Annotated in this window: 48 protein-coding genes (2 of these 48 cut by a window edge); 29 read left to right on the forward strand and 19 right to left on the reverse strand. The window is 61.2% G+C overall.

The genetic code is table 11. From position 1 onward, the window contains the following. The 3 genes from aceA to SBC1_RS06285 form a co-directional block, all read right to left on the reverse strand. Positions 1–1208 carry the 5' portion of an isocitrate lyase gene (gene aceA, locus SBC1_RS06275; RefSeq protein WP_165088833.1) on the reverse strand. It extends 97 nt beyond the left edge of the window, so only the first 1208 of its 1305 coding nucleotides appear in the window; it begins with the start codon at positions 1206–1208; the stop codon falls past the left edge of the window. Between the two features lie 381 nt (positions 1209–1589). Further along, positions 1590–3287, reverse strand: coding sequence for a DEAD/DEAH box helicase (locus tag SBC1_RS06280; protein WP_165088838.1), 1698 nt, complete (start codon positions 3285–3287; stop codon positions 1590–1592). A gap of 490 nt (positions 3288–3777) precedes the next feature. Next, positions 3778–4056, reverse strand: coding sequence for an acyl-CoA-binding protein (locus SBC1_RS06285; protein WP_370469586.1), 279 nt, complete (start codon positions 4054–4056; stop codon positions 3778–3780). Positions 4057–4244: 188 nt separating this feature from the next. Here SBC1_RS06285 and tsaB point away from each other — a divergent pair, with 188 nt between their 5' ends. Genes tsaB through SBC1_RS06305 form a run of 4 tightly spaced genes read left to right on the forward strand, consistent with a single transcriptional unit; the run spans position 4245 to position 7555 of the window. Further along, positions 4245–5108 (forward strand): tRNA (adenosine(37)-N6)-threonylcarbamoyltransferase complex dimerization subunit type 1 TsaB, encoded by an 864-nt coding sequence (tsaB, locus tag SBC1_RS06290; RefSeq protein WP_165088842.1) that lies wholly within the window; start codon positions 4245–4247, stop codon positions 5106–5108. Then, positions 5105–5599 carry a ribosomal protein S18-alanine N-acetyltransferase gene (rimI, locus tag SBC1_RS06295; RefSeq protein WP_097262154.1) on the forward strand — a complete coding sequence of 165 codons (495 nt, stop codon included), beginning with the start codon at positions 5105–5107 and terminating at the stop codon, positions 5597–5599. Before tsaB ends, rimI begins: the two co-directional genes overlap by 4 nt. Next, positions 5586–6593, forward strand: coding sequence for a uracil-DNA glycosylase family protein (locus tag SBC1_RS06300; protein WP_165088845.1), 1008 nt, complete (start codon positions 5586–5588; stop codon positions 6591–6593). Before rimI ends, SBC1_RS06300 begins: the two co-directional genes overlap by 14 nt. Further along, a complete protein-coding gene (locus tag SBC1_RS06305) occupies positions 6590–7555 on the forward strand; it encodes a DUF1853 family protein (protein ID WP_241202036.1) in 966 nt (321 codons plus the stop codon). Before SBC1_RS06300 ends, SBC1_RS06305 begins: the two co-directional genes overlap by 4 nt. A gap of 42 nt (positions 7556–7597) precedes the next feature. On the opposite strand, the gene thiD is transcribed toward SBC1_RS06305, so the two are convergent. Genes thiD through lplT form a run of 4 tightly spaced genes read right to left on the reverse strand, consistent with a single transcriptional unit; the run spans position 7598 to position 11326 of the window. Then, positions 7598–8404 carry a bifunctional hydroxymethylpyrimidine kinase/phosphomethylpyrimidine kinase gene (thiD, locus tag SBC1_RS06310; protein WP_165088853.1) on the reverse strand — a complete coding sequence of 269 codons (807 nt, stop codon included), beginning with the start codon at positions 8402–8404 and terminating at the stop codon, positions 7598–7600. Positions 8405–8419: 15 nt separating this feature from the next. Then, a complete protein-coding gene (gene thiE, locus SBC1_RS06315; protein WP_165088857.1) occupies positions 8420–9046 on the reverse strand; it encodes a thiamine phosphate synthase in 627 nt (208 codons plus the stop codon). Positions 9047–9057: 11 nt separating this feature from the next. Continuing rightward, the gene (gene thiM / locus SBC1_RS06320; protein ID WP_370469587.1) at positions 9058–10005 is read right to left on the reverse strand and encodes a hydroxyethylthiazole kinase; all 948 of its coding nucleotides are present in this window, start codon (positions 10003–10005) and stop codon (positions 9058–9060) included. A 13-nt stretch (positions 10006–10018) separates the two neighbouring features. Further along, positions 10019–11326 carry a lysophospholipid transporter LplT gene (lplT, locus tag SBC1_RS06325; protein ID WP_165088860.1) on the reverse strand — a complete coding sequence of 436 codons (1308 nt, stop codon included), beginning with the start codon at positions 11324–11326 and terminating at the stop codon, positions 10019–10021. 536 nt (positions 11327–11862) lie between these two features. Between lplT and alr the strand changes: the two genes are divergently transcribed. The 3 genes from alr (at position 11863) to SBC1_RS06340 (ending at position 14810) form a co-directional block, all read left to right on the forward strand. Next, complete coding sequence (gene alr / locus SBC1_RS06330; protein ID WP_165088867.1) at positions 11863–12933, forward strand: alanine racemase; 1071 nt, start codon at positions 11863–11865, stop codon at positions 12931–12933. A gap of 54 nt (positions 12934–12987) precedes the next feature. Further along, complete coding sequence (gene radA / locus SBC1_RS06335) at positions 12988–14376, forward strand: DNA repair protein RadA (RefSeq protein WP_165088888.1); 1389 nt, start codon at positions 12988–12990, stop codon at positions 14374–14376. Positions 14377–14546: 170 nt separating this feature from the next. Continuing rightward, positions 14547–14810 carry a DUF2866 domain-containing protein gene (locus SBC1_RS06340; RefSeq protein WP_165088891.1) on the forward strand — a complete coding sequence of 88 codons (264 nt, stop codon included), beginning with the start codon at positions 14547–14549 and terminating at the stop codon, positions 14808–14810. 20 nt (positions 14811–14830) lie between these two features. Here the strand turns inward: SBC1_RS06340 and SBC1_RS06345 are convergent, their stop codons facing one another. Continuing rightward, complete coding sequence (locus SBC1_RS06345; RefSeq protein ID WP_165088894.1) at positions 14831–16768, reverse strand: ATP-binding cassette domain-containing protein; 1938 nt, start codon at positions 16766–16768, stop codon at positions 14831–14833. A gap of 179 nt (positions 16769–16947) precedes the next feature. On the opposite strand from SBC1_RS06345, the gene SBC1_RS06350 reads away from it, so the two are divergent. The 4 genes from SBC1_RS06350 (at position 16948) to SBC1_RS06365 (ending at position 21292) form a co-directional block, all read left to right on the forward strand. Beyond that, positions 16948–17427 (forward strand): glutathione peroxidase, encoded by a 480-nt coding sequence (locus SBC1_RS06350; RefSeq protein WP_165088899.1) that lies wholly within the window; start codon positions 16948–16950, stop codon positions 17425–17427. A gap of 370 nt (positions 17428–17797) precedes the next feature. Continuing rightward, positions 17798–18565: a FadR/GntR family transcriptional regulator gene (locus tag SBC1_RS06355; protein ID WP_165088903.1), complete on the forward strand. Its 768-nt coding sequence runs from the start codon at positions 17798–17800 to the stop codon at positions 18563–18565. Between the two features lie 74 nt (positions 18566–18639). Further along, positions 18640–20352, forward strand: coding sequence for an IlvD/Edd family dehydratase (locus tag SBC1_RS06360; RefSeq protein WP_165088907.1), 1713 nt, complete (start codon positions 18640–18642; stop codon positions 20350–20352). 25 nt (positions 20353–20377) lie between these two features. Beyond that, on the forward strand, positions 20378–21292 hold the full coding sequence (locus tag SBC1_RS06365; RefSeq protein ID WP_206366023.1) for a dihydrodipicolinate synthase family protein: 915 nt from the start codon (positions 20378–20380) through the stop codon (positions 21290–21292). A gap of 7 nt (positions 21293–21299) precedes the next feature. On the opposite strand, the gene cls is transcribed toward SBC1_RS06365, so the two are convergent. The 6 genes from cls to dapC form a co-directional block, all read right to left on the reverse strand. Further along, on the reverse strand, positions 21300–22763 hold the full coding sequence (gene cls / locus SBC1_RS06370; protein WP_165088912.1) for a cardiolipin synthase: 1464 nt from the start codon (positions 22761–22763) through the stop codon (positions 21300–21302). Positions 22764–22796: 33 nt separating this feature from the next. Further along, complete coding sequence (gene prmB / locus SBC1_RS06375; RefSeq protein ID WP_165088915.1) at positions 22797–23681, reverse strand: 50S ribosomal protein L3 N(5)-glutamine methyltransferase; 885 nt, start codon at positions 23679–23681, stop codon at positions 22797–22799. A gap of 28 nt (positions 23682–23709) precedes the next feature. Further along, positions 23710–24849, reverse strand: coding sequence for a succinyl-diaminopimelate desuccinylase (gene dapE, locus SBC1_RS06380; protein WP_165088918.1), 1140 nt, complete (start codon positions 24847–24849; stop codon positions 23710–23712). A gap of 114 nt (positions 24850–24963) precedes the next feature. After that, on the reverse strand, positions 24964–25326 hold the full coding sequence (locus SBC1_RS06385) for an ArsC family reductase (RefSeq protein ID WP_165088921.1): 363 nt from the start codon (positions 25324–25326) through the stop codon (positions 24964–24966). A gap of 3 nt (positions 25327–25329) precedes the next feature. After that, entirely contained in the window at positions 25330–26157 is an 828-nt protein-coding gene (dapD, locus tag SBC1_RS06390) for a 2,3,4,5-tetrahydropyridine-2,6-dicarboxylate N-succinyltransferase (RefSeq protein WP_165088925.1), read from the reverse strand. Positions 26158–26184: 27 nt separating this feature from the next. After that, on the reverse strand, positions 26185–27435 hold the full coding sequence (dapC, locus tag SBC1_RS06395) for a succinyldiaminopimelate transaminase (RefSeq protein WP_241202037.1): 1251 nt from the start codon (positions 27433–27435) through the stop codon (positions 26185–26187). 504 nt (positions 27436–27939) lie between these two features. Between dapC and smc the strand changes: the two genes are divergently transcribed. The 4 genes from smc to def all read left to right on the forward strand — a co-directional run bounded on the left by smc (position 27940) and on the right by def (position 35701). Further along, positions 27940–31455, forward strand: a complete 3516-nt coding sequence (smc, locus tag SBC1_RS06400) for a chromosome segregation protein SMC (protein ID WP_165088933.1) — start codon at positions 27940–27942, stop codon at positions 31453–31455. A 247-nt stretch (positions 31456–31702) separates the two neighbouring features. Further along, positions 31703–32938, forward strand: a complete 1236-nt coding sequence (locus SBC1_RS06405) for a cell division protein ZipA C-terminal FtsZ-binding domain-containing protein (protein WP_165088938.1) — start codon at positions 31703–31705, stop codon at positions 32936–32938. A 136-nt stretch (positions 32939–33074) separates the two neighbouring features. Beyond that, positions 33075–35171, forward strand: coding sequence for an NAD-dependent DNA ligase LigA (gene ligA, locus SBC1_RS06410; protein WP_165088941.1), 2097 nt, complete (start codon positions 33075–33077; stop codon positions 35169–35171). Beyond that, complete coding sequence (gene def / locus SBC1_RS06415) at positions 35168–35701, forward strand: peptide deformylase (protein ID WP_165088944.1); 534 nt, start codon at positions 35168–35170, stop codon at positions 35699–35701. The genes ligA and def overlap by 4 nt, the downstream gene beginning before the upstream one ends. Before the next feature lie 231 nt (positions 35702–35932). Here def and SBC1_RS06420 read toward each other — a convergent pair whose 3' ends face one another. The 5 genes from SBC1_RS06420 to map form a co-directional block, all read right to left on the reverse strand. Further along, positions 35933–36172, reverse strand: coding sequence for a hypothetical protein (locus SBC1_RS06420; RefSeq protein ID WP_165088948.1), 240 nt, complete (start codon positions 36170–36172; stop codon positions 35933–35935). A 218-nt stretch (positions 36173–36390) separates the two neighbouring features. Then, positions 36391–37140, reverse strand: a complete 750-nt coding sequence (locus SBC1_RS40490) for a pseudouridine synthase (protein WP_331712703.1) — start codon at positions 37138–37140, stop codon at positions 36391–36393. Beyond that, positions 37122–38279 carry a hypothetical protein gene (locus SBC1_RS40495; RefSeq protein ID WP_370469588.1) on the reverse strand — a complete coding sequence of 386 codons (1158 nt, stop codon included), beginning with the start codon at positions 38277–38279 and terminating at the stop codon, positions 37122–37124. Before SBC1_RS40495 ends, SBC1_RS40490 begins: the two co-directional genes overlap by 19 nt. Positions 38280–38496: 217 nt before the next feature. After that, positions 38497–41082, reverse strand: a complete 2586-nt coding sequence (locus SBC1_RS06430) for a [protein-PII] uridylyltransferase (RefSeq protein WP_165088955.1) — start codon at positions 41080–41082, stop codon at positions 38497–38499. Between the two features lie 514 nt (positions 41083–41596). Beyond that, positions 41597–42406: a type I methionyl aminopeptidase gene (map, locus tag SBC1_RS06435; RefSeq protein WP_165088959.1), complete on the reverse strand. Its 810-nt coding sequence runs from the start codon at positions 42404–42406 to the stop codon at positions 41597–41599. A gap of 478 nt (positions 42407–42884) precedes the next feature. Here map and rpsB point away from each other — a divergent pair, with 478 nt between their 5' ends. From rpsB to lpxB, 14 genes are all read left to right on the forward strand, one after another. Beyond that, on the forward strand, positions 42885–43637 hold the full coding sequence (gene rpsB, locus SBC1_RS06440) for a 30S ribosomal protein S2 (protein ID WP_031364008.1): 753 nt from the start codon (positions 42885–42887) through the stop codon (positions 43635–43637). Positions 43638–43891: 254 nt separating this feature from the next. Then, positions 43892–44773 carry a translation elongation factor Ts gene (tsf, locus tag SBC1_RS06445; protein ID WP_165093098.1) on the forward strand — a complete coding sequence of 294 codons (882 nt, stop codon included), beginning with the start codon at positions 43892–43894 and terminating at the stop codon, positions 44771–44773. Between the two features lie 373 nt (positions 44774–45146). Then, positions 45147–45860: a UMP kinase gene (pyrH, locus tag SBC1_RS06450; RefSeq protein ID WP_165088963.1), complete on the forward strand. Its 714-nt coding sequence runs from the start codon at positions 45147–45149 to the stop codon at positions 45858–45860. A 94-nt stretch (positions 45861–45954) separates the two neighbouring features. Beyond that, the gene (frr, locus tag SBC1_RS06455; RefSeq protein ID WP_062090810.1) at positions 45955–46515 is read left to right on the forward strand and encodes a ribosome recycling factor; all 561 of its coding nucleotides are present in this window, start codon (positions 45955–45957) and stop codon (positions 46513–46515) included. A 64-nt stretch (positions 46516–46579) separates the two neighbouring features. After that, positions 46580–47362: a polyprenyl diphosphate synthase gene (gene uppS, locus SBC1_RS06460; protein ID WP_165088968.1), complete on the forward strand. Its 783-nt coding sequence runs from the start codon at positions 46580–46582 to the stop codon at positions 47360–47362. Next, complete coding sequence (locus tag SBC1_RS06465) at positions 47356–48189, forward strand: phosphatidate cytidylyltransferase (protein WP_165088973.1); 834 nt, start codon at positions 47356–47358, stop codon at positions 48187–48189. Before uppS ends, SBC1_RS06465 begins: the two co-directional genes overlap by 7 nt. A gap of 18 nt (positions 48190–48207) precedes the next feature. Next, positions 48208–49413, forward strand: coding sequence for a 1-deoxy-D-xylulose-5-phosphate reductoisomerase (locus tag SBC1_RS06470; RefSeq protein WP_165088977.1), 1206 nt, complete (start codon positions 48208–48210; stop codon positions 49411–49413). Positions 49414–49420: 7 nt separating this feature from the next. Then, the gene (rseP, locus tag SBC1_RS06475) at positions 49421–50806 is read left to right on the forward strand and encodes an RIP metalloprotease RseP (RefSeq protein WP_165088981.1); all 1386 of its coding nucleotides are present in this window, start codon (positions 49421–49423) and stop codon (positions 50804–50806) included. A gap of 108 nt (positions 50807–50914) precedes the next feature. After that, complete coding sequence (gene bamA, locus SBC1_RS06480; protein ID WP_165088984.1) at positions 50915–53227, forward strand: outer membrane protein assembly factor BamA; 2313 nt, start codon at positions 50915–50917, stop codon at positions 53225–53227. 211 nt (positions 53228–53438) lie between these two features. Then, positions 53439–53957, forward strand: coding sequence for an OmpH family outer membrane protein (locus SBC1_RS06485; protein WP_158936777.1), 519 nt, complete (start codon positions 53439–53441; stop codon positions 53955–53957). Between the two features lie 16 nt (positions 53958–53973). Then, a complete protein-coding gene (lpxD, locus tag SBC1_RS06490) occupies positions 53974–55101 on the forward strand; it encodes a UDP-3-O-(3-hydroxymyristoyl)glucosamine N-acyltransferase (RefSeq protein WP_165088990.1) in 1128 nt (375 codons plus the stop codon). Positions 55102–55246: 145 nt separating this feature from the next. Continuing rightward, positions 55247–55720: a 3-hydroxyacyl-ACP dehydratase FabZ gene (gene fabZ / locus SBC1_RS06495; RefSeq protein ID WP_165088995.1), complete on the forward strand. Its 474-nt coding sequence runs from the start codon at positions 55247–55249 to the stop codon at positions 55718–55720. A gap of 87 nt (positions 55721–55807) precedes the next feature. After that, positions 55808–56596 (forward strand): acyl-ACP--UDP-N-acetylglucosamine O-acyltransferase, encoded by a 789-nt coding sequence (gene lpxA, locus SBC1_RS06500; RefSeq protein ID WP_165089001.1) that lies wholly within the window; start codon positions 55808–55810, stop codon positions 56594–56596. 11 nt (positions 56597–56607) lie between these two features. Continuing rightward, positions 56608–57671, forward strand: partial view of a lipid-A-disaccharide synthase gene (gene lpxB, locus SBC1_RS06505; RefSeq protein ID WP_165089007.1) — the 5' portion only. The gene runs 103 nt beyond the window's last position; only the first 1064 of its 1167 coding nucleotides appear in the window; the start codon lies at positions 56608–56610; its stop codon lies off the right edge, out of view.

A 57671-nucleotide genomic window follows, 5' to 3' on the forward strand; every position in this document is an offset into this window, starting at 1 on the left:
AAGTAACCTGTTCCCACTTCACGCTGATGCTTCACTGCGGTGAAACCCTTCTCAGCCGCCGCGAACTCTGCTTCCTGCATCTCGACGAACGCGCTCATCTGATTGCGCGCATAGCCGTGCGCGAGGTTGAACATCGAGTAATTCAGCGCATGGAAACCGGCCAGCGTGATGAACTGGAACTTGTAGCCCATCGCGCCGAGCTCTTTCTGGAATTTGGCGATGGTGGCGTCGTCCAGGTTCTTCTTCCAGTTGAATGACGGCGAGCAGTTGTACGAGAGCAGCTTGCCCGGGAATTCACGATGAATCGCTTCGGCAAACTTCTTCGCGTAAGCCAGGTCCGGCTTGCCGGTTTCGCACCAGATCATGTCGGCATATGGCGCGTAGGCGAGGCCACGCGAAACAGCTTGTTCCAGGCCCGGCTTCGTGCGGAAGAAGCCCTCCACGGTACGCTCGCCGGTCAGGAACGGCCGGTCGTTTTCATCGACATCCGATGTCACCAGATCCGCCGCTTCCGCATCGGTGCGGGCGAGCAGGATGGTTCGCGTACCGGAAACGTCAGCCGCGAGACGTGCAGCCGTGAGTTTCGCGATATTTTCGCGGGTCGGCACCAGCACCTTGCCGCCCATGTGGCCACATTTTTTCACCGATGCCAGCTGATCCTCGAAGTGCACGCCTGCCGCGCCGGCTTCGATCATCGCTTTCATCAGTTCGAACGCGTTCAGCACGCCGCCGAAACCGGCTTCAGCGTCGGCCACGATCGGCTGGAAGAAGTCGAGATAGCCTTCATCGCCGGGATTCTTGCCTTCCGACCATTGGATCTGATCTGCGCGCGTCAGCGTATTGTTGATGCGCTTGACCACCAGCGGCACCGAATTCGCGGGGTACAGCGACTGATCCGGATACATTTCACCCGCGACGTTAGCGTCGCCCGCTACTTGCCAGCCGGACAAGTAGATCGCCTTCAAACCCGCCTTGACCTGTTGCATGGCTTGGTTGCCAGTCAGCGCGCCGAGTGCATTGACGAACGGCTCTTCATGAATCGACGCCCACAGTTTCTCCGCGCCACGTTTCGCCAGCGTGTGCTCGACCGGCACCGAACCGCGCAGCCGCACGACGTCGTCGGCGGTGTAGCTGCGCTTGATGCCCTTCCAGCGCGAATCCGTGTCCCATTGCTTTTGAAGTTCCTGAGCTTGTTGTTGGCGCGACATGGCGTTTCTCCTTTGATTACCTGACTAATGACTAATGGATGGTCGTCCGGCTGAGCAATCGATAAGTCTCGGTGCTTCTTGTTGCTCAACTCTTATATAAGAGTCTAGGGAAAGGAGAGTAGGGGAGCCAGTTGTTTAGTGAAGTTTTAGAATAAAAATTATTGTTTTAAATCAATCATTTATCGTAAATATTTCACGATATAAAACGATCTTTCCTATGCTGAGACGTCAAGACTTGTGCCATGCACCAACAATTTCGTGGCACAAAAGATCTTTCCACATTATGAAATCCAGGGCGTGGACGAAAAAAAACCGACGCGCGAGGCATCGGTTTTCTTTTTACTGGCGCACGCAAGAAGCATGCGCCTCATTCATTACGACTTAGCTGCCACGACGCGGAGCGCGCGGGCCGTCGTTGCGACGTGCTGCATAACCGTCGCGCGAACCGCCGCCGAAGCCCGAACCACCGTCACGCGAGCCACCGCCGCTACGATAGCCGTCACGCGAGCCACCGTCGCGCGAATCGCGAGCACCACCGGCGCTTGCCGGCTTGTTGCCCCAGCCGCCCGGCTTGGCCGAACCACCGTTACCAGCACCGCCGCTACCGAAGCGACGACCTGCGCCACCCGCACCAGCGCCACCGCCCGGACGGCCGCGGCCGCCAAAGCCAGGACGACCACCGCCACCGCCGGCCGGAGCCGAACGACGCGGTTCAAAGCCAGCGATAACGCTCACATTCAGCGGCAAACGCACGAAACGCTCGATGCGCTTGAGCGCGCCTTGCTCAGCGTGATGCACGAGGCTGATTGCCGTACCCGTGCGGCCAGCACGGCCCGTACGGCCGATACGGTGAACGTAGTCTTCCGCGAACTTCGGCAGATCGTAGTTGAACACGTGCGTGATACCGGGGATGTCGATACCGCGAGCGGCGACATCGGTTGCCACCAGCACGCGCACTTTGCGCTCGCGCAGTGCACGAATCGTGCGGTTACGCGCGCCTTGCGGCAGATCACCGTGCAATGCTGCCGATTCAAAACCTGCGTCCGACAAACGGATAGCCAGTTGGTCAGCGTCGTTCTTGGTTGCCGTGAAGACAATAGCCTGATCCAGGCCGGCATCGCGCAACAGATGGTCGAGCAGACGATCCTTGTGATCGCGGTCATCGACGTAATGCACGGTTTGCGCGATGTTGTTCTGCGCTTCGAGCTTTTGAATGATTTCGATGCGTTCCGGGTTCTTCAACAGGCGGCCGGTCAGCGAGCTGATCTTGCCGTCGATGGTTGCCGAGAACAGCAGCGTCTGACGCGTTGCGGGCGTAGCGGCAACAATGGTTTCGATATCGTCGATGAAACCCATGTCCAGCATGCGGTCGGCTTCGTCGAGCACGAGGATTTGCAGTTGCGACAGGTCAATACGGCCGCGTTCCAGGTGGTCCAGCAGACGGCCCGGCGTAGCAACCAGGATTTCCGGGTTCTTCGCGAGCAGCATCAATTGCTGGCCATACGCGACACCGCCGAGAATGCTGACCGTGCGCAGCCGGCGCAGATGCTTGCCGTACGTGGTCGCGGCAGCGGTAACCTGCATGGCGAGTTCGCGGGTCGGCGTCAGAACCAGCATGGTCGGACGAGCGACCGGCTGGGTGCGGCGGGCCGGGCGTGCGTTCGGGTCATGCGGTTCACGCGGCGCTGAAGCCTTGGCTTTTTCGAGCTGCGAGAAACGTTCGATAGCGGGCAGCATGAATGCTGCGGTCTTGCCCGAACCGGTCGGGCTGGAAACCAGCAGATCGCGGCCGGCGAGCGCTGCGGGAATTGCGCGCTGCTGAACCGGCGTCGGCACTTGATAGCCAGAGGCCGTTAGCGCAACAATGATCTCAGGCGACAGGCCGAGCGACTCGAAGCTCGGGCCAGTCTGGACAGCGATCGCAGCGGCGACGGGCGCGACTGAAGAAATAGGGGCGGGAATAGCGGGTGAAGCAGATACGGCGGCCGAAACAGATGCTGCCGGCGCGGCGGGCGTGTCTTCACCGAGTGCCAGTGCAGCGATGGAGTCCAGCGGGCTATGGGTGTTGCTCGAAGTCATGTCTTTCCTTGAAACGGGGAATAAGGCGTGTGGCGCCAATCGGCATACCCAAGTCGTCAGATTCAGCGAGCAAAGAAGCAGCGAGCAAATCGAAAAACGGGGGCAGCTCGCAACAATAAAGGCGAGCTTTTCGTTAGAAGCTGTATCGGATTCGACAGGCCGAGGCGGCTTTGTCGTCAGCCTGATGCATGATCGGCCGAAGAGAAGGCCTAGCAGGGAGGGGACAGTTTCTAAACTGGATTGGAGCAAAACGCTACGAGGCGCCGCGCTGCGTGCGATGAATCGACTAAAACCACCAATTCACCCGGTCACAGTGAAGCGCAGGCAAGAGTATAGCGGCAATTGTTGCGCTGCGCCAGATTTTAAGACAGTTTGATTCATCTTCAGTTTGCCGGGGTGAGGGAATTTTCCCGGCATCTCGAAAAAGCGCCGCCGGGCGCTCAACCTGCGATCGCCCGGCGGCGGCTGGCCCGGGTTTTAGACTGAAGATTCAGGCCGACGCGCCGCTTTTCAGCGATTCCACCAGCCCGATATATTGCTGCTTGGCAGTGTCCTGCGGCGTGCCCGCGAGTGCGCCCCACGCGTCATATTTGTATTTGCCGGCGATATCGGCGAAACCCGGCTTGTCGCCTTGCACGTCGCCCAGGCTCGCTTGCTTGTAGAGCGCGTAGAGACGCAGCAGCGTCAGGTTGCCCGGACGTTCGGATAATTCCTTGACGTCTGCCTGGGCAAGCGCAAATTGCGCGTCGAGTTCGTTGATTCCGCTCATTCGGTTCTCCGGACATGCTGGTTAAGGACCGGCGATCATAGCAACCAAGTCGCGCGTGCTTGTCGAGGGTTTCTTCCAGAAATCACAAGCCAGAGGCGAGGCGCCTGATCCGGCACAAGCGCGCATTGTCCGCGCGGCGCTCGCGGCCTCGCGGCTCACGCGTTACGTCACGCATTACAATAGCGGCCATGACACGCACCGTTTTGCTCGCCCTCGATACCTCGACCGAATTCTGTTCAGTCGCGCTGCTGATCGCCGACCCGGTGGCCGCCGCCGCGGCCACGGCTGCGCCAACCGGCTATGGAAGCGCTCCTCATTACTCTGCTGGTGAAGTTCACGTCTGGTTCAGCCATGAATTGACGGGGCCGGTGTCCAGCACGCGCCTGCTGCCCGCGATCCGCGAATTATTCGATACCGCCGGTTTGAAGCTCGCGGATTGCTCCGCGATCGCGTTCGGCGCCGGGCCAGGCTCATTTACCGGTTTGCGCACGGCAACCGGCGTCGCGCAAGGGCTGGCGTTCGGATTGGGCGTGCCGGTGGTGCCGATCGGCACCTTGCTCGCGTGCGCGGAGTTCGCGCGCTTGCACGAATCAACGGCCACGCGCGTGCTCGCGGCGCTCGACGCGCGCATGAACGAGGCGTACTGGGCGGATTTCCGCTGGGACCCGGCGGCGGGCGAGTGGGCCACGGTCCAGGCTGCATCGCTTGATCTTCCCGAGGCAATTGTCCGGCCGGACGAGCCGTTCACGCTGGCGGGCAATGCGGCGGCGGCTTTCGGCGAACGGTTGCCCATGCCGGCCGCCCCGGCGTGTCGTATCGATTTCAACGCGCTGCCGCACGCGTTGCCCGTTGCGCTCGCCGGGTTACGCGCGCTGCGTGCCGGCCGGACGGTTGCGCCGGATCAGGCCGCGCCGGAGTACGTACGCAACAAGGTCGCGCAGACCACCGCTGAGCGGATGGATGCGCGTGCCGCAAAAGTCGCTGCCGCCGCTGCAGAAGACCAAGCCAATCACGCCGCCCCGATCGTTCAAACGACGGAGCCTCTACGGTGAGCGGCGTGTTGATGGCGGATCGTTATCTGTCGTCGATGACGGAAGCCGATCTCGATGAGGTCGCCGCCATCGAGAAGCTCGCTTACGAGTTTCCCTGGACCCGTGGCAATTTCCAGGACTCGCTGCGCAACGGCTATTTCGGCGTATGCCTGCGCCACGTGACCGGGACGCTGCTGGGTTATTGCGTGCTGATGCCGGTCGTCGATGAAATGCATCTGCTGAATCTGTGCGTAGCGCCTCAGGCACAGCACGCCGGCGCCGGACTCACGTTATTGCGCGAAGCGGTGCGCATCTCGCGGTATCAGAAACTCGACGGTGTGCTGCTGGAAGTGAGGCCGTCGAATCCGCGCGCCATCCAGCTGTACGAGCGCTTTGGTTTCGCCACCATCGGGCGGCGCAAAAACTATTACCCCGCGCGGCACCGGTCGCGCGAGGATGCACTCGTCATGCGTCTGACGTTTTCAAAGGAGGCCGTGGATGGCGCTGCATAAGTCGATGCTGGAAGAGTTCGGGCTAGGAACGGTCTGGGTGAGGCGGGGGGCGGCTTCGGCTTCGGCTGATGTGTCCGCCGCTGTGCTTGATCAGTCGACAGATTCGACGGCGAAGGTGCTCGACCATGCCGCCGCCGAGGGGCATCGACCGGTTCCGCGTCTGCCGGTCGAAGAACAGCACGCGCCGGTGGTCCGGAAGGCTGATCCAGTCGACACGCTGACAGCGCTCGATGCCGCTCTTTCCGCCGCGCAGGCGAGCCCCGGCAACACGCATCAAACGCCGGCTGCAAAGATCGACTCGCCCCGGCTCGCTTCTGCAGAACCGCCAGTCTTCGATGACCTCCCGTGGCTCGACGATGTGCCGCCGCAACCGCTGGTCGCATCGGAAACCATCGATGACACGGCTGCCGATATCGCGACCCTCGACTGGGACACTCTGGCCGCTCGCGTCTCCGTTTGCGAACGCTGCCGCTTGTGCGAACGTCGCACGAACTCGGTTTTCGGCGTGGGTGACCGAAACGCGGACTGGATGCTGATCGGTGAAGCGCCGGGCGAGAACGAGGACAAGCTGGGTGAACCGTTCGTCGGCCAGGCGGGCAAGCTGCTCGACAGCATGCTGCACGCGGTGGCGTTATCGCGCGAGGACAACGTGTTCATCGCGAACGTGATCAAGTGCCGGCCGCCCGGTAACCGCAATCCGGAACTCGATGAAGTCGCGCGCTGCGAGCCCTATCTGAAGCGGCAGGTCGAACTGGTCAAACCCAAGCTGATTGTTGCGCTTGGACGGTTTGCCGCGCAGAGCCTGCTCAAGACGGAGGCGAGCATTGCGTCGCTGCGGGGACGGGTGCACGACTATCAAGGTGTGCCGGTCATTGTCACGTATCACCCGGCCTACTTGCTGCGCAGTCTCCCCGATAAAGCCAAGGCATGGGCCGATCTGTGTCTTGCCGAGGCTACATACCGCAAGTCGCTGCAGGCGGCAGACGGCCCGTGACGGCCGCGGACGCGATCACGCAATTCCACGATCCCGCCGTCCGGGATCTTGCGTGGCTGCTGTTCTCGCCGGATTTGCTGAGCGCGTCGAGCGCGGGGGCGCCGCTCGCTCGTCCCGCCGCATCGGAGACAGAGCGCGATGCCATGCTGGCGTGGCTCGCAGCGCTCGATCGAAATCCCTCCGCCCTTCATGTGCAAGTTTACAAACCGTCGCTAACCCGGCTCGGTTTCTACGCCGAAGCATTGCTCGAATACTTGCTGACGCATGGCTCGCACGCGCGGCTGATCGCGGCGAACATTCCATTGCGCACGGCAGAACGTACGCTCGGCGAAGTCGATTTCCTGCTGGAGAACATGCGTGGCGAGCGGCTGCACTGGGAACTCGCGGTGAAGTTTTATCTGCATATCGGCGAGGGTGACGGGGCCGCTACGCTAGCTCACTACGTCGGTCCGAACCTGCAGGATCGCTTCGACCTGAAGCACGCGCGGCTCTTGAATCATCAACTGGGTTTGAGTGCGCGCGATGAGTTTGCGTCGCTTGGTTTCGAGGGTCCGTGGCGCGCCGAGTTGTTCGTCAAAGGGCGCCTGTTTTATCGCGATGACGGTTTGGGTCACAGTCTGGCGTCGAACCCGCCGCCCGAACTTGCCGGTAATCATTTGCGAGGCTGGTGGAAAACGGCGTCGGAGTGGCAGGATTCGAAGGCGGGTGGACTGTTTGCTTCGTTGCCTAGATTGGGATGGATGGCAGAACGAACGATATCGGCGCAAGAGGGTGATGCGCTGGTGGAGCAGACGCGCGTGTTGTCTGAGCGCGTTGCAACGCTGTCGTCGCCAATCATGGTCGCGCGTTATGAACGTCGCGAACGTTCCGAATGCGCGACCGGCAATGTGTGGCGCGAGCACTCGCGCGGTTTTATCGTGCCTGATGAATGGCCGGCGCGCGCCGCTGACTTTGCGACTTAAGCAGGATCGAGGCGGTCGAGCTCACGCGTAGCCAAACGAACCTCACCACCACCTGAAAAAATGATGCACCGGGCCAACACCGTGCCCGACGTCCAGCCGCGCGCTCTGTTCGATCGCGCCGGTCAGATAGAGCTTGGCGTCGGCGGTGGCGGTGCGGAGCGAGTCGCGTTGGGGCAGCAGCGCAGCAATCGACGACGACAACGTGCACCCCGTCCCATGCGTGTTCTTAACCGGCACGCGCGGTCCGCCAAGCCGCAGCGATCCGCTGTCCTGGATCAGCCAGTCGGGGCTATCGGCGGAACTAAGATGGCCGCCTTTCATCAACACCGCCCGCGCGCCCAATGCTCGCAGCGCTTCGCCCTGGCGCACCATCGCGTCTTCATCTTCGGCCGATGCCACGCTCAGTAACGCAGCCGCTTCCGGCAGGTTGGGCGTGACCAGCGTCGCGAGCGGGAGCAGTTCATCGCGCAACGCAGCCACTGCATCCGGCGCAAGCAAAGCGTGATTGCTCTTGGAAATCATCACGGTATCGAGCACCACATGCACTGGCCGATATCGACGCAACGCCGCCGCTACCGCGCGCACTACATCGGCATTGGCGAGCATGCCGATCTTCACGGCATCAATGCGGATGTCGTCGAAAACGGCGTCAAGCTGAGCGGTGACGAACGACGCGTCGGGCGTATGGATCGCCGTCACGCCGCGCGTGTTCTGCGCGGTGAGGGCAGTAATGACGGACAAGCCGTAAGCGCCGAGCGCCGAGAACGCCTTGAGGTCGGCCTGGATGCCCGCGCCGCCGCCGGAATCGGAACCGGCGATGGTGAGGACGTTGGGGATCGGATGGGTCATGGTCTTCAAGAGGACTCAGGAGGATGCCAGCAATTGTCGCGCGGCGAGATGCGGGTCGGCGGCGGTGCAGATCGCCGATACCACCGCGATACCGCCCGGCCCCGCGCGTTTGACATCGGCGGCGTTGTGCAACTGGATGCCGCCGATAGCCACCGTCGGATGAAGAGAGCGCGCGCACAGCGCGGCGAGCCCGTTGATGCCGCACGCCGCCGATGCGTCCGGCTTGGTCGGGGTATCGAATACCGGCCCTACGCCCACGTAATCGATCATGGCGCCCAGCGTGTTGGCGTGATCGACCTGCATGTTATTCGATACCGACAGCCCGATCAGCATCTGCGCCCCCAGCAACTTCCTGGCGACATCCGGCGGCAAATCATTCTGGCCGATATGCACGCCATCGGCGCCGGCCGCGAGCGCGACATCCACATGGTCGTTAATGATGAGCGGCACGCCATGCCGGCGCGTGAGCGGCAACAAGTCGAGCGCGAGGTCGAGCCATGCGCGTTTGTGCCACTCGGGCGCACGCAGTTGCACAATCGTGACGCCGCCTTCAAGCGCTGCCTGCGTAACTTCGAGCGCGCGCGCGTGGCCGCCGCATTGGACGGGATCGAGGACGAGATACAGCGCGAGATCAAGATTCATGCGAGGGTTCATCACGCGCGGGATGCACCGGACGCAACGTCGCGAGACACGAGCGTGGCAGCGAACAGGTTTGCATCGAGTGATGCCAGCCGGTCGAGATACGCGACCGCGAAACTGCCGGGCAATGCAGCGTCGCGCGACGCCAACTCGCCCGCGATGCTCGAATAAGCGACAGCGGCGAGGGTCGCGGCCCAACGGTCCTCGCTATCAGCAACGCCCACGAATGCCGCGACCGTCGCTGATAACGCACACCCAACGCCGGTCACGCGCGTCATCAGCGGTGATCCATTCGATAACGCGACCGTGCGGCGCCCGTCGGTGACGTAATCGGTCGGCCCGGTGACGGCGACAACGGCGCCTGTATTCAGCGCGAGGACTTGAGCTGCGTCGAGTGCGGCTTCGGCGAAAGTGGTGCTGTCGACGCCGCGCGCGCTCGATTCACCGCCCGACAAGCTGATGATCTCCGACGCGTTGCCGCGAATCACGGCCGGATGTGCATCGAGCAGATCAAAGGCGAAGGCGGTGCGGAAACTCAGCGGGCCGACCGCCACGGGATCGAGCACCCACGGTTTGTGCGCGCGATTCGCGGCTTCGACGGCGGCGCGGATCGCCTTGCTTTGCGGCAGGTCGAGCGTGCCGAGATTCACCGATACCGCATTTGCCAGCGGCACGAATTCACCCACTTCCTCGCGGGCGATGACCATCGCGGGGGCGGCCCCCAGCGCAAGCAGCACGTTCGCCGTGAAGTTCGTGACAACGAGATTCGTCAGGCAGTGGACGAGCGGCGAGCGTTCGCGCACGCGCAGGGCGAACGAAAAGAGATCGGCGGCGAGCATGGGCAGGGTGTGAATGAAATGGTGATAAGCGGGATTATCGCGCGCCGGGCGGCTGAGCGCCCGGTGTGATTTCAGGCTTTGGTTGGGTTCGGCCAGGCGCGATACATACGCACTGGCCACCACTCAAAACCGCCGCTCAATGCCTGGACTCGCCGATCAGCGCAACCGAGTCGAAGGCCCGCTGATTTGCCTGATGCCGCCGCATGACAAAGTACATCATCAGGCAGACGAAGGTGCCGAACAGCACGATCACGAATTGAATCGGTACGTCGAGCCAGACGAGCACCGCGTACAGGCACAACATGATGAGCACCGAGAGGTTCTCGTTAAAATTCTGCACTGCAATAGAGTGACCTGCCGACAACAGCACGTGGCCGCGATGCTGCAGCAGCGCATTCATTGGCACCACGAAAAAGCCGGACAGACCGCCCACGATCATCAGGAAGATATACGCGACGATCAGATAACCCGGAACGTGCATCCGGCCGAAATAGATGCCCCAGTGCACGGGAAACAGATGCTTTGAATAGAACGCGAGCAGCATGACCGCAACGCCCATCATGATGCCGACCGGCAGCACGGAGAGCGACTTCTTCAGCGGCACGCGGGCGGCCGCGAGAATAGCGCCGACTGCCACGCCGACCGCGATGATCGCCTGCAAAATGGCCGCCTCCGACAACGACATGCCGAGGGAGACTTCCGCCCACTTGAGCACGATGAACTGCAGCGTGGCGCCCGCGCCCCAGAACAGCGTGGTCACGGCGAGCGAGATCTGGCCGAGCTTGTCGTGCCAGAGCGCGTTGAAACAATCGGCGAAATCGGTGATCAGTTTGAGCGGGCGATGCTCCTGCTTCGGATAACGCGCGCCGGTGTCCGGAATCCGCAGATTGAAGATGGCCGCGACAATGTACATGAGCACGATCACGAGCATCGCGGCTTCGGCGGGGGTATCGACCTTCGGAATGTGCAGCCGAAGAATGTGCGAGGCAATGTGCGGACTGATCAGCGCACCGCCCATGACGGTGCCGAGGATGATCGAACCCACGGTGGTGCCCTCGATCCAGCCGTTCGCCGCGACCAGCCGGTCGGCCGGCAACAGCTCCGTGAGGATGCCGTACTTGGCGGGCGAATACGCAGCGGCGCCAAATCCGACAATGCCGTAGGCGAGCAACGGGTGCGCGCCGACCAGCATGGTCAGGCAGCCGACGACCTTGATCGAGTTGGTGACGAACATCACGTGGCCCTTCGGTCTCGAGTCTGCGAAGGCACCCACGAAAGCGGCCAGAACAACGTATGACAGCACAAAAAACAGCTTGAGCAGCGGTGTCATCCAGTTCGGAGCGTGAAGATCTTTCAGCAGTGCGATCGCAGCGATCAGAAGGGCGTTGTCGGCCAGCGACGAGAAAAACTGCGCGGCCATGATGGTGTAAAAACCTTTTTTCATCTGATCCGATGCTAGTCCGCACTGCGGGTGATCCGCCCCGCTCGCACACGGCGCGCTCGTCTCTCGCGTCCGGGTTTGCGCTCAGGCTCCCGTTCAGGCAATTTCTGTTCGAAATGGGTTGTGTGCACGGCTTTATAACACGAAAATAGATGCATTCTGACTAGCAGTAACCTGCATGACAATTCGCAGACGTTCAGGCCGGAACGTCACCGGTATGCAAGGTAGCGATAAGGTATTGATTCGGGTACTGATTCGGCTATTGACTCGCTAAATCGGTTATTTTCGAATTTATCACCGCGCGCACGGTCTCTTACCAAGTGGCCATCATATATATGCAATGAACGCTCGCTGACTGACCGACCCCGAGCAGCCCTATAAAGCTCTGAGAGCCCCTTGAGCAATCATCAATAGGGCCCGATCCGGTGCCGCAGTATCGGGTTTGAACCGCAGTCGGGTTTGAACCGCAACCTTCGGCAACCGTCAAGCTGCGGTCCGCTTGTCGCATAATCACCTGCTTTTTTTCCAACCGAACTCTCATGCCGCGCCCCATATCCGCCACGATCCACACCGCAGCACTCGCCAACAATCTCGCCGTCGCACGCCGTCATGCGCCGAAATCCAAGATATGGGCCGTGGTCAAGGCCAATGCGTATGGTCACGGTGTGGCGCGAGCGTTCCCCGGATTGCGCGCGACTGACGGGTTCGGTCTGCTTGACCTCGAAGAAGCGGTTAAGTTGCGCGAGTTGGGCTGGGCCGGTCCCATTCTGCTGCTGGAGGGTTTTTTCCGTCCGACAGATATCGACGTGATTGATCGATACAGCCTGACCACGGCAGTGCATTGCGATGAACAGTTGCGGATGCTGGAAATGGCGCGGCTGTCGAAGCCGGTCAATATCCAGTTGAAAATGAACAGCGGCATGAACCGGCTCGGTTATACGCCGGAGCGTTTCCGGGCAGCGTGGGAACGGGCGCGGGCCGTGCAGGGCGTCGGCCAGATTACGCTGATGACGCATTTCTCCGATGCCGACGGTCCGCGCGGCATCGGTCATCAACTCGAAGCGTTCGAACGCGGCGCTGAAGGCATTGCGGGCGCGCGCAGCCTCGCCAACTCCGCGGCCACGCTGTGGCATGCGGCTTCGCATTTCGACTGGGTGCGGCCCGGCATCATCTTGTACGGCGCTTCGCCGTCGGGCAAAACGGCCGATATCGCCACGACCGGATTGCGTCCGGCCATGACGCTCGTGTCCGAGTTGATCGGAGTGCAGACAGTGCCGGCGGGGCACTCGATCGGCTACGGTTCGGTGTTCTCGGCCACAGGTCCTATGCGGATCGGCGTAGTGGCGTGCGGTTATGCGGACGGTTATCCTCGATGTGCGCCCGAAGGTACGCCAGTTATCGTTGACGGCGTGCTGACGCGGGTTGTCGGCCGTGTCTCCATGGACATGCTGACTGTGGACCTGACTCCGATCCCAACTGCTGGGATCGGAGCGCCCGTGGAGTTGTGGGGCACGAAACTGCCGATCGACGACGTCGCGGCTGCGTGCGGCACGATCGGGTATGAGTTGATGTGCGCAGTCGCGCCGCGCGTGCCGATGCGGGCGGAATAGAGCGCGGTTGTTTGGGTAGGTAAGACAGAATAACGACGGAATTCAGGAAGGCGAGTGGCGAAAGTAGCGAAGGTCAAGACACTATACGTATGCAGTGACTGCGGCGGTCAGGCGCCAAAATGGCAGGGTCAATGTCCCGCATGCGGAGCGTGGAACACGCTGGTCGAGTCGGTGGCGGAATCGCCCTCGGCGCATCGCTTTCAAGCACTCGCGAAGACCTCTCCGGTGCAGCGCTTGTCCGAGATCGAAGCGTCGGACGTGCCGCGCTTTACCACGGGCATTGGTGAATTCGACCGCGTGCTGGGCGGCGGTCTGGTGGCCGGCGGCGTGGTGCTGATCGGCGGCGACCCGGGCATTGGAAAATCCACGCTGCTGCTGCAATCGCTGGCGGAGATCGCCCGTGAGCGACCCGCGCTTTATATCAGCGGCGAAGAGTCCGGCGCGCAGATCGCGTTGCGCGCGCAGCGGCTAGGCCTGCTCGGCGATTCCGGCCACGCAGCGCCCGACTTGCGCTTGCTCGCGGAAATCCAGCTCGAGCGAATCCAGGCAACTATTGATACAGAACGGCCTGAAGTTGCGGTCATCGATTCAATCCAGACCGTTTATTCCGAAGCGCTGACTTCTGCGCCAGGATCGGTTGCGCAGGTGCGCGAATGCGCGGCGCAACTCACGCGGATCGCAAAGCAGACGGGCACGGCCATCATCATGGTCGGGCACGTGACGAAGGAAGGCAATCTCGCGGGACCGCGCGTGCTCGAACACATCGTGGACACGGTGCTGTACTTCGAGGGCGATACCCACTCATCGTTCCGGCTCGTGCGCGCGTTCAAGAACCGTTTCGGCGCGGTGAACGAGCTTGGCGTATTCGCGATGACCGAGCGCGGTTTGCGTGGCGTGGCGAATCCGTCGGCGCTGTTTTTATCGCAGCATGAGCAGAGCGTGCCGGGCTCGTGCGTGCTGGTGACGCAGGAAGGTTCGCGGCCGTTATTGGTGGAGGTGCAGGCGCTTGTCGATACCGCGCATGTCCCGAATCCGCGCCGTCTCGCCGTAGGGCTGGAGCAGAACCGGCTCGCATTGCTGCTGGCCGTGTTGCATAGGCATGCGGGCATTGCGTGCTTCGATCAGGATGTATTCCTGAACGCGGTGGGCGGCGTGAAGATCACGGAACCCGCGGCCGATCTGGCTGTATTGCTCGCAATCCATTCGTCAATGCGTAACAAGGCGTTGCCCAAGGGTCTGATCGTGTTCGGCGAAGTAGGGCTGGCGGGTGAAATCAGGCCGTCGCCACGCGGCCAGGATCGCTTGAAGGAGGCCGCGAAACTGGGCTTTTCGATCGCGCTGATTCCAAAGGCGAATGCGCCGAAACAGCCTATCGAGGGACTGGAAGTGATTGCAGTCGATCGGATTGAAGAGGCGATCGATCGCGTGCGTTCGCTGGCCTGAAGCTGCTCGACGGCGAGTTGGAGCCAGTTTCCGAGGGCGCCGTCGATCGGTCCCTTAGTAATGTCGTGTAAAAAACCGCGAGGTTCGTGTAACCCACGCGGGGCGTGCTTTTTCTATCCTTGTATCGCGACAAACCCGGATACGAGCGGAAAAGGAAAAAGGACTACGCCTTGAAACACGCAGATCAAACTTTGTCTCGCCCTTCATTCCATCTGCGCGGCTGCCGAGTGTCCGCGCCCATTCAGCAGCCATGGGGCGGCGGGTGTCGGATCGTCGAGTGGATCGACGCTGAAGGGCAGATATCGCGTCGCGTAGTGGCCGAAGACGTGACCGAAGATGAGGTAGTGGCGACCATTCGGTGCCACGTGAAGGGACGCAAACACGTCCTGGTGGACGACGAAGGAATGCCGCGGCAAACGCTGCCCCGGCGCTAGGGCAGATTGAGCAGCGGGTTTCAGCCAATCTGCTCCAGTTCTTCATGCGCCTCGAGCCATTGCGCTTCGAGTGCTTCTAGCTGACCGTTCACATCGGCCTGACGGCGAATCGATTCCGTGAGTTTCGTCTTCATGGCAGGTTCGTAACTGGCCGAATCTGCCACGAAAATATCGAGCTGCGCTTTCTCGGCATTCAGCTTGTCCATCTCCTTCTCGATCTTCGAAATCCGCGATTGCAGCGGCTTTTTCAAATGCGAGAGTTTCTGCCGCTCTTGTGCCTCTAGGCGACGCTGCTCCTTGCGGTTCTGCCCAGATTCCAGCGAATCGTCTGTTGAACCATTGCTGCCCATATCCTTGACCGCCGCCCGCTGCTCGGCCGCATGTTGCAGCAGCCAGTCGCGATAGTCGTCGAGATCGCCGTCGAACGGCTGTAGCCGATGTTTGGCCACGAGCATGAAATTATCCGTGGTCGCACGCAGCAAATGGCGATCGTGCGACACCAGGATCAATGTGCCTTCGAACTGCGCGAGCGCCATGGTCAGCGCGTGACGCGTTTCGAGATCCAGATGGTTCGTCGGTTCGTCGAGCAGCAGCAAGTTGGGCTTTTGCCAGATGATCAGCGCAAGCGCGAGCCGGGCCTTTTCTCCCCCGGAAAACGGCGCGATCTTTGCGGTCGCCATTTCGCCGGAAAAATTGAAGCCGCCGAGGAAATCGCGTAATTCCTGTTCGCGTGTATCGGGCGCGAGGCGCGCAACATGCTCTAGCGCGGAGTCTTGGGGACGCAGCGTTTCGAGCTGATGCTGCGCGAAATAGCCGATCCTCAAGCCCTTGCCCTCGCGCACTGTGCCGCTCAACGCTTCAAGCGTGCCGGCCAGCGTCTTGATGAGCGTCGATTTCCCCTGACCGTTCGCGCCCAGTAAGCCGATTCGCTGACCGCTCTGAATGGACAGCGTCACGCCTTCCACGATCGGCACTTCACCCGCGTCCGTTCTATACCCGCAGCGCACGGTCTCCATCACCATCATCGGGTTCGGCGAGGCATCGGGTGCGCGAAACTCGAACGTGAATGGCGAAGAAGCATGCGCCGGCGCGATGATCTCCATGCGCTCCAGCGCCTTCACGCGGCTTTGCGCCTGCTTGGCCTTGGTCGCCTGCGCCTTGAACCGGTTGATGAAGCTTTGCAGATGCTCCACTGTCTTTTGCTGCTTCACATACGCGCTCTGTTGCAACGCAATTTGCTGCGCGCGCAGGATTTCGAACTGGCTGTAATTGCCGCCGTAACGCTTGATCTGCCGGTTCTCCAGATGCAGCGTCACGTTACAGACGGAATCCAGGAACTCGCGATCGTGCGAGATCACGATCAGCGTTCCCGGATAGCGATGCAGCCAGTCTTCCAGCCAGATGATCGCGTCGAGATCCAGGTGGTTCGTGGGTTCGTCCAGCAACAGCAGGTCCGAGCGGCACATCAGCGCTTGCGCCAGGTTCAGGCGCATGCGCCAGCCGCCGGAGAAGCTTGTCACCGGCTCCTTTGTTTGCGCGAGCGTGAAGCCCAGGCCGATCAACAGGGTTTCGGCGCGGGCGGGCGCGGTGTAACCGTCTGCGTCGGCGAAAGCGGCGTGCGCGTCAGCTTCAGCGGCGCCATCGTGAGCCGCCGATGCCGCCGCAATCCGGGCTTCAATGCGCCGCAATTGCGTGTCGCCGTCAAGCGTGTAGTCGAGCGCGGTGCGGTCCACGGCGGGCGTTTCCTGCGCGACGTGCGCGATTTGCCACGATGGCGGCATCGAGAAATCGCCGCCGTCGGAGTGCAGATCGCCGCGCAGCACGGAGAAGAGCGTGGTTTTGCCCGCCCCGTTAGCGCCGATGAGCCCCGCCTTTTCGCCAGGATTGAGCGCGAACGTGGTCTGTTCGAAGAGCGGTTTGGTGCCGCGGGCAAGGCTGAACTGGTTGAAACGAATCACGGCGTGGAGACCCAGGCAAGTACGGGAAAACGCTATTTTAGACTGGCGCGGGTGTGCGTCGCCGGCTCATCGACTCTGGTGCATAACGTTGACGCAAATTGGCGCGCCGTTGGCCGTTCGGCTGAATGTTTTTTGACCTGCGTTTCGCTTAGACTGGATTTTTTCAAGCGGAGCATCGAATGAACCCTATCTACTCGTTTTCGGCGGAAACCCTCGGCGGCGAGACCGTCAGCATGGACAGTTATCAGGGCAAGGTGCTGTTGATCGTGAACACTGCAAGCGAGTGCGGATTCACGCCGCAGTACAAGGGTCTGCAGGAGCTATACGAACGTTACGCGGATCGCGGGTTTGCGGTGCTGGGCTTCCCGTGCAACCAGTTCGGCAAGCAGGAACCAGGCAATGCCGCTCAAATTGGCAGCTTTTGCGAGCAGAACTACGGCGTCACGTTCCCTATGTTTGCAAAGATCGACGTGAACGGGGCGAATGCGCATCCGCTATTCCGCTATCTGACCGAGGAAGCGCCGGGCGTGCTGGGGACCGAAGGTATCAAGTGGAACTTCACGAAGTTCCTGGTAGACAAGGAAGGCAACGTGGTCACCCGGTTCGGCTCGGTGACGAAGCCGGATGCGCTTTCCAGCGATATCGAAAAGCTGCTCTGACGCCCGATTTGCGCCAGCGACTTGGATGACCGGGGCAAAGACATCGGTCGGGCGCATGGCCGCATTGTCTGGTTTCCAAAAGGCGTCGTCCGGCCGGGCGTCGCCGATCAAAATTTCCTTACCATGCGTCCCCGGGCAAGCCCCCGGGTTCTTCTACACGTCTGTACTGCTCGGGAACGGTTTGCGTCTGAGGGCTCGGCGACGTCTGCAGGCAGCCTGACGCGATCGGCAACGGCTCTTATCCGTTATGGTGAGTGTGAAATTATGTCGTACATATTCCATGTTCTATGGGGAATTATGTATGATTTAATTTTTCGATCCACATCAGTTTGCCGCTGCGATGAAATTAGAAAACGCAGGCTCGCCAACCATGACGAAGCTGCATGAGGCGATTGTTGTCCATCTGGTCGACGCGATTGTCTCGGGCGGTTACCCGGTCGGCTCGTCCTTGCCGAACGAAATGGAACTCGCCGCCGCGTACGGCGTAAGCCGTACAGCGGCGCGCGAGGCGATGCAGAAGCTCGCTTCACTCGGCCTGATCGAGAGCCGGCGACGCAAGGGCGCAACCGTTCTCGCGCGCGGGTCGTGGAAGTTACTGGACGCGTCGGTTTTGAGCGCGGCGGTCTTGCGCGTACAGGACGTGTCGTTTTTCCAGGCACTGGTCGAAGCGCGTCTGTTGATCGAACCGCGTGCCGCCGAACTTGCTGCGGCAAGGGCGTCCGAGCGTGATCTTGTACGTATAGAAGCTTCGCTGAACGCCATGGCCAGCGAGGCGGACGGCACGCGCGGCGCGGGCTGGGCGGCGGCAGATGTCGCTTTTCACTCGGGCATTATCGATGCGGCGGGGAATTGGGTCTTCACGCAACTGATCGGCACCGTCCGGGCCGCGCTGGACGCAGGCATTCGCCTGACCGGCAAGCAGGCGCTGTCCGCGCAGGCATCGCTGGAACAGCATCGAGAGGTGCTCGATGCAATCCGGAGCCGTCAGCCCGCAGAGGCACACGCTGCAATGACGCGGCTGCTGCTTGCCACCCAACGTGACTTCAATGCGTTGGAGAAGGGCGCTGTCCATGCCGCGGTTGACAGCGGCGATCGGGCGACCTGCCAGGCGGACTCACAGGACCATGACATTGGATGATCGCGCGCGGCCCTCAAACCGGCGCATCCATCCTTCATAACAACCCACAACAGCCCCACGCCAGGAGACACGGCATGCGCAAACTTCGCTCGCAACAATGGTTCGGTACCCACGGCAAAGATGGTTTCATTCATCGCTCGTGGATGAAAAATCAGGGCATTCCCCACGACAATTTCGATGGCCGTCCGGTGATCGGCATCTGCAACACCTGGTCGGAACTGACGCCTTGCAACGCCCATTTTCGCGAGCTGGCCGAATACGTGAAACGTGGTGTTCGCGAGGCGGGCGGACTGCCGCTCGAATTCCCTGTGATGTCCCTCGGCGAGTCGAACCTGAGACCGACCGCCATGCTGTTTCGCAATCTCGCGTCCATGGATGTTGAGGAATCAATTCGCGGCAACCCGCTTGACGGCGTGATCCTGCTTGTCGGCTGCGACAAGACCACGCCTGCGTTGCTGATGGGCGCGGCATCGTGCAACCTGCCCGCGCTCGCCGTGTCTGGCGGACCGATGTTGAACGGCCGGTATCGCGGCAAGCCAATCGGATCGGGCACCGGAGTTTGGCAGATGTCGGAGGAAGTGCGGGCGGGCACGATGACGCAAGAGGAATTCACTGAAGCCGAGTCGTGCATGAACCGTTCACGAGGACATTGCATGACGATGGGCACGGCCTCTACCATGGCGTCGATGGTCGAAGCGCTCGGCATGGGCTTACCGCATAACGCGGCCATTCCCGCCGTCGATGCACGGCGTCAGGTACTCGCGCATATGGCAGGCCGGCGTATTGTCGACATGGTGCACGAAGACCTCACAATGGACCGTATTCTCACGCGCGAAGCCTTCGAGAACGCAATCCGTACCAATGCGGCGATTGGCGGATCGACGAACGCGGTGGTGCATCTGATCGCACTCGCCAAGCGCATTGGCGTGCCGTTGACGCTCGACGATTGGGAGCTGGGTTCGGACGTGCCGTGCCTCGTGAACCTCCAGCCATCGGGCGAATATCTGATGGAGGACTTCTACTACGCCGGCGGCTTGCCAGCCGTGTTGAAGCAGCTTGGCGAACAGGGTTTGCTGCACAAGGACGCGCTGACCGTGAACGGCAAGACGATCTGGGACAACGTGTCCAGCGCCCGCAATGACGACGAGAAGGTCATCACGCTGTTTGACACGCCATTCAAGCCGAAGGCCGGTATCGCCGTGCTGAGGGGAAATCTCGCGCCGAACGGCGCCGTGATCAAACCATCGGCGGCAACACAACATTTGCTCAAACATCGCGGCCGCGCGGTCGTGTTCGAAACCGTGGAGGAGTTGCACGCGAAAGTGGACGACGAAACGCTCGATATCGACGAGCACTGCGTCATGGTGTTAAAGGGTGCGGGGCCGAAGGGCTATCCGGGGTTCGCCGAAGTCGGCAACATGCCGCTGCCGAAAAAAGTGCTGCAAAAGGGCATTACGGACATGGTTCGCATCTCGGATGGCCGGATGAGCGGCACCGCGTACGGCACGGTCGTGTTGCATGTGTCGCCTGAAGCGGCAGCGGGCGGTCCGCTCGCGCTCGTGCAGACCGGCGACATGATCGAACTCGATGTCGAGGCGCGCCGCCTGCATCTCGAAGTATCCGATGATGAACTCGAGCGCCGGCGTGCTTTGTGGTCCAAGCCGGCGTCGCCACTGCGCGGTTATGTGAAGCTCTATGTCGATCACGTGCTGCAGGCGGACCAGGGCGCGGACCTCGATTTCCTGGTCGGCGCGAGCGGCGCACCCGTGCCGCGCGATTCTCACTGACCATTGAAGATCAGGCCCGACGCATATGACTTTGAAGAATGACTATTCGCCCGCCGGCATCTGGCCGGTCCTCTACGCCTATTTCGATGAACACAACCAGCTTGATCGTGAGGCCATGCGTGTGCAGGTCGAGCGGACCATTGCTGCGGGTGCCCCTGGCATCGTGATACTTGGTCTTGCAACCGAGGTGCAGCGGTTGTCGCGCACTGAGCGTGAGCTGCTTGTGAACTGGGCGCGCGAGGACATTGGATCTCGCGTACCGTTGGCGGTTACCGTCACCGGCGACACAATCCTGGAGCAGACCGAATTCGGCAACTGGGCTGTGGCGCACGGTGCGCAATGGCTGATCTTGCAACCGCCCTCAACGCGCACTGAGCAAGAACGCTTCTACTTCGATTTCTTCGCCGGCGTAATGAACGGTTTGGCCGACGCGGCCGGTGCGGGCATTCAAAACGCACCCGAGTATCTGGGTGTCGGCTTGTCGCCGGAAGCGCTCGCCGAACTAGCGCAGCAATGTCCGAACTTCCGCTGGCTGAAAGGCGAGGGCGCGGCGACGGTATTGCGTACGACCATCGGCTGCCTGGCTGCGGCCGGCAGCACAATGCCTGTGTTTAACGGACGCGGCGGCCAGGAGTTGCTCGACAACCTGCGCGCCGGCTGCGCTGGCATGATCGTCGCGCCGGATAGCTTCGATCATCAGATCGAAATCTATCGGGAATTCGCGCACGATCCGACCACGGCGCAGCGGCATTATGAGGACGTGCTGCCGGCGATTGTTTTCGTGATGCAGTCGCTCGATGCGCTCACCTGTTATGGCAAGCGCATCGCGGCATGGCGAATGGGGTTTGAGGTCAGGCACGATCGCGGGATTGTGCCGAGTGCATTCGGTCTGGAGTGTGCACGGCGATTCGCCGATAGCCTCGGGCCTTACGCGGGTTAAAACCGCGTCAAAGAATCGGTGAAAACAGGCGCGCGACGTGCATCGCCATGCGGCGCCACGCGGGGGCGCCGAGATAGTCGTCGCGGCTGATTTCCCACGATTGCGCGAAGTCGTCGAGCAGCATTTTCTCGACTTCGCTGGCAAAACCCCGGTCCACGGTCAGGACCATGATCTCGAAGTTGAGACGAAACGAGCGGTTGTCGAGATTCGCGCTGCCAATGGCGGCGGACATGTCGTCCACCAGCACAACCTTCTGATGCAGGAAGCCCGGGCGATATCGAAAGATTTTCACGCCTGCTAGCAGCGCATCGTAGGCATAGAGTTTTGACGCCGCGAACACCACGCGATGATCGCGGCGGCTCGGAATCAGGATGCGCACGTCCACGCCGCGCAAGACGGCGAGCCGCAGCGCGGAGAACACGGCTTCGTCGGGGATGAGATACGGCGTCGTGATCCAGATACGCGAACGCGCCGCGTTGATCGCCTCGACGAAAAACAGCGAGCAGGTTTCCTGATGGTCGGCGGGGCCGCTCGCGAGGATGAGGCAACTCATGTCGTCCGTTGATGTTTTCGACGCTTCCACTTCCGGAATGCGTTGCGTCGCCCAGTACCAGTCTTCAATAAACACGAACTGGATGCTGGCGACCGCCGGACCGCGCACTTCAATGTGGGTATCGCGCCATGGCGACAAACGCGGATTCGCGCCGAGATATTCCACACCCACGTTGTGACCGCCGACGAATGCGCATTCACCGTCAACAACCACGATCTTTCGATGATTACGGAAGTTGATCTGGAAGCGATTGACGAACTTGCGCTTGGTCGCGAACGGATGCGTTTGCACGCCGCCTGCGCGCAAGGTGTTGACATAGCGTTTGGGCAAATCAAAGCTGCCGATGCTGTCGTAGAGAAAATAAACGCGCACGCCTTGCTGCGCTTTCCTGATCAGCAGGTCTTTCAGCTTATTGCCGAGATCATCGTCGCGGACGATGAAGAACTGCACGATCACATAGACGTTCGCCGCGTCGATAGCTTTGAAGATTGCATCGAACGTGGCGTCGCCGTTGATCAGCACGCGCACCGAATTGCCGCGCAAAAACGGCATGCCGCTCAAGCGCGTCAATGCGCGTATGGTCGGATGGCCCAGATACTCCGCGGGGTCCCCCGCTGCCGCGCCGCGCAGACGGGCGGCTTCATCGGGAAAATTCCATTCTGTCGGGTGCGCGCTCTTGCGCAGGATCTCGTTTTCCAGTCGGCGCGCGTCAATGTAGCCGGCGAATTTGCTGCGCCCGAGGAAAAGATACGGGATCAGCGTGAAGTACGGCATGGCTACAAGCGACACGGCCCACGCGACCGCGCCTTGCGATGTGCGCGTGTTGAGCACCGCGTGGCATGCGGCGGCCGCGCCCAGCAAATGGGCGACCATTACAAACGTGCCGAGATGAAGCCAGTCCTGCCACTCGAAGTGCATGTACGCGGTGCCTGGAAGTCGAGAGTTGCGCCGTCAGCCCGGCAAGTCGGCTGCCTGAATGAGAAACACGTTGTCGTCGCCGGCGCTGGTCGAGAGCCAGACAATGTCGAGGCCGCCGAGCGTAGCTTCCACGTTGGCCCGTTCGTTGCCGATTTCGACGACCAGCACGCCGTCTTCGGTCAGCCACTTGCGCGCTTCACCCACGATCCGCTTCACGATGTCCATACCGTCCGCGCCGCCCGCGAGTGCGAGTTCCGGCTCGTGGCGGTATTCAGCGGGCAGCGTCTGCATAGCCAGCGCGTTGACGTACGGCGGATTTGTGATGATGACTTCGTAGCGGCCAACGGGCAGCGGCGCGAACAGATCGCCCTCATACAACGCGACGCGCGAATCCAGGTCGTAGTCGTCCACGTTCCGATGCGCGACTTCCAGCGCGGTCGCGGAGATATCGACCGCGTCAATGTCGGCATTCTGGAACGCCTGCGCCGCGAGAATCGCGAGGCAGCCGGAGCCCGTGCAGAGTTCCAGCACGCGCGACACTTCGTCGGGGTCCTGCACATAGGGCTGCAAGCCATCCTGCAGCAACTCGCCGATAAACGAACGCGGCACGATCACACGCTCATCCACGTAGAAACGGTGGCCGTGCATCCACGCTTCGTTCGTGATGTACGCCGCCGGTACACGATCCGTCGCGCGGCGCTCGATCACTTTCATGATGGCATCAATTTCGGTATCCAGCAGGCGTGCGTCGAGGAACGGATCGAGGGTGTCGAGCGGCAAGTGCAGGGTATGCAGCACGAGGTACGCGGCTTCATCGAAAGCATTCGATGAACCGTGGCCAAATGACAAGTCTGCCTCTGTAAAACGCGACACGGCAAAACGCAGCAGATCGCGAACGGTGGTGAAGGGAAGCGCCATCGCAGGCTCCTTATAAGAGTGAGTCGGATCAGGCAAGCAGGGTTTCAAGCACACGCCTATAGACGTTTTTCAACGGTTCGATAAACGCGACTTCAACATGCTCGTCGATCTTGTGAATGCTGCCGTTGGGCGGTCCGAACTCGACCACCTGTTCGCAGATGCGAGCAATGAAGCGGCCATCCGACGTGCCCCCCGTGGTGGACAGTTCGGTGCGCACGCCGGTTTCATCGAGAATGGCTTGTTCCAGCGCGTTCGACAACGTGCCACGCGGCGTGAGGAACGGCAGGCCGCTCACGCTCCACGCGAGATCGTAGTCCAGCGCGTGTTTATCGAGGATTGCATGAACGCGGCTTTGCAGCCCTTCCACCGTGCTCGCCGTGGAGAAGCGGAAATTGAACATCAGCTCGATGTGACCCGGGATCACGTTCGTTGCGCCCGTGCCGCTATGCAGGTTGGACACTTGCCACGTGGTCGGCGGGAAATATTCGTTGCCGTTGTCCCAATGCGTGGAAACCAGTTCAGCCAGTGCGGGCGCGAGCAAATGAATTGGATTCTTCGCGAGATGCGGATAAGCAATATGCCCTTGCACGCCTTTCACGACCAGTTTGCCGGACATGGAACCGCGCCGGCCATTCTTGACCATATCGCCGAGCGTGGCGCTGGAGGTGGGTTCCCCGACAATGCAATAGTCCAGCCGCTCGCCACGTGCCTTTAGTGCTTCGATCACCTTGACCGTGCCGTCGGTGGCGGGGCCTTCTTCGTCGCTGGTGATCAGGAACGCGAGCGAGCCGCGGTGTGCCGGGTGCGCCGCGACGAACTCTTCGCTCGACACAACGAATGCCGCGATCGACGTCTTCATGTCCGCCGAGCCGCGGCCGTACAGCTTGCCGTCGCGGTGGGTTGGCACGAACGGCGGCGATGTCCATTGTTCCAGCGGACCAGTCGGCACGACGTCGGTGTGGCCGGCGAACGCGAGCAACTTGCCGTCGGTTCCGTCCGTGCCGCGTTTCACGGCCCAGAGGTTCGTGACGCCGCCGGACGCGATCGTTTCGCACTCGAAGCCTATCGCCGATAACCGCTCGATCAGCAAGTTTTGGCAATGCTGGTCGTCGGGCGTGACAGACGCGCGCGCGATGAGTTGTTCCGAGAGAAGAAGGGTGCCGGACATGGATTCGAGCCACTTTCAATAAAAATGCCGGCGCGGCGGCCGGCAGGGATCAAGATTCGCGCGTCTTTTATAAGGGGGCACGCGATGCTGCGCTTAAAGCCTAAAGCTCAAACCTTAAACGAACAGCGTTTCGTACTTCTCAGCATCGAAACCGAGTGATTTCACACGGCCGTTGACCACGAGCACGGGCCGCTTGATGATCGACGGCTTGTGGATCATCAACGCGATCGCGCCGGCCGTGGAGCCGGCTTCGTCCTTGTAGGTGTCCGACAGACCGCGCCAGGTCGTGCCGCGCCGATTGATCAGTTCGTCGAGCGTGACGTCCTTCAGCCAGTCCTGCAACAAGGCCGTCGATACCCCGGCTTTCTTGAAGTCATAGAATTCGAACGGCACGTCATGTTCTTCCAGCCACACGCGCGCTTTTCTCACGGTGTCGCAATTCGGAATTCCATACACGACGATCTTTTTCGCGGCCATGGATCAATCGCCTCGCAGCAACTCGTTCAGGCCGACCTTGGCGCGCGTTTTCGCGTCCACCTTCTTCACGATCACCGCGCAGTACAGGCTGTGCGAACCGTCCTTCGAAGGCAGGTTGCCCGCCACCACCACCGAGCCCGCCGGAATGCGGCCATACGTGACCGAACCCGTTTCGCGGTCATAAATCTTGGTGCTTTGACCGAGATACACGCCCATGGAGATGACCGAGTTCTCTTCCACGATCACGCCTTCCACCACTTCCGAACGCGCGCCAATGAAGCAGTTATCTTCGATGATCACCGGGTTTGCCTGCAGCGGTTCCAGCACGCCGCCAATGCCCACTCCGCCCGACAAATGCACGTTCTTGCCGATCTGCGCACATGAACCGACGGTGGCCCAGGTATCGACCATCGTGCCTTCATCAACATAAGCGCCGATGTTCGTATACGACGGCATCAACACAACGTTTTTAGCGATAAACGCACCGCGGCGCGCAATGGCCGGAGGCACGACGCGAAAGCCGCCCGCAGCGAAATCTTCAGCGGTGTAATTGGCGAACTTCGACGGCACTTTGTCGTAGAACTGGCTGTATCCGCCAGCCGGCATGGGCGCGTTGTCTTCCAGGCGGAACGACAGCAATACCGCTTTCTTCAGCCATTGATTGACCACCCATTCGCCGTCCCGTTTCTCGGCGACGCGCAACTGGCCTTTGTCGAGTTGCTCGATGGCGTGAGCGACGGCGTCGCGCACCTCGGCCGGGGCGGCTTTCGGCGACAGCTCGGCACGGTTGTCCCAGGCGGTATCGATGATCTGCTGAAGTTGTTGCGACATGGTCGTGACTTAAGTGAGTGCTGCGATTTAAGGAGGGGTTACTGTGCCAGCCGACGCTGCGTGAGCGTGCTGTATAAGCGTGCTGCAAAATTCGACGATACGCCGTGCACCTTCCACACATTCGTCGACATCGGCGACCAGCGCAATGCGAATGAAGCCGCTGCCGGGATTCGTGCCGTGGGCGTCTCTTGCCAAGTACGAGCCTGGCAAAACCGTCACATTATAGTCGGCGTAAAGGCGGGCAGCGAACTCGGTGTCGGACAGGCCGGTGCGCGCCACGTTCGCCCACAGATAGAAAGCGGCGTCTGGCAGACGGACGTCGAGCACCTCGGCGAGCATGGGGGTGACGGTCGTGAATTTCTTCAAGTACAGCGCGCGGTTGTCGCGCACATGCGCTTCGTCTTTCCAGGCAACGACGCTCGCCGCCTGGAACATGGGCGAGAGCGCTGCGCCATGATAGGTGCGGTAGAGCAGGAATTGCTTGAGTATCGACGCATCCCCGGCGACAAAACCCGAGCGCATGCCGGGCACGTTCGAGCGCTTGGACAAGCTCGACAGCATCACCAGCCGTTCGAAACCGCGACCCAGCTTGTGCGCGGCTTCCAGTCCGCCCAGCGGAGGCGTGGCTTCGTTGAAATAGATCTCGGAATAGCATTCATCGGAGGCGATCACGAAGCCATGCCGATCCGAGAGCGCGAATAGCTCGCGCCAGTCGTCGAGCGTCAGCACGGCGCCGGTCGGGTTGCCCGGCGAGCAGACGTAGAGCAATTGGGTGCGAGCCCAGACGGCGTCGGGGACGGCTGCGTAATCACAGGCGAAGTTGCGCGCCGGATTGCTGTTCACGAAGTACGGTTCGGCGCCGGCCAGCAGCGCTGCGCCTTCGTAGATCTGATAGAACGGATTCGGGCAGACGACAACGGGCGCCTCGCTGGTGCTGCGGCTGTCGATCACTGTCTGGGCGAGCGAAAAAAGTGCTTCGCGCGAGCCGGAAACCGGCAGGACTTCCGTGGCCGCGTTGACGGCGGGCAGGCCGTATCGCTGTTTCGTCCAGTCAGCAATGGCTTGACGCAACGGCTCGCTGCCGGCGGTGGCCGGATAGGACGCGAGGCCGGACATCGCATTCACGACTGCCTCGCGGATCAGCGTCGGCGTTGCGTGTTTCGGCTCGCCTATACCGAAGCTGATCGGTGCCAGATCCGCGCGCGGCGTGACGCCTTTGAATAGCGCACGCAGCTTTTCGAATGGATACGGCTGAAGTTTCTGGAGAAGTGGATTCACGGCGAAGTCGGGTGCGGACAATGAAACGACAAGGCTCGGATTATAGCTCCCTCCCAGCCCCAGGTTGGGTTTGCTGGCGCGTTGAGGAAGGTTTGCCGGGGCCCAGGGGGCCGCTTCCGCAGTGCGCCGCCGATGGACTACTGCCACCGCCGGCAAGCCGAAATCGACCGGCATCGACCCCTGCAGAACCCCGACCCGCCGACCGTTGCGAGCAAAAACCCCCGTGTCAGCAAACCAAAAGAATTCAAGACTGGCGATGGTATGATTGTCACCGTTCGCCGGGTTGCATGCTCGCGGTGGGTTATAGAGGTTATATAAGCCGTCGAGCAACAGGACCACGGGTTGCGTGCCGTCGCTTCGTATCGAGCTTTGATTCGACGGGGTTCAACCCACCGCCCGAGCGTTTTCGACCGGCGTTAGTCGTTATCTCCTGCCGCACAAGCATCACGGCTCGGAGGCCCGCCGGCCCGTTCTCCCGAATTCTTTTCAATCAGCGATATCGCCGTGCGTCTGACCTCGATAAAACTCGCTGGCTTCAAGTCCTTCGTCGATCCCACCCATTTCCAGGTCCCAGGCCAGCTTGTCGGCGTCGTGGGCCCGAATGGCTGCGGCAAATCGAACATCATCGACGCCGTGCGCTGGGTGCTCGGCGAATCGCGCGCTTCCGAGCTGCGCGGCGAGTCGATGCAGGACGTGATCTTCAACGGCTCCACGGCGAGGAAGCCCGGCAGCCGCGCCAGCGTCGAACTCATCTTCGACAACGCCGATGGCCGCGCCGCCGGCCAGTGGGGCACCTACGCCGAAATCGCCGTCAAGCGCGTCCTCACGCGCGACGGCACGTCGAGCTACTACATCAACAACCTGCCGGCCCGGCGCCGCGATATCCAGGACATTTTCCTCGGTACGGGCCTCGGGCCGCGTGCCTACGCGATCATCGGGCAGGGCATGATCGCGCGGATTATCGAAGCGAAGCCGGAAGAGCTGCGGGTGTTCCTGGAAGAAGCCGCTGGCGTGTCCAAGTACAAGGAACGCCGCCGCGAGACCGAAAACCGTCTGCACGATACCCGCGAAAACCTGACCCGCGTGGAAGACATCGTGCGCGAGTTGAGCGCGAATCTGGAGAAGCTCGAGGCCCAGGCTGTCGTCGCAACGAAATACAAGGCGCTTCAGGCCGACGGCGAAGAAAAGCAGCGGCTCCTGTGGTTGTTGCGCAAGAACGAAGCAGGCAACGAGTCGGAGCGCCAACAGCGCGCAATCAGCGACGCGCAGATCGAACTCGAAGCACAAACCGCCAAGCTGCGGGAAGTCGAAGCGCAACTGGAAACCTTGCGCGTGGCGCACTACAGCGCGAGCGACGCCATGCAGGGCGCTCAGGGCTCGCTGTACGAAGCGAACTCGGAAGTGGCCAAGCTCGAGGCGGAGATCCGCTTTATCGTGGAATCGCGCAATCGGGTGCAGGCGCAGATCGCTGCATTGAGCGCCCAGCGCGAACAATGGCAGATGCAAGCCGAGAAGGCCCGCGGCGAGATCACGGATGCCGAAGAGGCGCTGGCTATCGGCGAGGAAAAGGCAGCGATCGCGCAGGAAACGGCGGCCGCGAAACACGACGAACTGCCCGCGCTCGAAGCGCGTTTTCGCGACGCCCAGACCGAGTTGAACGCGGAGCGCGGCGGTATCGCGCAGACTGAGCAGGCGTTGAAACTCGAGGCCGCGCATCAGCGCAATGCCGATCAGCAACTGCAGCAGTTGCAGCAGCGTCACGAACGCCTGAAAAGCGAAGCGGGCGGGCTGGACGCGCCGGACGAAGCGCAGCTCGAAGAGTTGCGGATGCAACTGGCCGAGCACGAAGAAATTCTCGCTGAAGCGCAAGCCCGTCTCTCCGATGCGCAAGATACGCTGCCGCGTCTGGATGGCGAGCGCCGCGCGGCGCAAGAGAAAGTGCAGGCAGAGAGCGCGCAGATTCACCAGTTGGAAGCGCGGCTCGCGGCGTTGAAGCAGTTGCAGGAAAACGTCCAGACCGAAGGCAAGATCCAGCCGTGGCTCGATAAACACGAACTCGGTTCGTTGCCGCGCCTGTGGAAAAAGCTGCACGTTGAAGCGGGTTGGGAAACGGCGCTGGAGTCGGTTCTGCGTGAGCGAATCGCGGCGTTGGAAGTATCGAATCTCGACTGGGTGAAGGCGTTCGCGACTGACGCTCCTCCCGCCAAGCTCGCGTTTTATGCACCGCCTATCGCCGGCCGCCCGCAGGAAACGCCTGCTGGCTTGCGACCGCTGCTGGCCCTGATCCGTATCGACGACGCTGGTTTGCGCGCCGTACTGACCGACTGGCTGGGCCAAGTTTTTGTCTCCGATGACATCGCCCAGGCGCTTGCCTCGCGTTCGCAATTGCCGGACGGCGCTGCGTTCGTGGTGAAGGCTGGGCACGTGGTGACGCGCGTCGGCGTGCAACTCTACGCCGCTGACTCCGAGCAGGCCGGCATGCTCGCCCGCCAGCAGGAAATCGAGAACCTGACGAAGCAAGCGCGTGCGCAAGCACTGCTCGCCGATGAAGCCAAGGCCGCGGCTGTACGGGCGGAAGCGGCGCACACGCAGGCATCGGCGAGTTTGGGCGATGCCCGCTCCTCCGCCGAACGCGCAACCCAACGCGTCCATGCGTTGCAAATGGATGTGTTGAAGCTCGCGCAGGCGCACGAGCGCTACATGCAGCGCAGCACGCAGATTCGCGAGGAACTGGCGGAAATCACGGCGCAAATCGACGAACAGCGTGCGTTGCGCGCGGAATCGGAAGCGAATTTCGAGCGCCACGACGGCGAGCTCGCCGAGTTGCAGGCGCGTTTCGAAGACCATCAACTGGCGTTCGAAGCACTCGACGAAGCGCTGACCAACGCACGCCAGGAAGCGCGCGACCTCGAACGCGCGGCCACCGACGCCAGCTTCGCGGCGCGCGGGCTCGCGGCGAAGATCGAGGAATACCGGCGCAACATTGAAACGGCGAAGGACCAGAGCGAACGCGTGGCCGGTGCACTGGAAGACGCCCGCGCCGAACTTGAAACGATCAACGAGCAAACGGCGCACACCGGCTTGCAGGATGCGCTCGAATTGCGCGCGGTCAAGGAAGAGGCGTTGCACTCGGCCCGTCTCGAACTCGACGATCTCACGGCGCGACTGCGTCAGGCCGACGAATTGCGGCTTATCGCGGAACGTTCGCTTCAGCCGTTACGCGACAAGATCAACGAATTGCAGTTGAAAGAGCAGGCGGCACGCATCAGCGGCGAGCAGTTTGTCGAACAACTGGCTGCGGCGGGTGTGGATGAAGCCGAGTTGCAGGCCAAGCTCACGCCGGATCTGAAACCGTCGTATCTGCAAGGCGAAGTTACGCGACTGAACAACGCGATCGCGGCGCTTGGCGCCGTGAACATGGCTGCGCTCGACGAACTCGCCGCGGCCAGCGAGCGCAAGGCGTTCCTGGACGCGCAATCGGCGGATTTGAACGACGCCATCGGCACGCTGGAGGACGCGATCCACAGGATCGACCAGGAAACCCGTTCGTTGCTGCAAGGCACGTTCGACGAAGTGAACCGTCATTTCGGCGAGCTTTTTCCGCGTCTTTTCGGCGGTGGTCAGGCGAAACTCGTGATGACCGGCGACGAAATTCTCGATGCCGGCGTGCAAGTGCTCGCGCAACCGCCGGGCAAAAAGAATTCGACCATTCACTTGTTGTCGGGAGGCGAAAAGGCCCTTACCGCTACCGCTCTCGTGTTTGCGATGTTCCAGTTGAATCCGGCACCGTTCTGTCTGCTGGACGAAGTGGATGCGCCCCTCGACGACGCCAACACAGAGCGCTTTGCGAACCTCGTGCGGGCGATGTCGGAGAAGACGCAATTCCTCTTCATCTCGCACAACAAGATCGCAATGGAAATGGCGCAACAACTGATCGGCGTGACGATGCAGGAACAGGGCGTCTCGCGGATTGTTGCCGTGGATATGGAATCTGCGGCGGGTTTCGCCCAGAATGCCTGAACGTTTGGCCGGGTTTTTTAGAACGGACAGCAAGATAGTATTGAAAACCGGCCTGGGAGGCCGGTTTTGGCGCGCAGGCGCGGAGTGACCCACGCAGTTCGGATGCACCTTCGGATGCATCTTTAGCACCGCGTGGGGCGCAGATCGCGCAGCGTAAGCTCAACAAGCGCTCAATCGAGCGCCGGATGCCTCAATAGCGCTGCCAAGCGCGCCGAGAGCGCAACCAGAAAAGAATGACGGAGAGTGCATGGACGAGTTGACCCTCGGGTTGATTGGAGCGGGTGCCGTAGTGGTAGGCGGCGTGGTGGTGTACAACGCGTGGCAGGGCGCCAAAGTGCGCCGCAAGATGCCGCGGCCGATGCCTGACGAAGCGGCGGAGTCGATAGCGCGCAGCGACACCGACGAGGAGCAGCCATTCATTGAACCTACGCGCCCGGTGCGGCGCGAACCCGCCATGGGCGAGGGTGATGCGCCGGCAACGCGGGTCGAGCCCAGTTTCGGCGGTGCGCCGCTCTCTACGGTTGCGCCGGCCGATACCGCGGTCGATATCCAGGCTGAAGCGACATCGGTGAATGGCGATTTTCTGGAGCCGGATTCGTCCCCCATCCTTGACGACGATGACGAACCCGTTTTGCCCGCAGCGACCACGATTTCATCGGCGCCGCCGGCTATCGTGGACCGGCGGATCGATTGCGTGGTGCCTATTCGGTTGCTTGCCCCCATTCCCGCTGAGAAGCTCATCCCGAGCGCGCAGAAGCTGCGCCGTGCGGGCGCCAAGCCCGTGCATATAGAAGGTAAGCCGGAGGGTGGCACGACCTGGGAATTGCTCAAGAACGGCGCCCGTTATGAAGAATTGCGTGCGGCGGCACAACTGGCCAATCGCGGCGGCCCGCTGAACGAACTGGAGTTCTCGGAGTTTGTCACGGGCGTACAGCGTTTCGCCGATGCTATAGACGGTTCCCCCGAATTTCCCGACATGCTGGAAACGGTCGGCATGGCGCGCGAACTCGACGCGTTCGCGGCTCAATGCGACGCGCAATTGTCGATCAACATTCTCTCCGATGGCGCGCCGTGGTCGGCCAACTACGTGCAGGCGGTGGCCTCGCAGGATGGTTTGCTGCTGTCGCGCGACGGCACGCGTTTCGTCAAGCTGGATGCACGCCAGAACCCGGTGTTCATGCTGCTTTTCGGCGATACCAACTTCCTGCGCGACGACCTGACCTACAAGGGTGGCCAGATGATTACGCTGGTCCTGGACGTACCGGTGGCCGACGAAGACATCCTGCCGTTCCGCCTGATGTGCGATTACGCGAAGTCGCTCTCCGAGCGCATTGGCGCACGCGTGGTCGATGACCAGCGCCGGCCGTTGCCGGAGTCGTCGCTGCTTGCTATTGAAAAGCAGTTGATGACGCTGTACGCGAAGCTCGAGCAGGCCGGGATTCCAGCGGGTTCTCCCGCCACGCGGCGCTTGTTCAGCCAGTAAGGATCTTACGGCGGCGGCCGTTGGACAGTTAGCGGTTTTCGTAAGGCATCGGCTACACGGCCGATGCCACGATCAGCTGATCTCTGAGACAATCAACAGGTCAGTTTCCTTCTAACTTTCCATCCTGTCTCGCCGCATGTCTGCCAAACCGAAAGCTGCTGCCAAAGCTGATTCGTCCGTCTCCACTCTGTCCGGTGCGCCCATCGCCAGTGCCGAGCGGCCGGCTGAGCGCGCCGCGTGGTTGCGCACGGAACTTGAGCGCGCCAACTACGCGTATTACGTTCTCGATCAGCCGGATCTGCCCGACGCAGAATACGATCTCCTGTTCAAGGAACTGCAGCAAATCGAGGCAAATCAGCCGGAATTGATCACGCCCGATTCCCCCACGCAACGCGTCGGCGGTCAGGTCGCAACGGGTTTTCAGCCGGTCACGCATGACGTGCCCATGCTTTCGCTGAACAACGGTTTCGCTGACGAAGACATTATCGCGTTCGACAAACGGGTCGCCGATATGCTCGGTCACACGCCCGTCGAATACGCGTGCGAGCTGAAATTCGACGGCTTGGCCATTTCCTTGCGCTATGACAACGGCATCTTCGTTCAGGCGGCCACGCGCGGTGACGGTGCGACGGGCGAAGAGGTCACCGAAAACGTCCGCACCATCCGCTCGATCCCCCTGAAACTCAAGGGCAAGAATATTCCGAAGCGGCTCGATGTGCGCGGCGAAGTGCTCATGTTCAAGCGCGATTTTGAGAAGGTCAACGCGCGGCAACGCGAGGCCGAACAGCGCGAGTTTGCGAATCCGCGTAATGCGGCGGCTGGTGGTTTGCGGCAACTCGATCCCAAGATGACCGCGCAGCGCCAGTTGTCGTTTTTCGCTTATGGAATTGGCGTGCTGGAAGGTGCGGAGATGCCGGTTTCGCACTCGGCGCTGCTCGACTGGTACAAGGAAATGGGCCTGCCGGTCAACGCGGAGCGCGGAGTGGTGCAGGGCGCTGAAGGCCTGCTCGAGTTCTTCCGCAAGACGGGCGAGAAACGCGATGGTTTGCCGTATGACATCGACGGCGTGGTCTACAAGGTCAACCAGCGCGACGAGCAGGACAAGCTGGGTTTCGTTTCGCGTGCACCGCGCTTTGCGCTCGCGCACAAATTTCCCGCGCAGGAAGCGCTCACGCAGTTGCTGGCTATCGACGTTCAAGTCGGCCGTACGGGCGCCATCACACCGGTCGCGCGTCTCACGCCTGTGTTCGTCGGGGGCGCGACGGTAACGAATGCCACGTTGCATAACGAAGACGAGGTTCGGCGCAAAGACATACGTATTGGCGATACGGTGATTGTGCGGCGTGCCGGCGATGTTATCCCCGAAGTGGTTGGCGCGATCCTCGACCGGCGTCCGGACGATGCCCGCGAGTTCGTGATGCCGACCGAGTGCCCGGTATGCGGATCGAAGATCGAAAGGCTCCCTGACGAAGCCATCGCGCGTTGCACGGGCGGCCTGATCTGTCCCGCTCAACGCAAGCAGGCGTTGTGGCATTTCGCGCAGCGGCGCGCGCTGGATATCGACGGGCTGGGTGAGAAAATCATCGACCAACTGGTCGAGCAGAACATCGTGCGTACGCCAGCGGACCTGTTCAATCTTGGCGTGGCGACGCTTGCCGCTTTGGACCGTTTCGCCGATAAATCCGCCCAGAATCTGTACGATTCTCTCGAAAAGGCGAAGCAAACCACGTTGCCGCGTTTTCTGTACGCGCTCGGTATTCGTCACGTTGGAGAATCGACGGCGAAGGACCTCGCCAAGCATTTCGGCTCGCTCGATCCGATCATGGCGGCGAGCGTCGAGGAATTGCTGGAAGTGAACGATGTTGGCCCGGTCGTGGCCGAGTCGCTGCACAATTTTTTCAGCGAAGCGCATAACCAGATGGTGATCGAGCAGCTGCGCGCGCCGGGCAAGGTAACCTGGCCCGAAGGCCCGCCCGCGCCGAAAGCGCCGCAGGGCGTGCTCGCTGGGAAGACGGTCGTGCTCACCGGCACGCTGCCTAATCTGTCCCGCGAAGACGCGAAGGAGATGCTGGAGGCGGCGGGCGCGAAAGTGGCGGGATCGGTGTCGAAGAAGACGGATTACGTGGTGGCGGGAGCGGAGGCGGGCAGCAAGCTTGTGAAGGCTGAGGAACTCGGCGTCCCGGTGCTCGACGAAGATGGTATGCGCAAGCTTTTGGAGGGAGAAACCCCATGATTCGCGAAATCCTCAAGATGGGCGATCCGCGTTTGTTGCGTATTGCCGAGTCGGTTGATCACTTCGATACCCCCGAGCTGCACGCTCTGGTTGAAGACATGTTCGACACCATGCGCCATGCAAACGGTGCAGGCTTGGCCGCACCGCAGATTGGCGTGGATTTGCAAGTTGTGATCTTCGGTTTCGCGCAGAACGAGCGTTATCCGGAGGCTCAACCAGTGCCGGAAACGGTGCTTATCAACCCGATCATTACGCCCGTCTCGCATGACATGGAGGAAGGCTGGGAAGGGTGTTTGTCAGTGCCGGGCCTGCGCGGGGCCGTGCAACGGTATTCCATGATCCGCTATCAGGGGTTCGATCAGTACGGCTCGCCTATCGAACGGCTGGCCGAAGGCTTTCACGCGCGCGTCGTGCAGCACGAATGCGATCATTTGATCGGCAAGCTTTACCCCATGCGCGTCACGGACTTCTCGAAGTTTGGCTTTACTGAGGTCCTGTTTCCAGGACTCGACCCGAAAAGCGATGATTGACCGGTAGAGGGGCGGTTTGACAGGGTCAGCCGCTGGACGAAATAAGGGCCGCGATGAATCGCGGCCCCTTTTGTTTGGTGAAGTGGCTTGGCGCGACGCAGTTTTTGTCGCGGGGCATGATTGCATGATTAACTGGCGCCCACTCAGCCGTGCCGCACGGGATCCGACCGTTTCGTCGGGTCATTTATGCATCAAGGAATCAAAAACCGCCGAAGCCAGGCGGCTTCATCCTCAAGCGAAACTTTTCTTGGTTCCCGACGCCATTTCCGGCTGGCGAAACAATGCAATGTGCTCCGGATTCGCCGATGCCTGCAGGCGTCCGTCCGGCAATCGCGCGATGACAACTTCACCCACACCCGGGCTCGTCACGACGACTTCGTCGCGCACGGCGAGCAGCGCATCGAGTCGGCGTCGGCCGCTGACGATTTCGAGGCCGGTTTTGGTTTCGCGAACAATGATCTCAACGGACATGGCAATTCTCCAGTAGCTCAACGCCCAAGCACACGCGACTCGAAGCGGTAAATTGCGCGTGTATCTGACTAACGGTCATGTGTCATATTTTCTTTAGCCAAAAAGTTGGCCAAAAAAAATCGATGCGATCGGCGGGTGCCGATCGCATCGATTGGTAATAATTTCCTCGTTTTCCGCGACGGCTGGAAGCGCGCGGAAAACGCGGCGAAGCTGTTTTTTTAGAACGCTTCGTCCGCGCCCAGATAACGCCATTGGCCCGGTGGCAAGGCGCCCAGCGTCACGCGGCCCATCCGGATCCGCTTCAGGCCGACCACTTCCAGCCCAACCAGCTCGCACATCCGGCGAATCTGGCGCTTTTTGCCTTCACGCAACACAAAGCGCAACTGTTCGCCATTTTGCCAACTGACTTGCGCTGTTTTGAGCGGCACGTCGTCGAGCGAGAGTCCGTGGCGCAGCAACGCCAGGCTTTCCGGCGGGAAGTGCGGTTCGATATCAACTTCATGCTCGCCGAATTTCACGCGCACGAGATATTCCTTATCGACGTCCGAATGGCCGCCGATCAGTTGTTTCGCCACGCGGCCATCTTGGGTCAGGACGAGCAGGCCGGTCGAATCGATGTCCAGACGGCCTGCCGGTGCGAGCGTGCGCAGATGCAGCGGCGTGAAGCGGATGCCGGACTGGTCGTCGGCCCAATGGTTGGACGGATTGACCAGCGTGACAGCCGGCTGATAACCGTCTTCCGCCTGACCCGATACGTAGCCAACCGGCTTGTGGATCAGGATGGTGACCTGCTGCATCTGGGCCGCGTGCGCGGCGGGTGCAATTTCAACGTTCTGGTCGGGACGAATCTTGGTGCCGAGCGTATCGATGACTTCTCCGTCAACCAGCACCCAGCCCTTTTCGATCCATTCATCGGCTTCGCGGCGCGAGCACAGGCCGAGCTCCGACATCACCTTCGACAAGCGCACGAGCCCGTCTTCATTTTCGCGTGCGATGCGAGCGGGTGAGGGCGGGGCATCGGCGTCGCGTGGTTTTGACGGCTTCGATACCGGCTTGCGGACGGCGGGTTTGCGCTCGTCGCCGAAGCGCTCGGATGTGTCGCGTTTGGCGTAAGGGGTGTCGCCTGTGGGTCGTTGACGGTCGGTGGGAGCCGGACGCGGGCTGCCATCGTGCGCGTGGTTGCGCTCGCGCGGGGTGAATGGGCGGCGTTCACCATCGCCAGAAGGACGGTCGCCACGCGGAGCGCCACGGTCGCCAAAGGAAGGGCGGGGGCCGCGATCGCTGCTTGGACCACGCGGCGCATCGCCGCGCGGGGTGAATGGGCGACGTTCACCCTCGCCAGAAGGACGATCACCGCGCGGAGCGCCGCGGTCACCAAAGGAAGGCCGGGGTCCACGATCGCTGCTTGGACCACGCGGCGCATCGCCGCGCGGGGTGAATGGGCGACGTTCGCCATCGCCGGAAGGGCGATCACCGCGCGGAGCGCCACGGTCGCCGAACGAAGGCCGGGGTCCACGATCGCTGCTCGGACCACGCGGAGCATCGCCACGCGGCGCGTACGGACGGTCACCGCGCGGAGCGCCGCGGTCACCGAACGAAGGCCGGGGCCCACGATCACTGCTCGGGCTCCGAGGAGCATCGCCACGGGGCGCGTACGGACGACGTTCGCCATCACCAGAAGGACGATCACCGCGCGGAGCGCCACGATCTCCGAAGGAAGGACGCGGGCCACGATCGCTGCTTGGACCACGCGGCGCATCGCCACGCGGCACAAACGGGCGACGTTCACCATCGCCGGAAGGCCTATCACCGCGCGGAGCGCCACGATCACCAAACGAAGGCCGAGGCCCACGATCACCACTCGGACCACGCGGCGCATCGCCACGCGGCACAAACGGACGACGTTCACCATCACCAGAAGGCCGATCACCGCGCGGAGCGCCACGATCACCAAACGAAGGCCGAGGCCCACGATCACCACTCGGACCCCGCGGAGCATCACCACGCGGAGTGAACGGACGACGTTCGCCATCGCCAGAAGGCCGATCACCACGCGGAGCGCCACGATCGCCAAACGAAGGCCGCGCGCCGCGATCACCCGCACCACGCGAGTCGTCGCTACGGGCCTTGAAAGGTTTCCGCTCACCGGAACCCGACGGCCGTGCGCCACCTGCCGGTTTATCGCTACGCACTGGCCGATCGCCGCTCGCCATGTCGGCGCGTGCGGGTTTTTTCCGTCCGGCAGCGCTGCCGGTACGGACGGGGGAACGTGCCGGCGATGCCGGGCGCGGGTGCTTCGCTGTCAGTTTGACGCGCATATATTCTCAGGCTGCGATCGCGCGCAGCAGTTCAGTTTCGACCTGGATCTGTGTCCGGTTGTCGGATAGGGTTTTGCCGTCGAGCAGGAACACGTCTTCCACGCGTTCGCCAAGCGTATTGATCCGCGCCGCATGGACGCCGATCCGGTGCTGGGCCAGAACCCGCGCGATCGAATAAAGGAGGCCCTGCCGGTCGTTAGCCGATACGGACAGGATGTAATACTGACCACGTTCGTCGGGACGTAAGTCCACGCGTGGCGTGATCGGAAAAGTGCGCACAAGCCGTGAAACACGTCCCTTCGACGGTTCCGGCAAAATGCCCTCGGCAGTCAGTAGCATACTCAGCTGCTGTTCGACGAGATTCGCAATGTCGCGATAATGCCCGTCATGGTCCGGATGTGCGACCAGAAAATTGTCTAGTGCGTAGCCGTGGCGGGTCGTCGTAATGCGCGAATCGAGCACGGACAGGCCGTTTTTATCGAAGTACGCGCAAATCCCGGCGAACAGGTCCGGGCGGTCCTGCACATACACCAACACCTGCAGCGCGGCGCCAATGGGCGACGGCCGCGCCCGCACGATCGGCTTTTCGCTCTCCACGTGTTTGTAAAGCACGCGCGTCTGCCAAGCGATATCGGCGGCATCGTGGCGCAGGAAATAGCCGACATCGAGCTTGTCCCACAACACTTTTTCCGCGTTTTCGGGCACGGTTTCAAGGCGCAACAATGCGAGCGCGTCTTCCTGGCGCGACTTCAGTTCCGAGTGCGCGTGCAGTTCGGCGCCGCCGAGTACGGCGCGCGTGGCGCGGTACAAATCCTCGAGCAGCTTGCCTTTCCATGCGTTCCAGACCTTGGGGCTGGTGCCGCGAATATCGGCGACGGTCAGCAGATACAGCGCCGTCAACCGGCGCTCGGTCTTGACCATCGATGCAAATTGCTTGATGACTTCCGGATCGCTCGTGTCCTGCTTTTGCGCGACCTGGCTCATGGTCAGATGCTGTTCCACAAGCCACACCACCAGGTCGCTGTCGTCCGCGCCAACATCGTGTTCACGGCAAAAACGACGTGCATCCACCATGCCGAGCACCGAGTGGTCGCCGCCGCGGCCCTTGGCGATATCGTGAAAAAGCGCCGCGATATACAGCACCCACGGGCGCTCGAAATTACCCATCAACTGGCTGCAGAACGGATATTCATGCGCATGTTCGGCCATCGCAAAACGGCGGATATTGCGCAACACCATCAGGATGTGCTGATCGACGGTATAGACGTGATACAGGTCATGCTGCATCTGACCGACAATGCGCCGGAAGTTGAGCAGGTAACGCCCCAGCACGCTTGTCTGGTTCATCAGCCGCAGCGCATGCGTGATGCCTTCGGGCTGCTTCAGGATATCCATGAACAAGCGCCGGTTCTCGGCGTCCCGCCGCCAGTCGCGGCCCATCAGGTCGCGGGCGTTATAGATTGCCCGTAGCGTCCGGGCGGATAAACCCTTCACGCCGCGCGTCTGTTCGTACAGCAGGAACGCTTCGAGAATGGCGTTGGGTTCACGTTCGAAAACGTCATCGCTGGCGATTTCCAGCATGCCCTGCTTCTCGACGAAACGCTCGTTGAGCACGCGCGTGATGCCGCTCGTCGATGGAAACAGTTGCGCTTCCACGTTCTGGATCAGGATGGTGGCAAGCTGCGTGACGGCTTTGGCGGCCCAGTAATAGCGGCGCATGAGCTGTTCGCTCGCGCGCTTGGACGAAGTTGCTTTGTAGCCGAGGCTTTCGGCCAGCGCCGTCTGCAAGTCGAAGACGAGGATGTCCTGGCGCCGCCGGGCGATCACATGCAGTCGCGCTCGCAGGGTCTTCAAAAAACCTTCATTGCGGCGCAGTTCGCTGGCTTCACGCTCGGTGATGAGGTCGCGCGAATCCAGTTCGCGCCAGCTACTGCCGAAACCGGCCGCGCGCGAGATCCACAAAATAAGCTGCAAGTCGCGCAGGCCGCCGGGACTTTCCTTGATATTCGGCTCAAGACTATACGGCGTGTCCTGATACTTGGCGTGCCGCTGACGCATCTCCAGGACTTTCGCCTGGAAGAAAGCACGCGGATCGAGCGTCAGCCTATACCGCTCCTCGAACGTCTCGAACAGTGTTTCGTTGCCTACTATGCGCCGCGCTTCCAGCAGCGAGGTCTGGATGGTGATGTCGTTGTTCGCTTCATCTATGCATTGCGTCACCGAGCGCACGCTGCTGCCGATCTCAAGACCCAGATCCCACGCCATGCCGATCAGCCGCTCGATACGCGCGGCCAGTGACGCTGTGTGATCGGGCGTCTCGTCATCGGGCAGGAGAACCAGGATATCGACGTCAGAATAGGGCGCAAGTTCGCCGCGCCCGTAACCGCCGACCGCAATCAGCGCCGCCGATTTCGGCATCGCGCACGCTTCCCAGGCACCTCGGAGCGCTTCGTCGGTGGCGCGCGCGAGGGCGTGCATCAGGCCATCGACGTTGGTCGCGCTCTGGAAGCGCTCGAGCAAGGCGGCCTTGGCCGTCTTGTAAGAGGCTTTCAACAAATCAGCGTGGGTTGGGGCGTCGGCAGGTACGCTCATGGGTAGGCGGGTCGTCAAGTCAGTGGGTGAAAATTGATCGTAGCGAACAGATGGTTCGCCGGTTTTTAATCAGGTCACGACGACGCGGTCATTGCGTGCCCCGGCATGGGCTGCATGCGGCGTCCAAAACCGGTGTTGTCTGACCACCTTGGCGCGAGCTTGAGTTGTCGATGATCGGAGAGGTGAGAGCCGTAGGCGCTCTATGCCAACCCATATCACTCTATACAGCAAGCTTAAGCTGTCTTTAAACCGGGCGAAATAACTGGCTTGATCGGCACGACTCAAGATCCGGCGCGACTCAGCCACAATTCATGGCGCGGCAAGCACCTGATAGGTGGAACACAAGTCACAGAGCGAGATTCGACCCGCTCGGTAATTGCCTAATATCAGCGATACTGGCCCGCAATATCGACCGAAACCCGATGCGTGCACGACCCTGCGAGAGCCTGCAGTATCAAAACCCCGGGCACGCCAGCGGCAGAACCACGTGCTCCGAGTTCTCGGTCAAGTCGCTTCAAGCCGCCGCGGCGATCAATTCTGAAGGCGCTTGCGTACCCGCCGACACGGTCAGCACTTCATAGCCCGTCGGCGTAACCAGCACCGTATGTTCCCATTGCGCGGACAGGCTGCGGTCGCGCGTTTTGACAGTCCATTGGTCGGGCATGGTGCGAATATCGCGGCGGCCAGCGTTAATCATGGGTTCGACGGTAAAGATCATGCCCGCCTGCAACTCGACGCCCGTGCCGGGGCGGCCGTAGTGCAGCACTTGCGGATCTTCGTGAAAAACTTGGCCCACGCCGTGGCCGCAGTATTCACGCACTACGCTGTAGCCCTGCGCTTCAGCATATTTCTGGATGGCATGCCCGATATCGCCCAGATGCGCGCCGGGCTTGATCTGGTCAATTCCGAGCCACATGCAGTCGAACGTGGTTTGCACCAGGCGTTTCGCGAGGATCGATCCTTCGCCGACCAGGAACATCCGGCTGGTATCGCCGAAATAGCCTTCCTTGATCACGGTGATGTCAATATTCAGCGCGTCGCCGTTTTTCAGCGCCTTGTCGCCGGGAATGCCGTGGCAAATTACGTCGTTCACAGAGATACAGGTCGCTTTCGGATACGGCGGGTAGCCGGGCGGCTGGTAATTCAACGGCGCGGGTACCGTGCCTTGTTCCTTCACCATGTACTCGTGGCAGAGGCGATCGAGTTCGCCCGTCGTCACGCCTGCGACAATATGCGGCGTGATGAAGTCGAGCACTTCGCTGGCGAGTCGGCAGGCAACGCGCATTTGCGCGATATCGTGGTCGTTTTTCAGCGTAATGGACATGACTTGTATCGAGAATGCGTGTAAGCGGCTTTTAGCGCGAATCGGCCATTATCGCACCTTACAGGGCTCACCGCACCCGAGTGCGGACTCGCGGCTGTTTTAGAGCAGTCAGCACACGAGTTTACCGATCGTAGCGGCAGTCGAGGTCGCACCCGCGACGCACAACAGGGCGGTTGGGGGGAAGCCGCTTCGGGCGCTTTTCAGAGTGATGAGGCGTCTTGAGTCATGCCATTTGAGCGTGATATACTCGCTGGCTAAGTCTGCATCTGCTTTGTAATCGTCTTCTCAATGCAACATTCCTGAAAAACAACGTTTTCCCGGAATGCTCGTGGAGAGGAGGTGCGGAGAAGATTGGACTTGAATCGCAAGCCGGCGCACCCAGGGTGTCCGGCGCCCCGGATCCAGGAAACTCGATCAAGAAACACGGGACGCCCGATGCGGCAGCCGGCTTAAGACCTAACCCTCGCGGAGAACTCTCATGGCAGTAACAATGCGTGAAATGCTGGAAGCTGGTGTCCACTTTGGTCACCAAACGCGCTTCTGGAACCCGAAAATGGCTCCGTTCATTTTCGGTCATCGCAACAAGATTCACATTATCAACCTCGAAAAAACGCTGCCGATGTACAACGACGCGCTGAAGTACGTGCGTCAACTGGCAGCAAATCGCGGCACGATTTTGTTCGTTGGCACGAAGCGCCAATCGCGTGACACGGTGGCAGAAGAAGCGCAGCGCGCTGGAATGCCTTTCGTGAACGCACGCTGGCTCGGCGGCATGCTGACCAACTTCAAGACGCTGAAAGTATCGATCAAGCGCCTGAAGGACATGGAAGCAGCGCTGGAAGCCGGTGAAACGGAGCGCATGAGCAAGAAGGAAGCGCTCCTGTTCGAACGCGAAATGGCCAAGCTGGTGAAGTCGATTGGCGGCGTGAAGGACATGGGCGGCATTCCGGACGCAATTTTCGTGGTTGACGTGGGTTACCACAAGATTGCCGTGACCGAAGCCAAGAAGCTTGGCATTCCGGTTATCGCGGTGGTTGATACGAACCACTCCCCGGAAGGCATCGACTACGTGATCCCGGGTAACGACGACGCCAGCAAGGCTGTCATGTTGTACACGAAGGGCGTGGCCGACGCGATCCTGGAAGGCCGTTCGAGCGCGGTGAACGAAGTAGTGCAGGCCGTTCGCAGTGGTGATGGCGACGACTTCGTGGAAGTCAACGCAGAAGCGTAAGTCTCTGCATAAGACGCCGATGTGATGTGTCCGGCAAAAAAGGGGGCTTTGCGAAAGGCCCCCTTTTTTTAGCCAGCCGCAACGGCGACGTAAAGTAACAACGGCACTATTCGTGGGCAGCAAAGCGCGAAACAGCCGTGATGTATCTGTGAAGCAGGCAGTACCCCCATTCTGGCCGCGGGCATTTCTCGCCGGCGGCGCGTGTCAATAGTGCGATACGTGTGAAAGCACGGCACAGACTCAAGGAGCAAATGATGGCGGCAATTACCGCAAGCATGGTGGCAGAACTGCGCGCAAAGACCGACGCGCCCATGATGGAATGCAAGAAGGCGCTGACGGAAGCTGAAGGCGACATGGAGCGCGCTGAAGAGCTGCTGCGCGTGAAGCTGGGCAACAAGGCAAGCAAGGCGGCATCGCGCGTGACGGCTGAAGGCATTGTGACGTCGCATATCGCTGACGGCGTGGGCGTTCTGGTCGAATTGAACTGCGAAACCGACTTCGTTGCGAAGAACGACGACTTCCTGGCGTTCGGCAAGGCTGTGGCTGAACTCATCGCGAAGAATCACCCGGCTGACGTGGCTGCTCTGTCGGCCCTGCCGCTGGAAAGCTCGACGGTCGACGCAGTGCGTCTCGCGCTGATCGGCAAGATTGGCGAAAACGTCTCGGTACGCCGTTTCGTGCGTTTTGAATCCGCCAACAAGCTGGCTTCGTACCTTCACGGTACGCGCATCGGCGTGCTGGTTGAGTTCACGGGCGCGGACGAGCAGGTCGGCAAGGACGTTGCCATGCACGTCGCGGCAATGAAGCCGGTCTCGCTGTCGTCGGACGACGTTCCGGCAGAACTGATCGCGAAGGAACGCAGCATCGCCGAGCAAAAGGCCGCGGAATCGGGCAAGCCGGCTGAGATCGTCGCCAAGATGGTCGACGGCAGCGTCCAGAAGTACCTGAAGGAAGTGTCGCTGCTGAACCAGACATTCGTTAAGAACGACAAGCAGACGATCGAACAGATGTTGAAGGCGGCAGGCGCGTCGGTGCAGAAGTTCGCGCTGTTTGTGGTCGGTGAAGGCATCGAAAAGCGTACGGACGACTTCGCTGCCGAAGTGGCCGCGCAAGTTGCCGCCGCCAAGCAAGGCTAAAGCGTCAGACGGCGGTCAGGGCTGCGCCAACATGACTTGGTGACGCGGCCGCGCGCAAGCAGTGCGACACAGCATCAGCCGGCCCGTTCAACCGAGCCGCTCAATGCAGACGCACTGGCCGCCGAGTCAAAAATGCAGTGAAAGCAGCTAAATGCGAGTCCGGACGTTCCCGAATGCGGAGCATCCGTCTCGCGCCCTCATGGCGGTCAAAACCGCGCCGGACGGGCAAAACGGGGTTAATTCAGGTAAACCCCCCGTATTAATCCGTTACGCCGCCGCGGCTTGTCCAATATGGGATGCTTGCCGGAAATATCGTTTCACCCCTACAGTTCTACGTTGTTGCACTCCCTCTCGGCGCGATCGGAACCCTCATATGCCCACAGCCTACAAACGCGTACTCCTCAAACTCTCCGGCGAAGCACTAATGGGCGACGATGCCTTTGGCATCAATCGCGCGACAATCGAAAGGATGGTGGCAGACGTCGCGGAAGTGGTGCGCATGGGCACGCAACTCGCGGTCGTCATCGGCGGCGGTAATATTTTTCGCGGCGTGGCGGGCGGTGCGGCCGGCATGGACCGTGCGACGGCTGACTACATGGGCATGCTCGCGACCATGATGAACGCGCTCGCATTGCAGGACGCCATGCGTCACGCCGGTATCGAGGCGCGCGTGCAATCCGCGCTGCGCATGGACCAGGTGGTCGAGCCGTACATCCGCCCGCGCGCCATCCGTCAACTCGAAGAAGGCAAAGTGGTCATTTTCGCGGCGGGTACGGGCAACCCGTTTTTCACCACCGACACAGCCGCTGCGCTGCGCGGTTCGGAAATTGGTGCGGAAGTCGTATTGAAAGCGACCAAGGTGGACGGTGTATATTCCGCCGATCCCAAGAAGGATCCGAGCGCCACGCGCTACAGCACGATCAGTTTCGACGAAGCGATCGGCAAGAATCTGCAGGTGATGGACGCGACGGCGTTTGCGCTGTGCCGCGACCAGAAACTGCCTATTCGCGTGTTTGCGATCAATAAGCCGGGCGCGCTCAAGCGCATCATTCAGGGCGACGACGAAGGTACGCTCGTCCACGTGTAAACTCTCGCGGTGACAAAGGGCGAGGGCGGGCAGGATCCCACGGGAGCCGCGCCGCCATCGCCGGCACTGCACGTAATAAAGTACGGAGGCTCAAATGAGTGTGGCTGACATTAAGAAGAGCGTCGATCAGAAGATGCAGAAGTCGATCGAAGCGTTCAAGAACGATCTTGCCAAGATCCGCACGGGCCGCGCCCATACCGGATTGCTGGACCATATCCAGGTGGATTACTACGGCTCGAGCGTGCCCATTTCGCAAGTAGCGAACATGACGCTGATCGACGCCCGTACGATCGGCGTGCAGGCGTGGGAAAAGAAGATGGTGCCGGTGGTGGAAAAGGCGATCCGTGACTCGGATCTGGGCCTTAACCCGTCGAACCAAGGCGACCAGATTCGCGTGCCAATGCCCGCGCTGACTGAAGAGCGCCGCCGCGAACTGACGAAGGTCGTGAAGAGCGAAGGCGAAAACGCCAAGATCGCTATCCGCAACCTGCGTCGCGACGCTAACGAGCAACTGAAGAAGCTCGTGAAGGACAAGGAAATTTCCGAGGACGACGAACGTCGCGCGAGCGATGACGTCCAGAAGCTCACCGACAAAAACGTCGCTGATATCGACAAGCTGGTGGTGTCGAAAGAAGCCGAAATCATGACGGTTTGAGGCCGTTTCCGGTCTCTTGCGTCGTGCCGGCGCGTCACTCTGTCGATACTAAGATTCAGCGGCCATGACCTATACCAGCTCTACCGTTCGCGTACCCGATGTCGCGGCTGTCCCGCGTCATATCGCGATCATCATGGACGGCAACGGCCGTTGGGCGACCCAGCGGCGCTTGCCGCGCGTGGCCGGCCATACGCGCGGCGTCGACGCCGTGCGTGCAACGGTCGAAAGCTGCGCGCGCCAGGGCGTCGAATTCGTGACGCTGTTCGCCTTCAGTTCTGAAAACTGGCGTCGTCCGAACGACGAAGTCTCGTTCCTCATGCGTCTGTTCGTCACGGCGCTGGAGCGCGAAGTCGGCAAGCTGCACGCCAACGGCATCCGTTTGCGCGTGGTCGGCGACACCGCCATGTTCGACGACCGTATCCGTGCGCTGATCCAGCGCGCCGAAACCAAGACCGCGCGCAATACGCGCCTGACGCTGACCATCGCGGCGAACTACGGCGGCCGCTGGGACGTCATGCAGGCGGCGAAAAAGCTGGCGGAGCAGTCGGTTCAGGAAGGTCGCGTCGTTCCAGTCGACGAAGCGGCGTTCGAACAGCACTTGGCCATGGCCTATGCGCCGGAGCCTGACCTGTTCATCCGGACGGGCGGGGAGCAGCGCATCAGCAATTTCCTGCTGTGGCAGATGGCGTACACCGAACTCTATTTCACCGATACCTACTGGCCCGATTTCGACGCCGAAGCACTGGCTCGCGCGATCGAATCTTATGCTGAGCGCGAACGCCGGTTCGGGCGGACCAGCGCGCAACTCGAACCGCAATCGCAGAAGGCCGACACCCTTTCATGCTAAAGACCCGTGTCATCACGGCAATCGTCCTGCTGGCAGTGCTTCTGCCAATCACGTTGTTCGCGCCGATAGGCGTTTTCGGGGCATTGATCGCCGTTGTGGTCATCTTCGCTGCCTGGGAGTGGGGGCGGCTGCTGAAGCTCACTGGCGGGTCGCCGGTGGTGTACGCGGTGGTTGCCGGCATGGCCCTGATCGCCAGCACGCGGCTCGGGCTGGGTTACAAACCGCTATATCAGATGGCGGCCATATTCTGGGTATTGGCAGGGCCGTTCGCGCTCGCGCGCAAGCCCGCTCTTGCCGACGGCGCATGGCGCATATTTCTGCTGTTTGCGGGCATTGTGACGTTCGTAGCCTGCTGGCACGCGCTGGTCGCGGCCCGTACGGTCGGGGTGGCGTTTGTGCTATCGCTTCTCCTAGTCGTATGGCTGGCCGACATTGGCGCATACTTCGCGGGAAAAGCGTTCGGTCGTCATAAACTTGCACCATCCATCAGCCCCGGCAAAACCCGCGAAGGCGCGTTGGGCGGCTGGCTGGCGGTGATGATCGTAGGCTCGGCGGCCGCGGCCACGCTGGTTTTTGCGCCGACCCTGTTTTCGGCGCTGGTCGCGCATCTCGGCTGGGCGGGCGCGCTCATCTCCTTGACGGTGCTGACCGTATTCAGCGTAATTGGCGACCTGTTCGAGTCTCTGCTGAAACGCCAGGCTGGCGTCAAGGATTCGAGCGGATTGCTGCCCGGGCACGGTGGCGTCCTTGATCGGATTGACGCATTGTTGCCTGTATTGCCGATCGCACTCCTGTTGCTCGGTCCTGTTGCCCAGTCAATCGGCTAATCGGCTAAAGAAGGATTTATGCAAAAACGTCTGACTCTGCTCGGCTCCACGGGCTCGATCGGCGAAAGCACGCTCGACGTCGTAGCGCGGCACCCGGACCGCTTCCAGGTCTACGCGCTGACCGCGCATCGCAACGGCGACAAGCTCGTCGACCAATGTGTGCGGTTCCAGCCGGAAGTGGCGGTGGTCGGTGACGCCGATACCGCCGCGAAGGTCGCCGCCGCGCTGCGCGCTCAAGGCTGCAAAACCGAGGTGAGCTACGGCCCGCAGGCGCTCGTGGACGTTTCGGAAAGCGCAAGCTGCGACACGGTGGTGGCCGCTATTGTTGGTGCTGCGGGCCTGGCGCCCACGCTGGCTGCCGCGCGTGCGGGCAAACGCATCCTGCTGGCCAACAAGGAAGCATTGGTCATGTCGGGCAAGATTTTCATGGACGCGGTGCACGACAACGGCGCAGTGCTGCTGCCGGTCGATAGTGAGCACAACGCGGTGTTCCAGTGCATGCCGCGTGAAGTGGCGTTGCATGGCGGGGTATCGAAGATCATCCTGACGGCATCGGGCGGCCCGTTCCGCACCCGCGAGCCGTCTACGCTGCGCCACGTCACACCGGACGAAGCCTGCAAGCATCCGAACTGGGCGATGGGCCGCAAGATTTCCGTCGATTCCGCCACGATGATGAACAAAGGCCTCGAAGTGATCGAGGCGCATTGGCTCTTCAACGTGCCGGGTTCGCGCATTGAAGTGCTGATCCACCCGCAAAGCGTGATTCATTCGCTCGTTTCATACGCGGACGGTTCCGTGCTGGCACAACTCGGCAACCCCGACATGCGCACACCAATCGCCTATGCACTGGCGTTCCCGGAGCGCGTGGATTCTGGCGTTGCGCAACTTGATCTCGCACAAATTGCTTCGCTCACCTTCGAGAAGCCCGACCTGAACCGTTTCCCCTGCCTCGCGCTCGCGCTGAAGGCGCTGGAAGCCGGCGGCACCGCGAGCGCGGCGCTCAACGCGGCCAACGAGATCGCGGTGGAGGCGTTTCTTGGTCGCCGTATCGGTTTCATGGCGATTGGGGAAGTGGTCGAGCGCGTGTTGAATGCGTTGCCGAACGGCAGTGCATCCACACTTGATGAAGTGCTTGCCGCCGATGCCGAAGCGCGTCGCCTGGCAAGCGAGTTCGCCACTTTGCTGACAGCCGACGCGCCGCACGCCGAACGCGTCCTGCACTGAGGTCGCCATGAACTTCCTGACTGAAATCGTTGCGTTCGTGGTGGCTATCGGCGTGCTGGTCGTCGTCCACGAGTTCGGCCATTACAGCGTCGCGCGGCTGTGCGGTGTGAAGGTCCTGCGATTTTCGGTCGGTTTCGGCAAGCCGCTCGTGAAATGGGTCAGCAAGAGCACCGGCACCGAATGGACAATCGCCGCGCTGCCGCTGGGCGGCTACGTGAAGATGCTCGACGAGCGGGAAGCGGAAGCGACCATTCCGGAAGCCGATTTGCCGCGCGCATTCAACCGTCAACCGGTGATCAAGCGGATCGCGATTGTTGCAGCGGGTCCGGTGGCGAACTTCATTCTCGCCATTTTGCTGTTCGCCGGCGTGTTCGCGGGCGGCGTCTCTGAGCCGGCCGCCATTCTCGCGGCGCCTGCGCCTGGCACCGTTGCGGCGAAGGCGGGCTTCGAGGGCGGCGAGACGATTGTTTCAATGCGCGATGTGCAGGGCAGTAGCGACGCGAGCGGCGAGACGCACAAGGTGCGCTCGTGGTCCGATCTGCGTTGGAAGCTGCTCGACGCGTCATTCGATCACCGCCGCGTGGTGCTGACGGCGAAGACAAACGAGGGCACGTTCGATTTCCCGGTGAACGTGGGCAAGATCGACGATCAGGACGTCGACCAGGACTTCATGGATAAACTCGGCTTCGAGCCGGGTGGCGGCACACTGACGGTGGCCGGTGTGGAAGCGGGCAGTGCGGCAGCGAAAGCGGGATTGCAGGCCGGTGACGTGCTACGCGCTATCGACGGCAAAAAGATCGATAACGCGATGGGTTTTATCGACTACGTGCAGCATCGTCCGGGTACGCCGGTCTCGCTGACGGTCGAGAGCAACGGCGTGCAGCGCGCGGTGCAGATCGTGCCGGAGCTCAAGCAGGACGCTTCCACGCATCGCGATGTCGGCCGGATCGGCGCGTCGCTCGCGACCCGGATCCCGGCAGTGGACGTGCGTTATGGTCCGGTCGAAAGCTTGCATCTGGGCGTGAAACGGACCTGGGACATCAGCATTTATTCGCTGCGCATGTTCGGGCGGATGATCACGGGCGAAGCGTCGCTGAAAAATCTTTCCGGGCCGGTGACGATCGCCGACTACGCCGGCAAGAGCGCGCGGCTTGGATTGTCGGCGTTTCTTTCGTTCCTCGCGCTCGTGAGTATCAGCCTCGGCGTCTTGAACTTGTTACCGATTCCGGTTCTTGACGGTGGGCATCTGTTATATTATTTGGTTGAAGCCGCAACCGGCAAGGCCGTGTCAGATCGCTGGCAGCTGGTTTTGCAGCGGGCGGGTCTTGTTTGCATCGTCGCCTTGTCGATGATCGCGCTCTTTAACGACCTTGCCCGCCTGATCCGCTTTTGATCCGGCTTCCGATTTACCTGATTCACCTTGATCCTTTTTCATCTTGTCGGGCGGCGCTTGAACGAACGCCGTCTGACTTGATGCAGCTATACACACTGGGGAAGCACGTTGTTCAAACCTCATCGCTTTGTTCCTAAGTCGGCTGTGGCCGCAGCATTGGCCGCAACCGGCATGGCGGCGCACGCGACAACGCCGTTTGTCGTGCAGGACATCCGGATTGACGGCCTCCAGCGCATTGAACCCGGGTCGGTTTTCGCCTACTTGCCTATCAAGCAGGGCGACACGTTCACCGACGACAAAGCCTCTGCCGCAATTCGCGCGCTTTATGCAACGGGCTTCTTCAGCGACGTCCAGATCGCCACACAGGGCAACGTGGTGGTGGTGCAGGTGCAGGAGCGTCCGGCCATTTCGCAAATCGACTTCTCCGGGATCCACGAGTTCGAAAAGGACAACCTGGCGAAGGCGCTGCGCGCGGTAGGCCTGTCGCAAGGTCGCTCGTACGACAAGGCGCTCGTCGACAAAGCCGAGCAGGAGCTCAAGCGTCAGTACCTGACGCGCGGGTTCTACGCGGCCGAAGTCACGACTACCGTCACGCCGGTCGACCGCAATCGCGTGCAGATCCTGTTCTCGGTCGCGGAAGGTCCGAGCGCGAAAATTCGCCAGATCAACTTCATCGGCAACAAGGCGATCAGCACGAGCACGCTGCGCGACGAGATGCAGTTGTCCACGCCGAACTGGTTCTCGTGGTATACGAAGAACGATCTGTACGCGAAGGACAAGCTGACGGGCGACCTTGAAAATGTACGCTCGTACTACCTGAATCGCGGTTATCTCGAGTTCAACATCGACTCGACGCAGGTGTCCATCTCGCCCGACAAGAAGGACATGTACCTGACGGTTGCGCTGCACGAAGGCGAGCCGTACAAGATCAGCGCAATCAAGCTCTCGGGCAATCTGCTCGACCGCCAGGCCGAGCTGACCAAGCTCATCAAGATCAAACCGGGTGACCGTTTCTCGGCTGAAAAGCTGCAGGCGACCACGAAGGCCATCGTCGACAAGCTCGGTGAATATGGCTACGCGTTCGCGCAGGTCAACGCACAGCCGCAGATCAATCAAGCCGATCACACCGTCGACCTCACGCTGAATGTGGATCCGAGCCGCCGCGTATATGTGCGGCGCGTGAACATCGTCGGCAATACGCGTACACGTGACGAAGTAGTGCGCCGCGAAATGCGCCAGCTCGAAAGCTCGTGGTTCGATTCGAGCCGGCTGGCGTTGTCGAAGGATCGCGTGAACCGTCTCGGTTACTTTACCGACGTCGACGTGACCACGGTTCCGGTCGAAGGCACGAACGACCAGGTGGACGTGGACGTAAAAGTCACGGAAAAGCCGACCGGCGCGATTACGCTCGGCGCGGGTTTTTCGTCAACGGACAAGGTGGTGCTGTCAGCAGGCGTGTCGCAGGACAACGTGTTCGGCTCGGGTACCAGCCTCTCGGTCAATATCAACACGGCCAAGACGTACCGGACGTTGACGGTGACGCAAGTCGATCCGTACTTCACCATCGACGGCATCAAGCGTATTACCGACCTGTACTACCGCACGTATCAGCCGCTGTATTACTCCACGGATTCCAGCTTCAAGATCGTTACCATCGGCGGCGACTTGAAGTTCGGTATTCCGTTCTCGGAGCAGGATACGGTGTACTTCGGCGCGGGCCTCGAGCAGAACACGCTCGATATCGATTCCGCTACGCCACAAAGCTATATCGACTACGTGAAGGAATTCGGCCGCGTAGTGAACAACGTGCCGGTGACGGTTGGCTGGTCGCGTGACAATCGTGACAGCGCATTGGTCCCGAGCCGTGGTTATTACACGCAGACGAACGCGGAATACGGCACGCCGGCGGGTAACACGACGTACGTCAAGGTTGATGCCCAGGCGCAGTATTACTACTCGTTCGCGCGTGGCTTCGTGCTCGGCCTGAACTTGCAGGGCGGCTACGGTAAGGGCCTGCAAGGCCAGACATACCCGATTTTCAAGAACTACTATGCCGGCGGTATCGGCTCGGTTCGCGGTTATGAACCGAGCTCGCTGGGTCCGCGTGACACGACCACGGGCGACCCGATCGGTGGTTCGCGCATGGCAGTGGGTAACATCGAGTTGACCTTCCCGTTGCCGGGTACAGGTTATGACCGCACGTTGCGCGTCTTCACCTTCCTCGACGGCGGTAACGTCTGGGGCGATCCGGGTCAGGGCGGCACCAGCACGGGCGCGAACGGCCTGCGGTATGGTTACGGTTTCGGTCTGGCGTGGATTTCGCCAATCGGCCCGCTCAAGTTGAGCTTGGGTTTCCCGGTGACGAAGCATGCCGGCGACCAGTATCAGAAGTTCCAGTTCCAGATCGGTACGGCGTTCTAAACCCCGATTGGAATGTGTTGGTGGCCCGGTTTTCCGCTCTTGTCGCGGAACCGGGACGCTTGGCGCAGTGGCTCAATTGACGCAGTGGCCGAATGTAGTGACCTGATTCAGTGACCTGACTGAGTAACATCGGTCAGTGGTGTAAATAAGTAACGTGAGGAAGACTTTGCGAACCGGTAAGCTTTCGAAACATGTAGCGTTGGCGCTTGTTATGTCGGTGACGCTCGGCCTGATGGGTGCCGCCAAGGCAGAGGCGCAGGAGACCCGGATTGCAGCCGTCAACTCCGATCGCATCTTGCGTGAGTCGGCAGCGGCCAAGGCAGCGCAGACGAAACTCGAACAAGAATTTTCGAAGCGCGACAAGGCCTTGCAGGATATGGCAGCGCGTCTGAAGACCATGTCGGACGCAATGGACAAGAACGGCGCCACCATGGCGCCTGCCGACCGCGCCGCCAAGCAACGCGATTTGTCGCAGCTCGACCAGGACTTCCAGCGCAAACAACGCGAATTTCGCGAAGACCTGAACCAGCGCCGTAACGAAGAACTTGCTGCCGTGCTGGATAAGGCTAACAAGGTCATCAAGCAGATTGCCGAGGCGCAGCATTACGACCTGATCGTGCAGGAAGCGGTGTACGTCAGTCCGCGCATCGATATCACCGATCAGGTGCTGAAGGCGCTGGCCGCGAATCAGGCGAGCCTGTCGGCCAATCCAGCTAGTAGTTCGAACTGATCGGGAGCGGTAGCGGATGGCATCAGACAGCGCGATCACACTGGGTGAACTGACACAGCGCTTCGGCGGAGACGTAGCAGGCGATATAACGCACCGCGTGGACGGCCTCGCGCCGCTCGACAAAGCCGGCCCCACGCAACTTGCCTTTCTCGCGAATCAGAAATATCTGTCTCAAGTGGAAAGCACGCGGGCCGGTGCGGTGTTGATATCGCCCGCGGACCTGGAAAAAGTGGCGACGCCGGAAGGCCGTAACTTTATCGTCACGGCGAATCCCTACGCTTATTTTGCGCGTGTGGCGCAGGTTTTCATCGACCTCGCGACGCCGCCGGTCGAACCCGGCGTTCACCCCACGGCGTTTATCCATCCCGGTGCGAAGGTGGCTGCAAGTGCCGTGATCGGGCCGCACGTGAGCGTGGAAGCGGGCGCCGAGATCGGCGAGCGCGTGAAGCTGGATGCGGGCGTGACGATCGGCCGGGGCGTAAAGCTGGCCGACGACGTCCATCTTTATCCCCACGTGACCGTCTATCATGGCTGTAAGCTTGGCGCGCGCGTGATCGTGCATGCAGGCGCGGTGATCGGTGCGGATGGCTTTGGTTTTGCGCCGGATTTTGTCGGCGACGGCGACGCGCGCACCGGCAGTTGGGTCAAGATTCCGCAAGTCGGAGCTGTGGTCGTGGCGCAGGACGTGGAGATTGGCGCGAACACCACCATCGACCGGGGCGCAATGGCCGACACGGTGATCGAGGAAGGCGTCAAGATCGATAATCTGGTCCAGATCGGGCATAACTGCCGGATCGGTGCCTACACGGTGATTGCTGGCTGCGCGGGCATTGCTGGCAGCACGAACATCGGGCGGCACTGCATGATCGGCGGCGCGGTGGGCATTGCGGGCCACGTGACGCTGGCGGATTACGTGATTGTCACGGCGCAGTCCGGCGTATCGAAGTCGCTGCTGAAGCCGGGCATGTACACCAGTGCATTTCCCGCCGTGAATCACGCCGACTGGAACAAGAGCGCTGCCATTGTGCGTAATCTGGACAAGTTGCGCGAACGCATCAAGACACTCGAAGCGGCCGTAGCCGCGGGCACTAACCCGGGTAACACCGCGGACAATATCCCGGACAGCACTTCAGGCAAGCACTAAGACGGTAAAAACCGGCATCCCACGCGAAGCCGCTCGTTGTTTGTTGCTTATTAGCGACTCACTAACGACTCACTAACGGGTCAACGAGCTAACGAGCGGTTTCGCAGTCAACACCCGCGCTGTGAAGCGCGCGAGCAGAACGACTATGAGCACCGAAAAAATCAATCTAGACATCCACAAGATTCTCACGTTGCTGCCGCATCGGTATCCGATCCTGCTCGTCGATCGTGTACTCGAACTCACGCCGCATCAGAGCATCAAAGCGCTGAAGAACGTGTCGATCAACGAGCCGTATTTCCAGGGTCATTTCCCGACACGGCCCGTGATGCCCGGCGTGCTGATTCTCGAAGCGCTTGCGCAAGCAGCCGCGCTGCTGACGTTTGCCGAGGAAAAGGAACCGCACGATCCGGAAACAACTCTGTATTACTTCGTAGGCATCGACAAGGCTCGCTTCAAGCGCGTGGTCGAACCCGGCGATCAGCTGATCCTGAACGTGAACTTCGAGCGCTACATGCGCGGCATCTGGAAGTTCAGCGCGCGCGCCGAAGTGGATGGCGTAGTGGCAGCCGAAGCCGAACTGATGTGCACCGTGAAAAACACGGCCGCCGACCCGAAGTGATGCAGTGACGGTCGCCGCGCGATAGCAGGCGCGGCAGATCAGGGCAGTGCAGGGCAAACTCAGCAACAGAACACCAAGCGAGGGCGCATGAGCAAGATTCACCCTACCGCGATTATCGAGCCGGGCGCGCAGCTCGACGAATCCGTCGAAGTCGGTCCGTACGCAATCGTCGGCCCGCACGTGCAAATTGGCGCGCGCACGACTATCGGGTCGCACAGCGTAATCGAAGGCCATTCGGTCCTCGGCAGCGACAACCGCATTGGTCACTACGCCTCCGTCGGTGGCCGGCCGCAGGACATGAAGTACAAGGACGAGCCCACCCGGCTCGTGATCGGCGACCGCAATACCATCCGCGAATTCACCACCATTCATACCGGCACGGTGCAGGATACGGGCGTGACCACCATCGGCGACGACAACTGGATCATGGCGTACGTGCACGTGGGCCATGACTGCCAGCTTGGCAGCAACATCGTCATGTCGAGTAACGCGCAGCTGGCGGGGCACGTGATCATTGGCGACCACGCCATTGTTGGCGGCATGTCGGGCGTGCATCAGTTCGTGCGCATCGGCGCGCATTCCATGCTGGGAGGCGCGTCCGCCCTCGTGCAGGACATCCCGCCGTTCGTGATCGCCGCCGGTAACAAGGCTGTACCACACGGTATCAACGTGGAAGGGCTGCGCCGGCGCGGCTTTTCGGCTGAAGCTATTTCGGCGCTGCGTTCGGCGTATCGCGTGTTGTACAAGAGTGGTGCGACGCTCGAAGAAGCGAAGGTGCAATTGCGCGAACTCGCATCCGCAGGCGGCGACGGCGACGCGCCCGTGACAGCGCTGGCTAATTTTATCGACGCGTCGCAGCGCGGCATCATCCGTTGACCGAGCGCCCAATGACGCTGGCTCCCGCCCCCCTGCGCGTTGCGATGGTTGCGGGTGAGCCGTCTGGAGATCTGCTTGCTGCTTCGTTGCTTGAGGGTCTGAACGAGCGTTTGCCGGCCGGTACGCAGTTCAACGGGATTGGCGGCCCACGCATGACGGCCGCCGGTTTCGACGCCCACTGGCCAATGGACAAGCTCACGGTGCGGGGTTATGTCGAAGCGCTGAAGCACATTCCCGAAATCCTGGGTATCCGCAACGAGCTCAAGCGGCAACTGCTGGCAGAGCCGCCGTCGGTGTTTATTGGCGTGGATGCGCCCGATTTCAATTTTGGTCTCGAACACGCGTTGCGCGATGCCGGTATTCCGACGGTGCATTTCGTGTGTCCGTCGATCTGGGCGTGGCGCGGCGGGCGGATCAAGAAGATCGTCAAAGCCGTCGATCACATGCTGTGCGTATTCCCGTTCGAACCGGCGCTGATGGAGAAGGCGGGTATTGCGTCCACGTACGTGGGCCATCCTCTCGCCGATGAAATCCCGCTCGTGCCTGACGTTGAAGGCGCGCGCCGCGCGTTGGGCTTGGCGGCAGGCGGTCCGATCATTGCGGTGTTGCCGGGCAGCCGGCGTTCGGAAATCACGCTGATCGGCCCGACCTTTTTCGACGCGATGGAGCTCATGCAGCTTCGCGAACCCGGTGTGCGTTTCGTGATGCCGGCAGCGACTGCAGCGTTGCGCGAGTTGTTGCAGCCGCTGGTTGCCGCGCATCCGAATCTGGCGCTGACCATTACGGAAGGCAAGGCTCAGGTCGCGATGACCGCCGCCGACGCCATCCTGGTCAAGAGCGGCACGGTGACGCTGGAAGCGGCGTTGCTTAAAAAGCCGATGGTCATCTCGTACAAGGTGCCTTGGCTGACGGGCCAGATCATGCAGCGGCAGGGTTATTTGCCGTATGTTGGCTTGCCGAATATTCTGGCCGGGCGGTTTGTCGTGCCGGAAATTCTCCAGCATTTCGCCACGCCGGAAGCGCTCGCCGACGCCACGCTGAAACAGTTGAACGACGAAGCGAACCGCGCGACACT

The sequence above is a fragment of the Caballeronia sp. SBC1 genome (assembly GCF_011493005.1).
GTDB lineage: Bacteria > Pseudomonadota > Gammaproteobacteria > Burkholderiales > Burkholderiaceae > Caballeronia.

What these genes read in the sequence shown, in the direction of transcription:
- SBC1_RS06280 (WP_165088838.1), bottom strand. Translation starts at nt 3,287, where the DNA reads ATGACTTCGAGCAACACCCATAGCCCGCTGGACTCCATCGCTGCACTG.
- SBC1_RS06285 (WP_370469586.1), bottom strand. Translation starts at nt 4,056, where the DNA reads ATGAGCGGAATCAACGAACTCGACGCGCAATTTGCGCTTGCCCAGGCA.
- tsaB (WP_165088842.1), top strand. Translation starts at nt 4,245, where the DNA reads ATGACACGCACCGTTTTGCTCGCCCTCGATACCTCGACCGAATTCTGT.
- SBC1_RS06300 (WP_165088845.1), top strand. Translation starts at nt 5,586, where the DNA reads ATGGCGCTGCATAAGTCGATGCTGGAAGAGTTCGGGCTAGGAACGGTC.
- thiD (WP_165088853.1), bottom strand. Translation starts at nt 8,404, where the DNA reads ATGACCCATCCGATCCCCAACGTCCTCACCATCGCCGGTTCCGATTCC.
- thiE (WP_165088857.1), bottom strand. Translation starts at nt 9,046, where the DNA reads ATGAATCTTGATCTCGCGCTGTATCTCGTCCTCGATCCCGTCCAATGC.
- lplT (WP_165088860.1), bottom strand. Translation starts at nt 11,326, where the DNA reads ATGAAAAAAGGTTTTTACACCATCATGGCCGCGCAGTTTTTCTCGTCG.
- alr (WP_165088867.1), top strand. Translation starts at nt 11,863, where the DNA reads ATGCCGCGCCCCATATCCGCCACGATCCACACCGCAGCACTCGCCAAC.
- SBC1_RS06350 (WP_165088899.1), top strand. Translation starts at nt 16,948, where the DNA reads ATGAACCCTATCTACTCGTTTTCGGCGGAAACCCTCGGCGGCGAGACC.
- SBC1_RS06355 (WP_165088903.1), top strand. Translation starts at nt 17,798, where the DNA reads ATGACGAAGCTGCATGAGGCGATTGTTGTCCATCTGGTCGACGCGATT.
- SBC1_RS06360 (WP_165088907.1), top strand. Translation starts at nt 18,640, where the DNA reads ATGCGCAAACTTCGCTCGCAACAATGGTTCGGTACCCACGGCAAAGAT.
- SBC1_RS06365 (WP_206366023.1), top strand. Translation starts at nt 20,378, where the DNA reads ATGACTTTGAAGAATGACTATTCGCCCGCCGGCATCTGGCCGGTCCTC.
- cls (WP_165088912.1), bottom strand. Translation starts at nt 22,763, where the DNA reads ATGCACTTCGAGTGGCAGGACTGGCTTCATCTCGGCACGTTTGTAATG.
- prmB (WP_165088915.1), bottom strand. Translation starts at nt 23,681, where the DNA reads ATGGCGCTTCCCTTCACCACCGTTCGCGATCTGCTGCGTTTTGCCGTG.
- dapE (WP_165088918.1), bottom strand. Translation starts at nt 24,849, where the DNA reads ATGTCCGGCACCCTTCTTCTCTCGGAACAACTCATCGCGCGCGCGTCT.
- SBC1_RS06385 (WP_165088921.1), bottom strand. Translation starts at nt 25,326, where the DNA reads ATGGCCGCGAAAAAGATCGTCGTGTATGGAATTCCGAATTGCGACACC.
- dapD (WP_165088925.1), bottom strand. Translation starts at nt 26,157, where the DNA reads ATGTCGCAACAACTTCAGCAGATCATCGATACCGCCTGGGACAACCGT.
- SBC1_RS06405 (WP_165088938.1), top strand. Translation starts at nt 31,703, where the DNA reads ATGGACGAGTTGACCCTCGGGTTGATTGGAGCGGGTGCCGTAGTGGTA.
- ligA (WP_165088941.1), top strand. Translation starts at nt 33,075, where the DNA reads ATGTCTGCCAAACCGAAAGCTGCTGCCAAAGCTGATTCGTCCGTCTCC.
- def (WP_165088944.1), top strand. Translation starts at nt 35,168, where the DNA reads ATGATTCGCGAAATCCTCAAGATGGGCGATCCGCGTTTGTTGCGTATT.
- SBC1_RS06420 (WP_165088948.1), bottom strand. Translation starts at nt 36,172, where the DNA reads ATGTCCGTTGAGATCATTGTTCGCGAAACCAAAACCGGCCTCGAAATC.
- SBC1_RS06430 (WP_165088955.1), bottom strand. Translation starts at nt 41,082, where the DNA reads ATGAGCGTACCTGCCGACGCCCCAACCCACGCTGATTTGTTGAAAGCC.
- map (WP_165088959.1), bottom strand. Translation starts at nt 42,406, where the DNA reads ATGTCCATTACGCTGAAAAACGACCACGATATCGCGCAAATGCGCGTT.
- rpsB (WP_031364008.1), top strand. Translation starts at nt 42,885, where the DNA reads ATGGCAGTAACAATGCGTGAAATGCTGGAAGCTGGTGTCCACTTTGGT.
- tsf (WP_165093098.1), top strand. Translation starts at nt 43,892, where the DNA reads ATGGCGGCAATTACCGCAAGCATGGTGGCAGAACTGCGCGCAAAGACC.
- pyrH (WP_165088963.1), top strand. Translation starts at nt 45,147, where the DNA reads ATGCCCACAGCCTACAAACGCGTACTCCTCAAACTCTCCGGCGAAGCA.
- frr (WP_062090810.1), top strand. Translation starts at nt 45,955, where the DNA reads ATGAGTGTGGCTGACATTAAGAAGAGCGTCGATCAGAAGATGCAGAAG.
- uppS (WP_165088968.1), top strand. Translation starts at nt 46,580, where the DNA reads ATGACCTATACCAGCTCTACCGTTCGCGTACCCGATGTCGCGGCTGTC.
- SBC1_RS06465 (WP_165088973.1), top strand. Translation starts at nt 47,356, where the DNA reads ATGCTAAAGACCCGTGTCATCACGGCAATCGTCCTGCTGGCAGTGCTT.
- SBC1_RS06470 (WP_165088977.1), top strand. Translation starts at nt 48,208, where the DNA reads ATGCAAAAACGTCTGACTCTGCTCGGCTCCACGGGCTCGATCGGCGAA.
- rseP (WP_165088981.1), top strand. Translation starts at nt 49,421, where the DNA reads ATGAACTTCCTGACTGAAATCGTTGCGTTCGTGGTGGCTATCGGCGTG.
- SBC1_RS06485 (WP_158936777.1), top strand. Translation starts at nt 53,439, where the DNA reads ATGTCGGTGACGCTCGGCCTGATGGGTGCCGCCAAGGCAGAGGCGCAG.
- lpxD (WP_165088990.1), top strand. Translation starts at nt 53,974, where the DNA reads ATGGCATCAGACAGCGCGATCACACTGGGTGAACTGACACAGCGCTTC.
- fabZ (WP_165088995.1), top strand. Translation starts at nt 55,247, where the DNA reads ATGAGCACCGAAAAAATCAATCTAGACATCCACAAGATTCTCACGTTG.
- lpxA (WP_165089001.1), top strand. Translation starts at nt 55,808, where the DNA reads ATGAGCAAGATTCACCCTACCGCGATTATCGAGCCGGGCGCGCAGCTC.